A 56,873-nucleotide genomic window follows, 5' to 3' on the forward strand; every position below is an offset into this window, starting at 1 on the left:
TCTTGCGTTGGGCGGCTTCCTTGCTTTGCTGCTCCTGCTGCTGCTTGTCCTTCAGCCGGGCCGCCAGCACCTGCATGGCCTTGTCCTTGTTGCGGTGCTGCGAGCGGTCGTCCTGGCACTCGACCACCAGGCCGGTCGGCAAGTGGGTGATGCGCACCGCCGAATCGGTCTTGTTGACGTGCTGTCCGCCCGCTCCGCTGGCGCGGAAGGTATCGATGCGCAGTTCGGACGGGTTGATGACGATGTCGCTCTGCTCGTCCGCCTCGGGAAGCACCGCCACCGTGCACGCCGACGTATGGATGCGGCCTTGGGTTTCCGTCTCGGGCACGCGCTGCACCCGATGCGCCCCCGATTCGAACTTGAGCCGGCCGTAGACGGCGTCGCCGTCGATGCGGGCGATGACTTCTTTATAGCCGCCCACCTCGGACATGCTTTCAGACATGAGTTCCACCCGCCAGCCCCGGCTTTCGGCGTAGCGGGTGTACATGCGCAGCAGATCGCCGGCGAACAAGGCGCTTTCGTCGCCGCCCGTGCCCGCGCGAATCTCCAGGAACACATTGCGGCCATCATCGGGATCGCGCGGCAGCAGCAACACCTGCAGCTCGTCCTCCAGAGACTCGATGCGGTCCTTGCCGAGCTGGTACTCTTCTTCAGCCATGGCTTTCATTTCCGGATCGGCCATCATCTCCTGCGCCGCTTGCACGTCAGCCTCGGCGCGCACATATTCATTGAATGCCTGGACGACCGGATCCAGTTCGGCGCGCTCGCGCGACAGCTTGCGGAACTTGTCCATATTGCCCGCTATTTCGGGCTCGGCAAGCATGGCATCGATTTCGATCAGCCGGTGAGCAAGCTGCTCCAACCGGCTGCGCATGGAACTTTTCATAAGGGGAAAAGGAATGTTTTCAGAAGGAAAGAACGCGCAGACGGGGCCAGGGCGGCGCCGCTAACGACGGCGTTCGGCACGGGGCAGCAGGCGCGGCAGAAGACTTAGAAGCTGCTCGCGCTCGGCTTCTTCGCTGCGGTTGAGCGCCGCCAGCGGACCGTGCATGTATTTTTGAGTAAGGCTGTGGGCCAGCTGCTCGAGCACTACCTCGGGCGCTTCGCCCTTGGCGAGCAGGCGCCGCGCCTTGTCGAGCTCGGCCTGGCGGACCTGGTCGGCTGCCTGATGGATGTCGACGATGGCCGGCACGATCTGGCGGTTTTGCAGCCAGTGCATGAAATTCTGCACCCGCGTCTCGATGATGGCCTCGGCCTGCACCACCGCCGCCCGCCGGGCGTCGGTGCCGCTTTGCACCATGCGGCCCAGATCGTCGACCGAATACAGATACACGTCGGCCAGGCGGCCGACCTCGGTCTCGATGTCGCGCGGCACGGCCAGGTCGATCATGACCATGGGCTTGTGGCGCCGCGAGCGCGTAGCCCTTTCCACCATCCCCAGGCCGAGGATGGGCAGGGAGCTGGCCGTACAGGAAACGATGACGTCGAAATCGGCCAGCCGGTCGGGCAGGTCGGTGAGCTTCATGGCCTTGGCCGTGAAGCGCGAAGCCAGGATATCGGCCCGTTCGATCGTGCGGTTGGCCACCACCATATTGCGCGGCTTGAGCGCCGCAAAATGCGTGGCGCAAAGTTCGATCATCTCGCCCGCGCCCACGAACAGCACATTGGTTTGCGACATGTCGCCGAACACGCGCTCGGCCAGCCGCACCGCGGCAGCCGCCATCGACACTGAATTTGCGCCGATCGCCGTTTGCGAGCGAACCTCTTTGGCCACCGAGAATGTGCGCTGGAACAACTGATGCAGCAGCGTTCCCAAGGCGCCCGCCTCGTTCGCGGCGCGCACCGCTTCCTTCATCTGGCCCAGGATCTGCGGCTCGCCCAGCACCATGGAGTCGAGCCCGCTGGCCACGCGAAAAGCGTGGCGCACCGCCTCGTTGTGCTGATAGCGGTATAGATGGGGCTGCAGGCTGCCCGATTCGACACGATTGAAATCGGCCATCCAGGCCGGGATCTTGTCGGATACATGCGGCTCGGCCGCGCAGTAGATTTCGGTGCGGTTGCAAGTGGACAGAATGGCCGCCTCGCGCACCGATGAGCCGAACGCGGACTTCAAGCCCTCGAGCGCCGGCCGCAGGACGTCCAGCGGCATGGACACGCGCTCGCGCACCGACACCGGCGCGGAGACATGGTTCAAGCCGAAGGTAAGGACGTCTACGGACATAAAAGAGAGCGGATAAGGACGAAGGGCACATAGTTGGCCCAACTGACCACGATTATACCCCCAGGGCGTCCCCGGGAAAACCCTTGGTTACCTTCGCGCTTTCAAGCGCTCGTCCCGGGAATCGGCAAAATAGTAGCGACCTTGGGTCATGACGGCCAGCAAGGCATGGACGACCGCCGCGACGGCAAAGGCGATATAGCCCGACAGCCCGCGAAGTATCGAGTCTCCCGCAAACGACCAGGCCAACGACCCGATCATTGTCGCCGTTACCAGCGCGATGATGCCGACCGGGTTGTATTTGCGCAGCCGGGACGAACGGTACTCGATCGGCCCGTCCACGATCTTGAGCGCCTTGCGCACGATGAGCAGGTCTGAAACCAGGCAGCCGACCCACGCAAGCAGGAAGATCCCGTTCCACTCCAGAAAGAGAGTGAGGTTTCCAAGCACATCGAGCACCATCAAGACAACCACCGCAATGAGCACGGCAATGGTCCAGAAACGGCGGCCAAGCTTCGAGCCCCCGAACTGCCCCGAGGCGGAAGCAAAAGCTATCGAGCCCAAGTGGATATTGGTGAGGTTGATGCGTACCTGCGAAACCCAGGCCAGCGCCACACCCAGCGCCAAGCCGAGAAGGCTCACAAAATAGATGCCCGGATTGATCTCGCCCGTTGCACTGGCGAAATACATGCCCATCGGAATGGCCACAAAATACATCAGCGCGTACGGAAGCACGACAGTCACCCAGGAAGCCCGCCGGTACGACTCGTGCTTGATATAGCGGTTGTAATCGGCGCTTTCAAGCGGGTTCAGGCCCACGATGGACGACAAGGTTCCCATGATGGCGATCACTCCCACCCAGCCGCCGGTCGTCAGTTCGGGCGGCTTCAGCGCCGATGCGTCGGTGATATGTTCCGGCATATGCCCCCAGGCCAGCCAGATCGCCACGGCGATCAAGGGCAGATAGAGCAGCGTCGACCAGCTCAAGAGTTTCGAAATATTCGCTATGCCGCCCCATACCATCGGAATGAAGATGGCCGCCACGAAGACATACCAGATGATGTCGGGCAAGTCCCACACCAGCGCGATATTGGTGGCGAGGATCTGCGCCTCGGTCGCCGCCAGGATGACAAAGGTGACGCCATAGATGAGCGTGGTCAGCACGCTGCCTATGGAACCAAAGCCGCAGCCGCGCGTCATGAGTTCGGCCGTAAGGCCCTCGCGGGACGCGGCGAAGCAGGTGATCCAGCACAACGACGTCGTCAGCACGAACCCTATCGACACGCCTATCCAGGTGGCCGTCGCACCGTAATTCTGCAGGAACAGGCCGCCCAGGAAAAGAAAGAAGAAGGCCGTGACGATCCCGACCAGAACCGAGAGGATAGACCCCGTGCCGCGCTTTTCGGATTCGGGCACACGCGTCCGGGCATAATCGTCCAGCCTGTGCTGGGCATCGTGCTCGTGGCCCTCAAAGGAATTTGTTTCCGCACGATCCGTTACGAAATGACCGCTCATTCGCCCTCCTTTGCGGCATCGCCCAGTTCAATCATCGCGTCGGAAGAAGTCAGCACCCGCCCGAACGCCTCCGCCATCAGGTCCAGCTCCATGCTGCACCATTGCTCGGCCGTGGCGCCGGCGTGATCGTAGGAACTGACCCCATCGGCAATGACCGCAATATCGTAATGGCGGTGGTAGGCCGCCCGAACCGTGCTGTCGACACACCAGTTCAGCACCGTGCCCGTAAACATCAGTTGCGACACCTTCAGCGCATCGAGCACCTCGGCCAGACTCGACTCGGCAAAGCAGTCGTATCCGGGCTTGTCGATGACGTGCTCGCCCGGTGCGGGAGCCAATTCCGGCGTCACTTGCACCGCATGCGCATTACCTAGGAACTCGAAGTCGGGAGACTCGATGTCCATGCCGCGCTGTCTTGCAATGCGCCAATAGAAACGATGGGTTCCCTCTTCGCCGGAAATGCAGAAACGTGTGTACACGACGGGTATGCCATGGTCTCTGCAATATTGAATGAGTCTTTTGACAGTCGGAACCTGCCGGCGCGCCATCGGCACTTCCAGAACCGCCCCCTCTTCTATGAAGCCGTTCTGCATATCGATGACGAGCAGGGCGCTCTTTGAGGGGTCCAGGCGAAAAACCGGGTCCCAGTCCCAATATCGTTTGGTCATTGCTTCCTCCACGATCTCCATGCCTTGACAGGCAAAGCGGGAAATCGAATCCATTCAAGCCATAAAACAAAAACATCACGACGGCCGGCTTGCCGTCGTGATGCCAAAGAATAAATCAATGCGTACTGTGGGCGCTATGCGGCGCACTTGCCCGGCTGCTGCAGAGGAACATTGAAGACATCGTAGCCGTACACCCAGCTTGGGTCTTCATCGTGGCGCAGCCAGGTATTGTTGTGCGAAACCTTTTGCACGCGCGATGTGCGCTCGAAGCGGTTGAGCCGATAAAGCTCATACGCCTGTTGATAATCGGCCGCACCGACCTCGTCCAGGCAGCGCACCAGCATGGCCGCGTCTTCGATGGCCATGCCGGCCCCCTGCGCCATATGCGGACGCATGGGATGGCAGGCGTCGCCCAGCAGCACCACGCGGTCTTGATGCCATACGGCCTGCGGCTTGCGCTCGTACAAGGGCCACTTGGTGACTTCTTTGGTCTCGTCGACCAGCGCCTGGACAATGGGATGGTAGTCGTGGAAGGCCTCGCGCATTTCCGCCGGCGAACTCTTTACGTGCGAGGTACCGTGGTTCCATGCCGGCTCGGGCACGCCCGTTACGTAGTAGTACTCGGACCGGTCCGCCTTGGTGTTGTACACCATCATGTGACGATCGACGGATTCGTCGTGCGTGTCCTTGGACCACCATTTGACGCAATCCTCGAATTCGAGGTCGTATTTCTTCAGGTCTTCTCCGCGAATGAGGGCGCGATGCGCCACCCAGCCGCTGTACGTCGGCTCTTCAGGCCCAAGCAGCTTTTCGCGCAGTTTCGAATCGATGCCGTCGCCGCCAATGACGTGCGTGGCGCGGTCAGTGGTGCCGTCGGCGAAATGGAGAATGACCTCGTCGGGGGTTTGCTCGATGTCGACCAGCGTTTTGCCGAAATGCAAGGTGTCGGGGTCGAGGGTGTCGATGATGAGCTGATGCAAGTCGCCGCGGTGGATCGTGATGTAGCTGTTGCCGAAGCGTTCGACGGCCGATTTGCCCAGCGGAATGCGGGAAAGATATTCGCCGGTGACCGCGTCGCGGCTGAACCAGAAATCGGGGTGGCAGCCGATGGCATTGGCCTGCTCTTCGATGCCCATGACGGCCGCCACCTTCATCACGTTGGGGCCAAGCTGGATTCCGGCGCCCAGCCGGGAAAACGCCGGAGCCTGCTCGAAAACCTTTGTCGCATAGCCGGCCTTCTGCAGCAGGCGGGCAGCCGCCGCGCCGCCCAGCCCGGCGCCGATGACGGCGATGGTTGTAGGCTTGGTCATTAGTCGCTCCTATAAATAATGACTCGTTCGGTGGACGCCGGGCTGGCTCGCGGGGTTCGGCGGCACAACTGGCGTAAAATTAAAGTGTATACGTCATATTATAAACACAGATCCTTATGCCGCAAGGACTGTTTAACCACGGTAACAATTTAGACGACTGCCGCGAAAAGCCTGCTTGGAACTCTGACAAAAACATAGCCGAAAACTCTCCCGAATACTAGAAGGAAAGTTTTTATCTATTAAATTACAGTGGCTTATATACAGCACATAGAAAGCAGCAAGAGTCCTACCGAGCCCTCTCGACACGTAGCGCAAGGACTTAGACCTACCCAAAACCAGTCGGAGATTATTCGAACGAAGCCTTAAGAAGCTGCAATTTTATAGCGTGTACATTATTTAATGCCAGAAATACGAGGTCGCGTTACATATTCGGATGGAGACCGGCACGAGACATGCAGCCGCTCCAGCCCATATTTAGAAGGAGGCATACACGCAGGCGATTGAAACCACGACGCCAGTGCAGTGCCGAGCGGAGGCATCCCGCATCGAAAAGCAGGATCTATCCCACATTAAAAATGAGTGTTCAGCGCAGGCCAAAAAATTCGTGTATCATCTCGCTTTTACTGGCCTGGTAGCTCAGTTGGTAGAGCAGCGGATTGAAAATCCGCGTGTCGGTGGTTCGATTCCGCCCCAGGCCACCATCCCCTCTTCCCTCCCTGTCTCACCAAGTCCCATTTTCACTGCAAAAACAAGGGCTTGCGTCAGAAATCCATCCCAAGCTGTCTCATCGGATTCCACTGAATGCCGGGCTTTTTGTTCCCTGTTGCGTTCCCTTAACCTATTCCCAATTTCCACAGGGAACAAATCGGGAGCTCAGCGATGAAACTCACAGCCAAGACCATAGAGCTTGCTCAACCTGCAAACAAAGAGTATCTGCTGTCAGACGGTGAGAAGTTGTACCTTCGCGTTCATCCAAGCGGTGGAAAAAGTTGGCAATTTAACTATACAAGCATCGAAGGCAAGCGGGTCAAACTAACACTCGGAGCCTATCCAGAGATATCCCTTGCCAGCGCCCGCGAGCTCGCAGCAGAACAGCGGCGACACCTCGCAATGGGTAAAGATCCTCGCGTCCGAAAACTGGAAGAACAGCAGGAAGCCCGACGCCACGCACTGGCCACCTTCGAGAAGGTCGCACGAGAATGGCACGCTCATGCAAAGAAAGTTCATGAATGGAGCGAGGACTACAGCCAGAAAATCCTGCGGCAACTGGAGCTGCATGCTTTCCCGCGGCTCGGCCGCCACCCCATCGGCTCACTGAACCGGCTGGATGTCCTGCAATGCCTGGAGGCCGTTTCTCTTGCCGGCACCCGGGAAACCGCCATCCGGCTGCGGGAAAGCCTCCAACGCGTCTTTGCCCGAGCGGTCACTGTGGGGCTGCTGGAGCCCGGCGAAAACTATATGGCGAAAGGCGTGGCCGATTTCAAGCTGCGCAGCCCGATAGTGAAGCACTACGCTACCATCCTGGAGCCCACCAAGATTGGTCAACTGATGCGCGACATCCGAGGATACACAGGGCACTACATCGTCTGCTGCGCGTTGCGGATCATGCCCTATGTGTTTCAGCGCCCAGGACAGATACGCATGATGGAATGGGAGCAGCTCGATCTTGACGCCGGCATTTGGATTTGCCCGCCCCGCATGATGAAGATGCGGGAAGCCCACAAGAACAGTGGGCAAGCCGCGTCACACGTCGTTCCCCTGCCCGCGCAAGTCGTCGACATCCTTCGACAGCTCCACACAGTCACCGGGCCGACCGGTCCCGTGTTCAAAAGCGTATCACGTCGGCAAGGCAAAAACGGCTACTCACGCTACATCTCGAACAACACCATGAACAGCGCCTTGCGCGCCTTGGGCTATGACACTCAGACGGACATTACCGGCCACGGCTTCAGAGCAATGGCGCGAACGCTCATCCGGGAAAGGTTGGGATGGGATAGGGAAATGATTGAAAAGCATTTGGCCCACGTCTCGGACGAAGAACTGGGGGAAGCCTACGACAGAACCCGCTTCATCGAACAGCGTCATGAAATGGCGCAGGCATGGGCTGATTATCTAGATCAACTGGCAGAAAGAGAGACCTTCGTCGCGCAAAGTCGAGCACCTTCACTCTCCCACTCCACGCCAGGCGCCAAGAAGGGGCTTTCCGCATCATCGCACACGCTTCAGTAGCGCACTTTTCGTACTTTGGCTCCCTGGGAGCTGGTGATCGTCGCGCAGGACTCCATCAGTTTAAAACCTGTCGGGTTCTGCGCCCACTCCTCCAGATCAGTGCGGCGCCAGCCTTTTGCCGCTCCTCCTAGAGAAACAGGCGCGGGAAAGCTACCATCAGCGATGCGTCGATATAGAGTGGATCGGCTGAGCGCCGTCATCCTAAGTACATCTCGCATGCGATAGAACATGGGAATTGTGCTGTCGGTTTCACGGTTAGATTGCGCCGAAGGATGTCCAGTATGGAGCATTTGACTCTCCTAATGTGTCGTTCGGTGCCAGATTGCCCCAGGAAGGTCTGTGCGTACACTTGCTGCGGCGTACTCGGGCGCAGTAGGCGCGACCATACGTGCCTAAGCGGGTTTTGATGCGCGGTTACTACTCCCGCCACTTCTTCTAAATCCTCGATCCCCTGCCATGAATGCCTCCAGCATGTGCGGAATCAACGTCACGGCATCCACAGTCTCCCCGTAAGTCTGCGCATGCAACGCTGCATAGCGGTCAAGATCGGCTTTCAGGCTGGCCGGGCATGTAAAGGTCAGTTTGACGGTTGTGGTTGTAGGAAGCGGCCCAAGCCGCAGCTTTTTTACAGTGGTCATTGTGACGCTCCCTTGCTGAAAAACAATGGCTGGTACGGCCTGAGTACCAAATCCTTGTTAACAATGATCCGCACCGGCAAACCGAGGCGGCTGGTCAAGGTGGGCTGGATATTCATGTTGCGCCGGGTCATTTCCTGGCCGACTTGATTGATGCTGTCCTGGGCGCTGTCGCGCCCGGCGATGATGATGCGGTCGCCATCCTGCCGATTCTCCGGGGCGGCCAGCTCGGCGCCGACACCCAAGAGCGTCGTCAATACGGCGCCGCCGACGATGCGATCCCAATGCCAGTCCACGCCATCCTCCAGGCCCGCATAGCCCGCCGGGTCGCTGCCCACCAGATTGTCCAGCGTCAGTGAGGACGTATCCGGCAGGATAATGCGGTTCCACACCACCTGCACCCTGCTTTGCCCGTAGCTCACCTGGCTGTTGTAGCGGCCCAGGATGCGTGAGCCTTGCGGAATCAACAGGTGCCTGCCGGTCGCGGAGTCATATACAGGTTCGGTGACGGTGCCGATCACATCACCCGGCAAATCGGACTTGATGCCTGTCACCAAGGCGGCGGCGATGACCGTTCCGGCCATCACCTGATAAGGCGAAGCCGGCATTTGCAAATCCCCGGAATTACGAGTTTCTGTAGAACCGGATTGCAGGAAGGCTTCTTTCTGATCTTGCCGGTTCTGCACGGCAGTGGGGTCGGTGGATTGTGCCGCTGTCGAGGTCGGCCCGGCGGCCAGCGGGTCAAAGGCGGCCAAGGTGCTGTCCATTCCGGGCGCGCCAAGTCTCGCTTGCGCAGCCGTCGCTGTGGGTGGGCCGGACTGGCCCTGGCCGGTGCGGAAGAACACCGATGAGGCGGCGGCCGCGTCGGCCTCCTTGCGCAAGGCTTCGCGCTCGGCGGCTTCGGCGTCAATGCCAGGCGGCACGTAGGTGGCGACCGTCGGCTGCTGCGTGTTCACGATGGCCGGCCCCAGATCGCCCGGCAACGGCGGCCCGAGTTCGGGCACGTCGACCGGCACATCCGGGGCGGGTAGCATGGAATAGTCCGCAGGCAACGCATCGAGTCCTTCCGACTTCGATACCCGGTCTACGTTGTAAAGCTCGGTCTGTTCGCCCGCGCCGCGCCGCTGCGGTTGCAATGACCAGATCGTAGCACCCAGCACCGCGACGGCCAGGCCGCCGGTGAGCATGGCCAGCGAGCGCCGGTTCAGCCGCGTGACCGGGCGCGGCTGGGCACGCAGCGCGACGGTTTCGGGCGCGACCTTGGCCGCCTGTGGAGCAACGTCATCGGGCGTGTGTTCTTCGCTCATGCTCAGTTCCTCCGCGCCACGCCGTCGGTGCGCTCGATACGCACCATGTCGCCCTTATCGCCGCCCAGACGCAGTTCAGCCGCGCCGAACAGCCGATCCACGATGTAGTACGGCGAACGGAAGCGGTAGTTCACCAACTGGCCATCGCCTTGCGCGCCAATAACGAATAGCGGCGGCAATTCGCCTTGGGCGATCCCGGACGGGAACTGGATATAGACCTTCTCGCCATCATCGAAGGCGCGCAGCGGCTTCCAGGGCGGATTGCTGCCGCTGAGCGCGTACCGGAAGCGAAGATTCTCCAAGGCCAGCCCCGCATCCACGGGCGCGGCGGCTTGCGCTGCTTGGTTCTGGCGCTGCAAGGCCAACATGCGGTCTTTGGGGTACTCCCAGGACACCGACGCCATCCATGTCTTCTCAGTGGAAGTCAGCTCCAACAGGTAGGTACGGCGGTTGGTGGTGATTACCAAATTCGTCTTCAGCCCGGAACGAATCGGTTTGATAAGCACGTTGATGCGCAAATCCGCGCCGCTGCCGCTGGAGGTATCCCCCACAATCCAGCGCACCGTGTCGCCTGCGGCGACAGTAACCAGCTCCTCGCCGGGTTGCAGCGCGATCACCGTCACGCGCCCGACTCCCGTATAGACCTGATAGAGCGCCCCGTCGCTGTAGGGCCAGACCTGAATCGCGTTGACATAGCCCTCGCGGGTGGGCGCGATGCGGGCTTCGGCGTTGGCGCGGGATACCCGCACGGTTTCATCTGCGGGTTCCGGCGTTGGTTTGCCGCCTTCCGTGCCCGGCAAGGGTTTCAGTTGCGCGGGCAGCGCCAGCGGTTCCGGTACGGCAATCACTTCGACGGGGCTGGGCGGCTCGGGCAGCAGTTCAGCCTGTATCGGCTCATCCAGCGAAATCGCCGGTGGCGGTTTGCCCTGAGTAGCGCAACCCGCCAGGACGATCAGGGTCAAAGGCAAGATGTAAAAACGGATGGACGGTGTCATCGCTGGACTCCTTCGGACGAATCAAGTTCACGGCTCCACGACAGACCATTGACGTAAAGCCCCAGAGGGTTTTTGCGCAGACGCGTTTCGGTGCGTGGCGGCTGATGCACGATGGACACCACCGCCGTCCAGCGTTCCAGACCGGCAGAGGCGCCATTGACGTAGCGGCGTTCCGTCCAGCGCACGTTGAAGGACGTATCGCTCGCGCGCACGACACTGGTGATCTGCACCGTCACCGACTCTTTGCCGATGCGAGTGAAGGGATCGTTCACCCTGGCGTAGTCATTGAGCACGGCCGCACCCTTGTCCGTGGTGTAGTCGTAGGCATCCAGCCAGTTTTGGCGCACCACAATGGGGTCGATGGATAAGGCGCGCACCAGGCCAATGAAACGGGCGATGTGGTGGGCGATCTGCGCATCGTTGGGCCGGTATGGCGTGGCGGCTTCGCCCACCGCCCGTACCTGGCCGGCGTTATCCACCTCCACGACATAGGGCGTGACAATGGATTGCGCCGAGCGCCAAACCAGACCACCGGCCATGAGCAGCGCCAGCAGCAAGCAACCGAAGGCCATCAGCCGCCAGTTTCTGGCCTGTACGCGGGCCGAGCCGATACGATCGTCCCAGACCTGGGCGGCGGATTGGTAAGGGGTCGCCGGTTGCGGCGATTCGGCATAACGCACCAGCGGTCGTTTGAAACGCATGTGTGTATCTCCTTATGAATCTGCATCACGCAGGCTCGGGCCTTGGCCCGCGCCGCCACCGTCGCCCCCGCGCAGCGTGTGGGCGGCGGTCGTGGCGGCTTGCGTCAGTTGTTGTCGGCGATGCAGGCGCTTGGCCCAGGCGGGTTGGGCGCTCGGGCCAGCCGCTGCGGTTTCGGTGGAAGTGCCTGGCCCGGAGCCAGAGGCCGAACCAGAACCAGCGGGCGTGCCCTTTAATCCGCCGCTGGCCGCCGAACCGGCCTGGAAGGCGGAACGGGTACCACCCACGGTCGAGCCTACGGAACGCGCCGCACCCGCAGCCATGCGGGCGGCGCCCGGCATCATGCGTGCGCCGGCGGCTACCGCACCGCCAACACCCGTGGCGGCCGCGCCAAGGGCGACGGCGGCTCCTGCGGCCCCCACGGCGGCTCCAGCCATGGAGCCGGCGCCCAACTGCGGCCCGCCGGATACCAGCCCGGTGGCAATGCCTGGCCCGAAGATCCCCAGTGCGAGCAAGGACAACGAGGCCAGCATAATGACCAGCGCGTAATCGACAGACGGCTCATCGGGATGCACCTGGAACTCAGCAAACAAACCACTGCCAATCCCTACGATCACCGCTAGCACCAACACCTTAACGCCCGAGGACACGACATTTCCCAGCACCTTCTCAGCCAGAAAGGAGGTCTTATTCCACAGCGCAAACGGCACCAGTACGAATCCAGCCAGCGTTGTCAACTTGAACTCGATGAGCGTCACAAAAAGCTGGATGGCGAGCACGAAGAAGCTCAGCACCACCACCATCCAGGCGAGGAATAGCACGACGATGGGGTCGATGTTGGTGAACACTTCCGGAAAGCCCGCCATATCGCCGATCTGCTCCAGAATCGGCGCACCGGCATCAATTCCGGTTTTGGCGAGCCGTCCCGGCTGCAAGAAGTTGCCCATGGTGAGCGACGAACCGGAGGCGACCAGGCCCAGCCCCGCGAAGGATCGGAACAGGATGCTCGCCAGCGTATTGAAATTGCCAATGATGTAGGCAAACGCCCCGACGTAGAGCACCTTGCGAAGCAGCTTCGCGATCACATCGTCGCCCTGGCTGCTGGCGTGATTCATCGCCCAGAACAGACCAGCCAGCGTCATGTCGATGACGATGAGCGTGGCGGTGAGGAACGCCACCTCGCCTTGCAGCAGGCCAAAGCCTGAGTCGATGTACCGCGAGAAGGTATCCAGAAACCGGTCAATGACCGCCACGTCGTTCATGGTGTAGACGCTCCCGGTCAGTTGCCGTAGAAATCCACAACCTGCGGCGTGTATGGCGTGCCGGTGCCCTGGAAGCGCCGCCGCACTTCGCGGGCGCGCTCGGTGGCCGCCGCCTGCTGCGCAAGTTCCAGGGACGCGGCGCGATCCTGGGTAATCTGAAGCTGCTGCGCTTGGATGGCCTGCTTGGCCTGCAAGGCCAGCAACTGGTTGGTCGCCTGCGTGGCCTGTAACGCCCCTTGCGCCGACTGGCTCTGGTTCACCAGATCCGCCAGCGCGCTTTCATCAGCGTGGAGGTTCTGCGAGGCTTGGGCCTGTACGCGCATGGCGGTGTGCAGGCCATCGAGCGTGTTCTTCCAGCGCTCGCGGGCATCCTGGGCCATGTGGTCGCCGCTCACGGTGGCCGCGTACTGCTCGGGATAGAGGCGCGCGAACTCACGATTCAGATTTTCGACCTCATAGGCCAGCCCTTGCGCCTGGGCGATTTGCTGTTCGGTCGCCGCCAGGGTCGAACGCAGGCGGCTGACGATATCGAAGTCTAGGCTGGTCAGGTTACGTGCCTGGTTCATCAGCATCTGCGCTTCGTTCTGAAGCTGGTTGATCTGATTATTGATCTGTTGCAGCGTGCGAACGGCGGTCAGTGTGTTCTGCGTATAGTTGGAAGGATCGAAGACGGTACGCCAGCCCCAAGCGGGCGAGGCGGCCAGCAAGGACGCCGTGAACACGGCGGCGAGCGACAGGGAAGGTGAGTGGGTTCTCATGGCAGGGACTCCTGTGATGAAGAAGAAAGAGAGGATGGCAAACCGGGGAACTCGGGCAACAGGTCAGCCGCCCAATCCAGGCCGCGATGGCGCAGCCAAGCGCCTGCGAAGCCAGGCCCGCCGGCATACAGCAGAATGCGGTCGATGTCGCGCTGGTCTTGCGGGGTGGACGCCCCCGCAAAGGCAAGCGCCGCTGGCCCCAGGTCAAGATCGAACAGGCGGTTGCCCAAACGCGACTGGTAGTAGTAGTCGCGCTTCGGTTGAGCCGTGGCGACAATCTCGATCTGCCTGCTGTTCAGCCCGAAGCCCTCGTAGATCGTGCGGATCTGCGGCTCAGTCGCCTGCGGGTTGGGCAGGAAGATGCGGCTCGCACAGCTTTCGATAATGGCCGGTGCGATGCTCGAATCCTTGATGTCGGCCAGGCTTTGCGTGGCGAAGATCACCGACACGTTTTTCTTGCGCAGGGTCTTGAGCCACTGCCGGATGCGGGCGGCGAAGGATGGCTCATCGAGAAACAACCACGCCTCATCCAGAATCAAGAGGGTCGGCGCGCCATCGAAACGCTCATCGAAGCGGGCAAAGAGATAGCGCAACACCGCCTGCACGGCGGCGGGACTGTGCATCAGCTCTTCCATCTCAAAGCCTTGCACATCGGCCATGCCCAGCCGGTCATGATCGGCGTCCAGCAGCTTGCCGTGCGCCCCACCCAGCACATAGGGCGCCAACGCCTGGCGCAGCGCGTTCGATTGCAGCAGCACCGAAAAGCCAGTCAGCGTGCGCTGCTCCACCGGCGCACCGGCGAGGCTCCCCAACGCCGACCAGATGGCGGCCTTGTCATCGGGACTTACCGCCACGCCTTCATGCAGCAAGCGGCCTTCAATCCATTCGGCCGCCCCGGTGCGGTCGCCTTCGCGGTCAATGCGCGCCAGCGGCTGGAAAGCAATCTCGCCATCATTGCCCAAGTCGTAGTGTTCACCGCCCAGGCCAAGGATGGTGGCGCGCATTGAGCGCCCCATGTCAAAGGCAAAGATGCGCGAACCGGGATAACGGCGAAACTGCTGGGCCAGGACAGCGAGCAACACCGACTTGCCCATGCCGGTCGGCCCGGCGACGAGGGTATGGCCCACGTCGCCAACATGCGTGACCAGCCGGAACGGCGTCGCGCCCTCGGTGCGCGTGACGATCAATGGCGGGCCATCCAAGTGCTCGTTCCTTTCTGGACCGGCCCAGACCGCCGACACCGGCATCATGTGCGCCAGATTCAATGTAGATACAATGGGCTGCCGTACATTGGCGTAAGCATTGCCCGGTAGGGACGAGAGCCAGGCATCCACGGCGTTCAAGGTTTCGGGGATGGTCACAAAACTTCGGCCCTGAATCACGCGCTCGACCAAACGCAGCTTTTCATCTGCGATGGCGAGGTCAGCGTCCAGCACCGTCACGGTGGTCGTGACATAGCCAAAGGCCACTTGATCGCTGCCCAACTCCTGCAGGGCGGCATCCGCATCGGCGGCCTTGTTGCTGGCATCGGTATCGACCAGCGGCGACTCCTGCTGGAAAATCGTTTCCCGGAGCAACGCCACAACGTTCTTGCGCTTGGCGAACCACTGACGGCGCAGGCGGCGCAGCTCCTTTTCCGCCTCGGCTTTGTCCATGCACAGAAATCGCGTACTCCAGCGATAGGCAAAGCCAAGCCGGTTCAGGTCATCCAAAATGCCCGGCCAGGTCGAGGTCGGGAACCCCCGCACGGACACCACGCGCAAGTGGGTATCACCGAGAGTTGGCGCCAGCCCACCGACCAGTGCCGAATCAGTCAGCAGCGCATCCAAATGGAACGGCACCTCCGGCACGCCAATGCGGTAACGCCGTGTCGAGATGGTGGAATGCAGGTAGGTCAACGTCTGGCTGTTGTCCAGCCAAGCAATTTCCGGCATGACGCCTTCGAGCAGATTAAAGACCCGATCCGTCTCCGCCACGAAGGCGGCCAAGCGCTCGCGCCAGTCCACGCCTGCGGAGGGCCGGTTCTCATACAGCATCCCCGCCGCCCGGGCTCGGGATTCCTCGGGCGGCAAAAACACCAGGGTTAGGTGATAGGCACTCTCGAAGTGATTACCGGCTTCTTCAAAGGCGGCGCGGCGCTCCTGATCGACCAGCCAGGACAGACTTTCAGGAAAATCAGAATGGGGATAGTTCGCCGCCGGGCGACGTTCGGCTTCGATGAACAGCGCCCAGCCCGAGCCCAGGCGGCGTAGCGCATTGTTCAAGCGGGCGGACGTGGCAATCAGTTCGCCTTGGGTGGCACTGTCCAAGTCCGGCCCTCGAAAGCGCACCGTGCGCTGAAAACTGCCGTCCTTGTTCAGGACGACGCCGGGCGCAACCAATCCGGCCCAAGGCAGCCAGTCAGCCAACAGTGCGGGGCGCTGACGATACTCGGCAAGGTTCAGCATGGCGTCATCCCCTCACACGTCCAGCAGCGTCTTGTGCTTGATGTGGCGGGCGAAGACCTGCATGAACTGCGAGTCAACCCGTGCGCCCCACACCGCCAGAGAGTGACCGACAATCCACAGCACCACGCCCGGAATCCATAGTTGCAGGCCCAGCCCTACAGCGGCGGCGAGCGTGCCGTTGGCAATCGCCACGGTGCGCGGTGCGCCGCCCAGCAGAATCGGCTCGGTCAGCGACCGGTGCAGCGGAATTTCAAAGCCCGGGGCGAAGCTGGGCGCGCCTTCGGTGTTGGCACTCATACGACGGCCCCGCCCGAGAAGGAAAAGAATGACAGGAAGAACGAGGACGCGGCAAACGCAATCGACAGGCCAAAGACAATCTGAATCAGCTTGCGAAAGCCCCCACTGGTGTCGCCAAAGGCCAGCGCCAGCCCCGTGGCGATAATGATGATGACTGCGACGATGCGCGCCACCGGCCCCTGGATGGATTCGAGGATGGATTGCAGCGGCCCTTCCCAGGGCATGGAGGAACCGGCAGCCTGGGCCGCACCGGCTAGAAGCATCAACATCGCGGCCAGCAACAGCCCTTGCGCCTCAGGACGGACAAGCTGGCGCAAGCGGATGACGTTGAAAAGCGGAACCGCAGAAATACGGAAAGCAACAGGCGTCATGACAGTTCTCCAGACAGATCAGGGGATGGTGAAGAAGGCGACGATGGCTCGGGAAATGGCGACGGTTCAGGAAAAGGAACTTGGAGCGCATCGGCCAGTTGGTAGCCCGTGCCGTCAAAACCGACCACGCGAGCAATGCTCTCGATACGGCGTTTGCGGCCGCGTCCAACGATGTAGATCACGACATTGACCGCCTCGGCGATCAGGGCACGCGGCGGATTCACCGCCACTTCCAGAATCAGTTGTTCCAGACGCAACAACGCCCCCACGGCGGAACCGGCATGAATAGTGGCGATGCCGCCCGGGTGGCCTGTGCCCCAGACCTTGATGAGATCCAGCGCTTCGCCGCCGCGCACCTCGCCCACCACTACACGGTCGGGGCGCAAGCGCATCGTGGCACGCACCAGCTCCTGCATCGTCACGACACCCATACGGGTGCGCAGCGGCACGTGGTCGGTTGCGGTGCATTGCAATTCAACCGTGTCTTCGAGCACCAGCACGCGGTCGCCCGTGGCGGCGATTTCGGCCAGCAAGGCATTGGCAAGCGTGGTCTTGCCGGTGCTGGTGCCGCCAGCGATCAGGATGTTCTGCCGTGCACGTATGGCCCGCACCAGAAAACCGGCCTGGGCGGCGCTCATCATGCCGTCGCTGATGTAACGATCCAAGGGAATGACGCCCACGGCACGCTTGCGTAGCGCAAAGGCGGGGCCGGGGGCTGCGGGCGGCAAGATGCCCTCGAAGCGCTCGCCGGTTTCGGGCAATTCGGCGGTCAAGAGCGGCTGGCCGCGATGCACTTCTGCGCCGACGTGGGCGGCAACCAGACGGATGATGCGCTCCCCATCGGCTTCGGACAGTTCCAAGCCCAACGGCGCACGACCACTGGAGAGACGATCCACCCAGAGGCTGCGGTCGGGGTTGAGCATGATTTCCACCACGTCCGGGTCTTCCAGGGCGGCGGCGATCACCGGCCCCATGGCGGTGCGCAGCATCTGGATGCGGCGATCCAGCGCGACAGCATTGGAGGATTTGGGCAAGGCGCTCACGAGACACGCTCCCGTACCTCTAACGGCGGCGACGCATCATCTATACGCACTGGTTCGGGGTGCAGTTCTTCCACCACGTCGCGCACCAGGCTGCGGCCACGCAGCAGGTGGCGGCCAAGCTGTTCGACGAATTGCTCGAAGCGCGCCTTGCCCTGGGCGCGGGCCGCATCCTGATGGGCTTCGGGCACGGGTGTACTGACCGTCAGGTAGTAGCGCACAAACAGCGCCAGGGTTTCGATTTGGATATTCTGGTCGCGCTCCAGGCGCTCGAACTGGCGCGACAGGCGATCGAGCCGCTTGGCCATCGCCGCTTCGCGCTGGTCGCCCGCATCCGGCGAAAGCCAGGAAGCCAAGGCGGCGGCGACGATGGACGACTTGGACACGCCTTTCTTGGCGGCCAGTTCGTCCAGGCGCTTGGCGTGTTCGGGATGGATGAAGAGATTCAAGCGATATCGGCTCATAGCTGGATTCCGTCATCAGGGTCGAGGGCAGCCATGCGCGCCACGCGCTGCATGGCGGGGTCAAGCTGGCTGGGAAGCATGGGTGACAGGTCGTCGTCATCAAGCAGCGACAAGTCGCTGACCGGGTATTGGGGTTCGGGACTGTAGGCGGTGGCCTCTGATAGCTCTGGCTGTTGACGCGGGCCACCGTCGTCGGCTGTGCCGGCCATGTCGTCACTGTCTATCGACGCGGGAGCAGCGGGAACAGCCGGAATCACAAGACCGCTCCAATCATCAGGGCGAGCCGGCGGCGCATCCGCGTAGCGCTCGGCGGCCAGCGCAGGCGGCGGCAGTACGCGATAGGAGAAATTGGTATCCGCGTAATAGCGCAGCTTCTTGGCCTTGATGGGCGCGACACTGGAAACCATCACCACTGCTTCATCCGGCGGAAGCTGCATGACCTCGCCCGGTGTCAGCAGTGGCCGGGCTGTTTCCTGGCGCGACACCATCAGGTGTCCAAGCCAGGGGGCCAGTCGATGCCCGGCATAGTTGCGCTGGGCGCGAAGTTCCGTGGCCGTACCCAATGTCTCGGAAATCCGCTTGGCGGTGCGCTCATCGTTGGTGGCGAACGTCACGCGCACATGGCAGTTGTCCAGAATCGAATGGTTCTGGCCGTAGGCTTTGTCGATCTGGTTCAGCGACTGCGCAATCAGAAAGCTGCGAATGCCGTAGCCCGCCATAAAGGCCAGCGCCGTCTCAAAGAAATCCAGACGCCCCAGCGCGGGGAACTCATCGAGCATCAACAGCAGCTTGTGGCGACGGGCGATGCCATCCGACCCATCCAGCGATTCCGTCAGCCGCCGTCCAATTTGGTTGAGAATCAGGCGAATCAACGGCTTGGTACGGCTGATATCTGAGGGCGGCACGACCAGGTACAGCGATACCGGGTGTTCCGACGCAATCAGGTCAGCTATGCGCCAATCGCAGCGCGAGGTGACTTCGGCCACCGTAGGGTCGCGGTACAGCCCGAGGAACGACATGGCGGTGGACAAAACGCCCGAACGCTCGTTATCCGATTTATTCAGCACTTCTCTTGCGGCGGACGCCACCACCGGATGCGTCGCATCCCCCAGATGCGCAGTCGTCATCATGCGATGCAGCGTCAGCTCGAAGGGACACGCCGGATCGGACAGAAAGTTCGCCACACCGCGCAGCGTTTTGTCTTCGCCCGCATAGAGCACATGCAGGATGGCACCCACCAGCAGCGCGTGACTGGTTTTCTCCCAGTGGTTGCGGCGTTCCAGCGCGCCTTCCGGGTCAACCAGAATGTCGGCGATGTTCTGCACGTCTCGCACTTCATGCTCGCCCCTGCGCACTTCCAGCAACGGGTTGTAGCCGGCGGACTTCCCATCGGTGGGGTTGAACAGCAAGCAGTGAGAAAAGCGCGCACGCCAGCCAGCGGTGATCTGCCAGTTCTCGCCCTTGATGTCATGGATGACGGCAGACGCAGGCCAGGACAGCAAGGTCGGCACCACCAAGCCCACGCCCTTGCCCGAACGGGTGGGCGCGAAGGCCAGCACGTGTTCCGGCCCTTCATGGCGCAGGTATTGTTCGTCATGCAGCCCCAGGAAGAGGCCGGTAGGCTGATTCAGTCCGGCCTTACGGATGTCGGTGGCGTCTGCCCAGCGTGCTGAACCGTAGGTCGTCACCAGCCGCGCCTGACGCGAACGCCAGATCGACATACCGATGGCGACCACGACTGCAATAAGACCGCTGCCGCCAGCGATCATGCCGCCCGCGTTGAACACCTCGGGGGCATAGGCGTCGAAGAAGAACCACCACTCGAACAGTCGCCAGGGGTGATAGACCGGTGTGCCGTAGAAGTCGAACCAGGGCAAGCCCAGGCGTAGCTGATAACCCAGGGCGGCGGCTGTCCATTGTGTGGCGCTCCACACGCCAGCGATCACAATGCCGAATACGACGGCGATCTGCCCGAACAACACGTTCGTCCCTTGCATACCCCGGCCTCCGATTTCTCCTGACCTATATCCTGTTCAAAAGCGGCACAAACCTGTGCCTGCCTCATGAGAATCGGTGCTGGGGCAGTGCCGGTCAAAGACCGTTATCGGGACAATGCTGATGAAAAAAACATCAATTCATACCAGAGCGAACACGACAAAAACGCCGCAAGCGTGGGCGCGCTGCGGCGTGTCGGGAAAGAAAAACGGAATCTGTCGGGAAATGCCGACGATCAGAACTTCGGTGGCGTCTCGGAGGGGGTGTAAGGCACTGTGCCGTCGCCATAGAAGCGTTTGCGCGTAGTTTCGGCAACCCGGTCACAAAGGACATCACCCAGGCTGACGCGATCTGTCTTGCACTGCTGACGTAGCTCTTTCAACCGTTCAGGATTCGCCGCTAGCGACTCTACAGTCTCCGTAGTGACGGCGGTGGGCGGTGTTGGCCGATCACAAGCCGCCAGCAGCAGCATCGTCGGTAAAAACATAATAATCTTTATTTGTTTCAAGGCCTGACCACCCACGAAATGTATAAATTGAGATAAATACCGATTTCTATACGTCCGACTCGATAGACTCCAGCCGTTCAATAAACCGAGCCAGCATCAGCGACGGCTCGACATCCCGACGCAACAAGTAGGTGATTAACATGGGCGGACGCCCTGCAAGTTGCCGCGCCACAACTCCCGGTTCACGGGTGGATGCGATATGTGCTGCACCAGCAAGGCCCAATGCTAGACCCGCCGACACAAGCGCCATCATCACCTCGAACGAGGCCACACGCTGCGCGAGTAGCGGTTCCTTATCCTGCCTACGCAACACACGATCGACCTGGCGAGCATGGCCCTCGCATACAGCGGGGTCACCCAGTACGAGGGGATAGCGCAGCACTTCCTCTAGCGGAATTTTGCGGTACTCCAGCACAGGATGACGTGAAGGCACAGCCACCATCAACTGATCTTCCCAAACCGCTTCGACAATGATGCCGTCACCCACCGCATCAGCCATAGAAAAGCCTGCGTCATATAGGTCATCGTGCAGCCCTTTAATTTGCTGAGCCAGCGGCACCTCGAATAACCGAACCTCAACTTCAGGATCCTCTTCGCGACATCGTGCCAGCAGGGTCGGTAGGCGCGATGGAGTAATGCCGTCAGACAAGGCAATGCGCAACTGCCCCTGAAAGCCATTGGCAGCAGACTTAACGCTTTCCCGCCCTTGCTCCAAGGCGGCAAGTGCGCGCTGCACATGTTCCAAGAAAAGCCCACCGGCAAGGGTGATCCGGGTGCTACGCGTGGTTCGGACGAAAAGCTGCACGCCCAACTCTTCTTCCAGTTCTTTGATGGCGCGCGATAGCGGAGATTGCTCAATATGCAGCCGCTCTGCTGCTCGTGCGAAGTGAAGCTCTTCTGCAACTGCGATAAAACAACGAAGGTGTCGGAGCTCCATGAAGCCTCACTCTAGAACTTCTACGCCGATATGGCATCGAAAAAGGAACCATGCTCCTTCTCGGTGCATCAGGAGACGATTTTTATGTAAAGTGATAAGCATGTGAAGTGTCAACTGAACAGGGTCGGTCCCCGTCACCGAAAAATGCGCCTAAAATGGCTATAGTTGCCGCACTATAACGAGCTCACACTGAGAAATTATCAGAAGATGGACCGTTTATACGAGGATGACAAAAATGTAATCGACGCGTAACTGGATTGTCAGATTGAACCGGTTTGCATATGGCATGAAGCAGTGCTTGCCCCGTCATCGGGAGGTATGGAAAACCATGTTCCTATAGCTCCTTCCTTTTACAGAACGCCCTCGTCAATATGGTGAACAACGAATTGAATTCACAATATGGTCATGGGCGACCGGCTTTTTTCGCGTTGCCCTATCTCGGACTCAACGATACGATGGTCTTAGTCTTGGTAATCGGCAAAGCCATCACACGCCTGCACGTTGGAAATACTTTTGCGCGTTCGGGAAAAACTGGAGCGAGGTCGATTTCAGCATAAGCAGCCGACCTGCTAAACCCTAGCCACGAGTTGGTAGCACGACTCAAGCAGTTAAGGGCGGGCACCCAAAGGATGCCCAGGGCGATCTGCCGTAACGTGTCTCGTTCGGGGCCGATACCTAGAGGAAGTAGGCTCACCACGGTGACAAAGAAAAGCAAGCGGCGTTAGGGCATCAGCCTGGCGGCGCATGGCGGGTCTCACATCACGCCGTATCGCCCCACTAAGGTAAGCGTCTGCCGAACCTTGCAATTACCCACAAATATCAAGCAGTTGTGAAAGATTTTTGATAGTTTAAATTAACTTCGCTGTAACCTGTTGCCATGCGGACGATCTCGGAGGCTATTCGGATGGCGAAGATAACCAAGAGTGGAGCTCAGTGCGGATGCCTGGGCGGAGCAGGAATGCGCGACAGCCAAGTGCGAGTTTTGTGATGCGCGTTTAGCCCGACGTTTTCGCCAAGTTCTCAAACAGATCACGGCGGCTGGCGAGCCGAGCATTCCTTTTGCCTGCCAAGACGCAGCACAATCGAAGGCGGCCTATCGATTCTTTTCGAATCCGCGTGTTGATGAATGGGCGATTTTGTCCGGGCACATCCACTGCACGCGCGATCGTGTCCAGTCAATGCCAGGACCATTGCTCGTGCTGCACGATACGGCGGAAATTTCGTATGGCAGTAACGAGGGGGACATAGGACTGCTCGGTAGGGTTGGGCGTAAAACGATATGCGGCCTATTGATGCATTCGAGCCTGGCCGTCACCCCTGAGGGACTGCCTCTAGGGATGGCGGCCGTCAAATTCTGGGCACGCAATAAAATTCAAAGGAACTAATGCGCTCAAGCGCAAGATCAATCCGACCCGTGTACCGATTGAGCAGAAGGAAAGTATTCGCTGGTTGCAGAACGTGCAGCAATCAACAGCCTTGCTAGACTGTCCGGATCAATGCATTCATATCGGTGATCGTGAATGCGACATCTATGAATTGTTCTGCGCCGCTCAAGAATTGGGTACACACTTCCTCGTGCACACCTGCGCTGATCGGCTCTGTGGCGATGGCACTCACACGTGGCCGAGGAGATGCGCACCGTGCGCAGCAGAGGAATACACAAGATAGAGTTCAGAGATAAGGACGGTCGGGTGTGCCAGGCGCGGTTGGCATTGACGTTTCGGCGTTTGCGTCTTTTACCGTCGCGCGCCAAGCGTAGCCGATATCCTGAGTTGACGGTTACCATCATTCACGCACGAGAAAAGGACAAGCTCAAAGGGCGCGATCCCATCGATTGGAAGTTGGTGACTGATATGCCGGTGCGCACTCGAACCGAGGCCATTGAGAAGTTACGTTGGTATGCATTGCGTTGGAAAATTGAGATGTTCCACTACATTCTGAAATCAGGCTGCCGAATCGAACAGCCCAAGCTTCGCAAGGCGCAACGGCGCATTAATCTCATCGCCCTGTGTTGCATCGTAAGTTGGCGGACCTTCTGGCTCACTATGATTCATCGCTCGGCACCTCGAGCGCCACCAGAGGTGGCATTTACCGTAGACGAAAGACTCGTGCTGACCAAGCTATCCCAACAGTGGCGCAAGCCGTTATCGCAGCAGTCCCGTCTGGCAGAATATCTAATTTGCCTAGCCCGGCTTGGTGGCTATTTGGCGAGGGCGCATGATCCGCCTCCGGGCAACTTGGTTATCTGGAGAGGCATGCGTCGGCTTAGCGATCTGCTGCTAGGAGCACAGATCGCCAAGAATTGTGGGTAATTGCAAGGTTCGGCGGACGCTTACTTAAAGTCTGTCGAATTCTGCTCAACCATGTCAACGGTGCTGTGGATCGTTGGCGGCGATGACGTCGCCGTTAAGGCGTCCAGTGCGTAATTACCTTTCAGAACCGGGTCAATTGGTCTACTACTTTAATAGTTAACTGCTCTAAGCCTCGCGATCTCTCTCCTGAGGAAGCTTGATCTCGAAAACCATTTTCCCACCCTCATCTTTTGCAGAAATGGAGCCGCCATGTGCTTCAATAATCGATTTGACAATGGCTAGACCCAAACCGGCTCCGTCACCTTTACGTTGGCGTGAAGGATCGGCTCGGTAAAATCGGTCAAACAGCTTCGGAAGATGTTCGCGATCTATCATTGGCCCGTAGTTGTACACACGAATAGCCACCATGTCGTTGCTGTTCGCCGCTAGTGAAACTGTGACCGCGCGGCCCGCAGGGGAATAGCGGAGGGCATTAGATAAAAGGTTGCTCAGCGCGCGTCGTATCATCAATCTATCGCCCTGAATACGTAATGCTTGTCCTTCTCGTATCAATGAAACGGACCGTTCTTCAGCCCACGCTTCGAAGTAATCAAATAGAGCTTGCACTTCTGCAGCCAAATCCACGCTGACGAGCTCAGGTTTGAGCTGATTATTATCGGCCTGTGCCAAAAACAACATATCTGCGACCATTTTGGCCATACGCTCGTACTCTTCCAGATTCGAATATAAAATTTCTCGATACTGGTCGACATCACGCGATTGTGAGAGAGCAACTTCCGTCTGAGTCTTCAGATTCGTTATGGGCGTACGCATCTCATGAGCGATATCAGCCGAAAAATTCGACAGCCGCTGAAAACCTTCTTCAATGCGATCGAGCATCTCATTGAATGAGACGGCTAGCTCAGTCAACTCCACCGGAACCGTACCAGGATCAAGCCGAATAAAAAGCTGATCAGATTTGATTCGACGAATCTCCCGGCTGATGCGCCGTATCGGCGCATGCCCTTGATACACCGCAAGCCACGTCGCGAAAATGGCAATCAGACAGGCTGCGGTCGTAATAATTCTCAGGTAACTGCGAAAACTTTCAAGATAGTGCAAGTGAAAATTGATACCAGTGGCAACGGCTAAGGTTAAAGGCTCGGTGCCTTGAGGACCTTTGTTCATTAGCTGCACAACAGCACCTCTATAGGTTTCTCCCTTATCCCGCCAGATTTTCACCGAATCAATGTTAATCACGCCCGTAGAGGGTGCCAACCGTGCAAAACCATCCAGATCCGAATTAGGCGTAGCGTAAATCACATTTCCATGACTATCCGACACTCGAAACTGTGCATTACGATGACCTGAGATCGCAGCGGCCAGCCGCCGCGTCAAGGCATCGGGTTCTTGACTGGCTGGCGGCTCGGAAAGCGACTGCGTCAGCGATTGAACCACAGCATTAAGCTCATCGACATCCTGCTGAACGAAGTGACTATTAATAGATCGTTGGACCATCCATCCAAACGTAAGAAGCACCGCTGTGATGACCGCTCCAATGGATACGGTCAGGCGCAGGGCCAGGGACGCAGGGCGGCGTGCCACTCTTTTCAGCCCGCGCTGCTGACATCAAGCATATATCCCATACCGCGAACGGTATGAATTAGCTTGGGCTCAAAAGCATCATCAATTTTGGCACGCAGGCGCCGAATTGCCACGTCAATGACGTTAGTATCGCTGTCAAAATTCATATCCCACACCTGCGAGGCAATCAGAGAACGCGGTAACACTTCGCCTTGGCGACGCACCAAAAGCTCCAAAAGTGCGAACTCCTTGTTTGTCAGGTTAATGCGTACCTCTTGTCGCTTTGCTCGCCGACGCGGAATGTCCAGCACCAGGTCAGCCACCTGCAGTTGATCGTTAAAGACTGGCGTGGTTCCACGACGCAATAGCGTACGCACTCGTGCGAGTAGCTCCGAAAAAGCAAAAGGTTTAATCAAATAATCATCGGCGCCTAGTTCCAAGCCCTTAACCCGGTCCTCCACGCTATCGCGTGCCGTCAAAAACAATACGGGGGTAGCCGACTTCGCTTCGCGCAACGCTTGAACAATTCGCCAGCCGTCAACATCTGGCAGCATGACATCCAGGATGATCAAATCATAGTCCTCTGTCAGGGCGAGGTGATGCCCGTCCAAACCCGTACGGGCCAGATCGACTATAAAGCCGGACTCGACGAGCCCTTGGCGTATGTATTCGCCAGTTTTTATCTCATCTTCAACGACGAGCAATTTCATGTGATCACTCCTGCGATGCACTTCCGTTCTGTGTCTGACTTAAGGGATCACCCCCTGACCTAGAAGCGTCAGAAATCATGATACGACTGTACCCGCGCGAAGCTGACAACACGATGACGAATGAATTACAAAATTGTAATACACCAATATTTCGAACAAGTTCTCTTTAAATGCCCTTGTGGCCATTGGGCAGTATCGGACATTTCGTCTCCGCGACCAAGTTACCTGGTGAAGGGCAGTGAGCTTGCCCAAATGTTTTGTCAGATAGTCGCGAACATCTGCGAAGCGTGTGGCCAACAGTATGGCTAGCCTTAGCATGGACAATTAAGAGCATTGCGCCAAAGCGTGCCAAAAATTGGTACGCGGGCTCGACGGCTTAACAGTGTCCGGCCCTAGATTTTGAGCACCGGCGTATAACCTACTTCTCGAATGGCACGTTCGATGACCTCTGCATTAAGCTCTCCATCGACCCGAACCAAATGAGCAGGCAGATCAATGCTAACGCTGGCCGTCGGTGCCGTTTCTTTAACCACGCGCGTTATGGTCTCTACACAGTGACCGCACGTCATATCTTTCACTTCAAATTCAATCATTGTGCTGTCTCCTTAGGTAATGCAGCATAACCATACTAAACCTTGCCATTACGGCAATGTCAAGCTGGCCCAGCGTCGCATTTACCGGCTTCTTTTTCAATAAGATCACACACCTGCACCGTGCGATCGACTTCGCAGTTGCTTTTTTTCTCCGTTAAGTAACAGCAAACTGCTCGACTGTCGTGAAGCTTGGCACAGACATGACAAAGATGTAATGAGAGCGTAATCGGACTGACAGCCTGGCTTCGCTACAGTGTGTTTATCACCGCTCATTCGTCACTGCCGGGCGGATATGAACCAACCTGTCCAATTGAAGGAGCGATGATGAAATGTGACATGAAAACTATGTTAAAGGCGGCCCTTAGCCTAGGTGCTGTCATTGCAGTGGCGTACGCAACTTTGCCGTCCGCCCGAGAATGGATTACGGCCAGCGCCCCATTTTTATTCTTCCTGATTTGTCCTTTGATGATGGTATTCATGATGAAAGGCATGCAATCCTGCCACAAAGAGCGAAAGGTCGATAACAACCAAGCTGATAAAACTCCCGCCACACAATTGGTCGGACACTCGCCGCTCAAAGACTAGCCGGCTCGCAGCCGTCCTACCCTACCCATAGCGGACTCCTGATGGGGTAGCACTTAGATTTACGGATATCACGTGATGAGTTCTAAAACGATTTTTACCAGCCTGGCGGCAACAAGCGTTGGCACGCTATTGATGTTCGGCGGAATCGGCGTAGCAACCGCAAGTACCGATCCATCCGTAGCCGATGTACAAGCCATAATGACTTTGGCACAGGCTGCGCCGATTGAACTCACGCACGTGCACGGGCTTGCCTATAGCACAGACGGTAAACAGTTGCTGATCCCGAGCCATCATGGCATCGCGGCGTATTCGAACGGTCAATGGACAAAGATGGCCGGCCCCGAGCATGATTACATGGGATTCGCCACCACCCGCGGGGCGTTTTACAGCAGCGGGCATCCCGCAACAGGCTCGAAGCTAATTAATCCGTTCGGCCTCATCAAGAGTACGGATGCGGGAAAAACTTGGCGACAGTTGGGGCTGGAAGGAGAGTCCGATTTTCATACCTTGGCCACAAGCTATGAAACCGATGCGGTGTACGTCCTGAATTATGGGCCTAATACCCGGATGCCCCAAGCTGGGCTGTATATGACTCAAACAGACGGCCTGGCATGGGCGCGGGCAGCCGCTAACGGCCTAAGGGCCAAAATTAATAGCTTGGCGGTGCACCCGCGCGATGTCAACGTCGTTGCCGTGGGCGCTGCCGACGGGTTGTACTTGTCTCGTGACGCGGGCAACCATTTTGAGCCATTGGTCCAGAGCGCGCAGGTACTTGCGCAGTGGTTCGATCTGGATGGCGAGCACCTCTGGGTTAGCAGTTATGCAAATGTCCCCGTGCTAAGTCGCATGGACCTGAAGGACGGCGGAGTTATAGAAAAAATCGAGCTTCCCGCACTAGATGAAGACGCGGTGGCCTTTATTGCTCAAAACCCTACCCGCCACGAAGAACTTGCGATCGCGACCTTCAAGCGTAGCGTCTATATCAGTCAAGATCGTGGTGCGACCTGGCTACAGATTGCTAAAGGTGGCACGACGCTCGATAAGTAATCTCCTGACATCGTATCGTTTGGCATTCACATAGCGTAAAGCAATTTGAGTAGTTTCATGAGTAATAAACTGATAAAAATCATTGTGATCGCACTGGCGGCGATTGGACTCATAGCCGTTTTTGCTTTTGTCGGCATGGGAGCCATGATGTTTTGGATGATGGGCACTTAACGCGAGCGTTACACGCTTAAGTGCCTCCCTGCTGCCAGTATCGAAAATGCAACCACACAGCCCAACCTGAAGAATACCTATGCATTACAAAAATGTAATGCCGGCGTCATTGGGCCGACATGCACATTTCGTTAAAGTGCTAGTCATCAATTTAATTTGAGGCTTTGATCATCGAAGAATGATTGATGTCTGCCTCTTTCGACTTTGGGATACGCTCACGTGAAACACCTGCTACCGTCCTCGCTTGCACTACCTATTCTGCCCCGTCGCCGATTCGTTCAGGGCCTAGCGGCCGGCGGCGTATTGTTGGGCTTATCGCCCTTTGCCCGAGCTGCTGGGAGTCCGTCCGCCAAGACGAGCACCGGCTCAGCCGCTGTGCTGACGGGGACCGAGTTCAACCTGGAGATCGGTGAATCGCCCGTCAACTTCACCGGCAATCCACGCATGGCGACAACAGTCAATGGCTCGCTTCCTGCGCCTACCTTACGCTGGCGCGAAGGCGATACGATCACTATTCGCGTCAAGAACCGCCTCAAGGAAGCCACCTCCATTCATTGGCACGGTATCATCCTGCCCTTCCAAATGGATGGCGTGCCAGGTATCAGTTTTGCGGGCATCGCCCCAGGGGAAACGTTTACCTACCGATTTAAAGTCGAACAAAGCGGCACGTACTGGTATCACTCGCACTCAGGGATGCAGGAGGCGACCGGCGTTTATGGGGCGATCATTATCGACCCGGCACAAACCGACCCCATACGCGCGGATCGGGAGTATGTCGTTCAGTTATCCGACTGGACTGACGAGGATCCGATGCGGGTCCTGGCCAAGCTCAAGATGCAGGGCGACTACTACAACTATAACCAGCCCACGGCAGTCGATTTCTTCCGGGATGCTTCCAAAATAGGCCTGAAAGCGGCTATCGAGAAGCGCCAGATGTGGAACGAAATGCGCATGAGCCCGACCGATCTTGCGGACTTATCGGCCAACGTGTTGACTTACCTGATGAACGGCACAACGCCAGCGGGCAACTGGACTGGGCTATTTCAACCTGGAGAACGTGTGCGGCTGCGCTTTATCAACGGCGCAGCAAACACTTTCTACGATGTGCGCATACCAGGGCTGAAGTTAACAGTTGTTCAGGCGGACGGCGTCAATGTAGAACCGGTAACCGTTGATGAGTTCCGGTTCGGGCCAGGAGAAACCTACGACGTATTGGTGCAGCCGAAGGACGACGCTTACACCGTTTATGCGCAGGCCATGGACCGCACCGGATATGCCCGTGGCACGCTGGCTACGCGTGCTGGTCTCGAGGCGCCCGTGCCCGCGCTTGACCCTGTGGAATGGCTCACCATGGCGGACATGATGGGTGCCATGGGTGGCGGAATGTCGGGAATGAACCATGGCGCGCCTGGCCAATCGTCCATGGGCGGTATGGACCACGGCAATATGGCAGGGATGAACCATGGCAGCATGCAGGGAATGAATCACGCAGGCATGGCTGGCATGGATCATGGCGCAATGGCAGCGGCTGGCGCGAGCACCCAAGTGCGCCACGCCAAGACCGAGTATGGCCCAAGTATCGATATGCGGGTCGACATGCCGCGCACCAATCTGGACGATCCCGGCATTGGGCTGCGCAACAACGGCCGCCGAGTATTGACATTGTCGGACTTGCACACTGTGGGTGGCGCGATGGATCCGCGCGGTGCAGAGCGTGAAATCGAGCTTCATCTGACCGGGAACATGGAACGCTATGCCTGGTCGTTCGACGGCGTTGAATATGGAAAATCGACGCCTGTGCATTTTCGCTACGGCGAGCGGGTCAGGGTTATTTTGCACAACGACACCATGATGACGCACCCGATGCACTTGCACGGTATGTGGAGTGAACTGGAGGCGCCCGACGGTAGCTTCCAAGCTCGCCGCCACACGATTCCGGTGCAGCCGGCGCAACGCATCAGCTTTCTCGTGACCGCCGATGCACTGGGTCGCTGGGCCTGGCACTGCCATCTGATGCTGCATATGGATACGGGGATGTTTCGCGAAGTGGTGGTGGCATGAGCTCAATAAACGAGAAAAAGGGAATCTTGACCGTGAATACCCATATAAAAAAACGCATTCTTGGAGTCGCCATCGCAACGCTCGGCGCCACTCCGCTTTTTGCCTACGCCCAAGCGCATGACGCCCATAGTGGCCATACTGCCACGCCGGCCAGCTCGGCTCCTGCCGATGCAGCAAGCATGCCTGGCATGGATCACAGCAAAATGAATATGCCTGGCATGGACCATGGCACGATGAATATGAAATCAACCCCCGCAACTAAGCCAGCAGAGGCCATGCCGGGAATGAACCATGGCCAAGCCAACACAGCTCCGGCGGCCACTGCTCACGATATGGGAGCAATGAATACGAGCGGTGGCGAAATGGACCACGGCGATATGCAGATGCAAGGCGGATCGGCGCCACCCGATGCCCGCGATCCGGATGCTTACTCCGATGGCTACGTGCGTAACGCGGGCAAGTATGCGTTGCCTCCATCTGAGGCATTAGTCATGTCGGACATGCACAACTTCGGTTCGGTGCGATTCGACAGATTTGAGTATGTCAGGGCGCGAGGCGAGGAATGGGCGGCCTATGAAGGTGAGGCTTGGTACGGTAGCACCTATAACCGCGCCGTCATCAAAGCGGAAGGCGAAGTAGCGAGCGGCAAGTTGCAAGAATCCAAGACGCAGCTGCTGTGGCGGCATGCCATCTCGACGTTCTGGGACACGGAACTGGGCTTTCGCTTTGACTATGGGTCGGGCGCACCAAACCGGGAGTGGTTGGCCTTTGGCTTCAAAGGACTGGCTCCCTATTGGTTTGAAGTGGATGCGACGGCTTTCGTCGGCCCGAGCGGGCGAACCGCCCTTGGACTGAAAGCGGAGTATGACATCTTGCTCACTCAAAAGCTCTACCTGCAACCGAGCGTTGAAGTGAACTTCTACGGCAAAGATGACCAGCGTTGGGGTAGAGGTAGCGGCCTTTCCACAGGCACTGCCGGTCTGCGGCTTAAGTATGAAATCACACGGCAATTCGTGCCTTATGTCGGCGTTGAGTGGTCCAGCAAGTTTGGAAAGACAGCGGATTACGCTCGCGCAGCAGGTGACTCCAAGCAGGAAACACGTTTTGTAGCTGGTCTGGCCTTTCGTTTTTAATGTCGCTGTTATTTAAGGAAGTGCGATGCCGCGCCTCCGTCTCAATGTATACATTTTTGGAGTTCAATCTATGAAGAAGACTATATCTATTTTCGCTCTAAGCGTTCTACCGGCCTTCGCTTTGGCTGCAGGCACACATGCGGGCGGGCACGGCACCGCCTCACACGGCATGCATGGTCATGACATGTCTTCTATGTCGCACGCTTCTTCGCCGGTCGGTCAGCCTGGCGACCCTGCCAAAGTCACTCGCACGATCGAAGTGACGATGGACGACGCTATGCGTTTTACACCGAGCGACATCGAGGTCAAGGCCGGCGAGACGGTCCGATTCTTCATCAAGAACACCGGCAAGATTCCTCATGAAATGGTAATCGGCTCCGTTGCAGAGCTCAAAGAGCATGCCGCCATGATGCAAAAAATGCCGGGAATGAAACATGCCGAGCCCAATATGATCACGGTCAATCCTGGCCAAAAAGGTGGCCTCGTCTGGCAGTTTCCTCAGACCGGAACCGTTGACTTTGCCTGCCTTCTTCCTGGACACATGGAAGCGGGCATGATTGGTAAGGTAACAGTCGGATAAGGTGACGTAAAGGCGGTGCCTTATGGCCAGATTATTCATCCACTGCCTGATGGATTACTAGGCACAGTACCTATAATGCGTTCCCGCCAGAGCGGCAGCACTGCGTATGTAGTGCTGCCAATGCTTATTTCTCTCACACGAATCACAGTCGATCCAGCCACAAAAGGCGAACCACGCTCTAGCATTATCCAAATATTTTCTATATGACATGCATACGATATTAAAAAGCCTGCTTCTCGTCTTCGGTTATCTTCTAACGAATAGCGCCGTGGCATCGGAAGTCAGACTGACTTCTATTATCGAAAGCCCTGTTCACACACTCGGCAAACACTCTCACAAGGCGATCCCTCGACTCGAGAGCTTGCGTAAGATGTTTCTTGCCACGCCGCTGATCGAACGCGCGCGTGTCAACTCATCCTTTGGCTACCGGCTGCATCCCGTATCAGGCAAGTGGGCAGGCCATCAGGGTCTTGACTACCCCGCCCCAAAAGGCACTCCCATCCGCGCAACGGCTCAGGGAAAAATCTCTTTCATTGGTGTCCAAAATGGATATGGCAAAGTGATTTTCATAGAGCATGATAATGAGTATTCCACTGTCTATGCGCATCAAAGCCGCTTTAAGAAAGGCCTAAGAAAAGGTGTCAGCATAGAAAAGGGACAAATCATTGGCTATGTCGGTTCAACCGGAACATCCAGTGGCCCTCATTTGCATTATGAGCTGCGCGTCAACAATCAACCGGTAGACCCCATCCAGGAAAAACGGCAACTTGCCTCCTATGTCCAAAGATGAAGTTACCTTGTGCGGCCGGCGTAGCGATAGCCCGCAAATTACATTGATTGATCGTGCAACAAAGTGAGTGGGATAGTTCCAATGGCAATAACTGTGAAAAAAGCGGGCGTGATTACCGGAGTGCTTGGTTTACTGGCGCTCGGTGCCGGCTTGTTTATGTATGAACCCTTGATGAGCTCAAGATCGGCATTTATTGACCCTTCCGATCGAGAACTCGTCGCCAACGGCAAAGAAATCTACGCCAACAACTGCGCATCTTGCCATGGCGCAAAGTTGGAAGGCCAGCCTGACTGGCGTATCCGGCAAGCCAATGGTCGTTTGCCTGCGCCGCCGCATGATGAGACCGGGCACACCTGGCATCATCCCGATGCCGTTTTAATTGACATTACTAAAAATGGCCTGGTCCCTGGCGTGACAGCCCCACCCGAGTATGTGAGCGATATGCCCGCCTATGGCAAGTTGCTGACCGATCACGACATCCGGGCTGTGCTCGCTTATATCAAAAGCTCCTGGCCCAAACAGGCGTTAGCGGCTCAAAAAGAAATCACGCAACAACGGCCACAGTAACTCATTGGGCGCGCTAGCCGTTTATTTTGCTTTACGTAACCGCAAGGCGTTCGTCACCACCGAAGCTGAACTTAAGCTCATCGCCAGGGCGGCAAACATGGGTGAGAGCAATAACCCCGTCCATGGATACAGCACGCCCGCCGCCAGCGGCACGCCCAAAGCGTTATAAACAAAAGCAAACCCCAGGTTTTGCCTCATATTCGTGATGGTCGCGTCAGACAAATGGCGGGCAATCGAGATGCCTCGTAAATCGCCTTTCACCAGCGTGACCTGGGCGCTGTTCATAGCGACATCGGTGCCGGTACCCATGGCAATGCCCACATCGGCTTTAGCCAGCGCGGGCGCATCGTTAATGCCATCCCCCGCCATCGCCACGATATGCCCTTGACCCTGAAGCTTTGTAACCAGATCGAGCTTATCGGCCGGCTTTACTTCACCATGGAATTCGTCGATACCGAGGCGTTGCGCTACAGCCTTCGCTGTCGACACCCCATCTCCCGTGGCCATGATGACTCGGATTCCAGCGGCCTTCAGTTCACTCAAGGCTTCTTGCGTGCTGGCTTTGATAGGGTCGGACACGGCAAGTAGACCCAGCAAGTCGCCGTTCGCAGCTAGATACATGACGCTCGCTCCTTGCATACGCAGGCTATCCGCCTTCTCGCTTAGTATCGCCACGTCGACGCCTTCTTGCTGCATCAGCGCGGTATTACCGAGCGCCAGACGTTTGCTCTCAACGTTTCCGCGAACGCCAATCCCGGAGCCCGACTCAAATTCATCTACCGTGGCCAATGCCAATCCCTGCTCTCGTGCGGCACTAACGATAGCGTCGGCCAGCGGGTGCTCGCTGCCTTGATCCAGGCTAGCAGCCAGGCGCAGCACCTCGTCGGCGCTAACGCCCCCGACGGCAACCGCTTGCTCAAACGTGGGCCGCCCTTCGGTCAAGGTGCCAGTTTTATCGACGATCAAAGTATCCACCTTGCGAAAGTTCTCGATGGCGGCGGCATCGCGGAACAAGACGCCGTGCGTCGCACCACGACCCGTCGCCACCATGATGGACATGGGTGTCGCCAAGCCTAGCGCGCACGGGCAGGCAATGATCAGCACGGCTACCGCATTGATCAGACCATATACCCACGTTGGCTGTGGACCCCAGAATCCCCACACGAAAAACGTGATCACTGCTATAGCAACCACCGCCATGACAAAATAGCCAGCCACATGATCGGCCATGCGTTGCATGGGCGCTCGGGAGCGCTGCGCTTGCGCCACGAGCTGCACGATTTGAGACAACACCGTAGCCGCGCCCACTTTCTCGGCGCGTATCACCAGCGCGCCCGATGTATTCATCGTGGCGCCAATCACTTTATCGCCCACGCGTTTGCTGACGGGAAGCGGTTCGCCGGTCAGCATGGATTCGTCAATTGAACTCGCGCCCTCCTCTACCGCCCCGTCCACCGGCACTTTTTCACCTGGACGCACACGCAAGCGATCGCCTTCATGCACATGAGTCAAGGGCACATCTTCTTCAGTACCATCAGGCAAGATACGCCGGGCCGTCTTCGGGGCCAATCCCATTAGCGACTTGATGGCCGCCGAGGTCTGCGAGCGAGCTTTCAACTCAAGAATTTGCCCGAAAAGCGTCAAGGAAATGATGACGACTGCCGCTTCAAAATACACTGCGATACGTCCCATGGACAAGAAGGTATCGGGGAAAACTTCCGGCGTAACCGTCGCCACGACGCTATAGATAAAAGCCGCCGCCGTTCCCAGACCGATGAGCGTCCACATATTGGGGCTACGGTTAACCACCGACTGAACGCCGCGCACAAAGAACGGCCAGCCGGCCCACAGCACGACAGGCAAGGAAAGCACCAGCTCGATCCAACTTTGAGTGGTCATGCCAAACCAGCCAAACTGGTGGCCGAACATGGCCAGCGTGGTGACGATTAGAGTAAGCGGCAAGGTCCACCAAAACCGGCGACTGAAGTCCGCCAGTTCCGGATTATCGTCATCGAGTGTAGGCATAAGCGGTTCCAGCGCCATGCCGCACTTAGGACAGTTTCCAGGGTGATCTCGGCGAATCTCCGGATGCATCGGACAGGTATAGATCGTGCCCGGTGCGGCTGCCTGAGTTGATTGTTCGCTCGATTGGCTTTTAGAGAGATATTTGGCCGGGTCCGCGCTGAATTTGGCCTGACAACTAGTGCTGCAGAAATAAAACGGCTGACCGTCGTGCTCAAGATGGTGTGGCGATTGTTCGGTCACCGACATTCCGCACACGGGGTCTTTTAACGCCGGGGCTGAGGACCCAGGTAATTTAGCGTGGCTGTTGCCCGCTTGCGTTGCTCCGCCGTTTAAGTCACCTGATTGGCCGTGATGGGCGTGATCGTGGTCGTGTGATGTCATGACGTGGCCGATTTCCGATTTAGTATTGGGCTACGCTGACGGCTATCACCATCTTGAAACAGCGTAGAGCCAGAATTCGCGATCGATGGCAAGTAGATTAATCATGCCACACTTTACTGTTCGCGAAACTGACAGTTTGCTGTCAATAGCATTACATTTTTGTCATGCCGCGCGCGATCGCGTTGCCAGTTCTTTCGGGCGAGAACTCCACTTGAGCGAATAGGACCCAACAGTCCGATGACGCTGGCACAACGAATACGCCGTGATTCGGTTTATCCAAGCGATGTAACTGCACCGGGAAAATGGCTCAACGAGGCACAGGAATTGCTGATGGGCAAAAAGTCCGCGCAATCAGTGCGGGCTCAAACACGTTCGTCATTACTCCCAGAGTCCCATGATCGCTCAACCTATCGATTACTTTCTTATTGTCTGGTTTGCTCTAGCGGCTTTATCCACGGCCTACGTGGCGTGGGATCAGTTTCGCCATAATCCCGAGCCGGTGGTAATGAAGTGGGGTTTCGTATTGGTGACCCTCTATATGGGGCCGATCGGCTTGCTGCTATATGTGATGGCCGATAAAGAGCCCGGACCAGGCGAGCATGAACAATTCATCAAGCCGCTGTGGAAACAAGGCGCAGGTTCGACCATTCATTGCGTGGCGGGCGACGCCACTGGCATTATCCTGGCGGCGGTAATCACGGCAGCGCTGGGCTTGCCTATGTGGCTGGATCTCATCGTTGAGTATGTAGCGGGATTCGCGTTTGGTCTTTTCATCTTCCAGTCTCTTTTCATGAAGAACATGATGGGCGGCAGCTACTGGGACAATGTCAAAAAATCATTCATGCCCGAGTTTATCAGTATGAATGCCATGATGGCAGGCATGGCCCCCGTCATGACGCTCCTGATGATGGGGCGCGACATGAGGGCGATGGAGCCGACCGAACTGCTTTTCTGGGGAGTCATGTCAATGGGCGTGATTGCCGGTTTTGTCGTGACTTATCCGGTCAATGTCTGGATGGTTTCCAGGCAGATGAAACATGGCTTAATGACCAAACGCCAAAACAAAACCGCACAGACAAAGAAGCATGGCCACACTGGTGGCGGCCATGCTTCGGCAAAGTCGTCTCCAGGTGACCATCACGCCATGCAGCCTAACGTGACACGCCCGCAATTAGCAGCTGTCACGATGGCCACCGGCTTAATGCTATTGGCTGGCATGACGTTTCCGGCGCTGTTTGTGAACATGCGCCTGTCTGCCCGCGACGTAGGAGGAGCGATTATGCCGCCAGGCATGATCATGGGGTGGGACACGCCGGGTGCTGCCATGCGCGATATGGCAGCCATCGCACCGCGCTTGGTCGCGCATACCGCCGCGCAAGACGCCCAAGGCGATACAGCACTTGAACCTCGTATTGAAAACGGTGTCAAGGTTTTTGATCTGGAAGCGAGCGTTGTGCGTTGGAACATCCTGCCCGACGTACAGGTAGAAGGCTATGCGTTCAATCGCCAGATTCCGGGTCCACGGCTGCGCGTCACTGAAGGCGATAGGGTCCGTATCAATGTCAATAATAAACTACCGGAATCGACGACAGTACATTGGCATGGCTTGATCCTACCCAATGAAATGGATGGACCAGCCAACATTACCCAAAAGCCAATTGCTCCTGGCGGTAAATACGTTTATGAGTTCATGACCGAACAATCCGGTACTTATTTTTATCATACGCATGACCATGTCGATCGGCAGCAAGCCTTCGGGCTATATGGCGCACTCATTATCGACCCAAAGAACCGCGATGAAGAACCCCGGGCCGACCATGAGTATATATTGCAGTTACAGGAGTGGCTCGAGCGCGAAGGGTTGACCTACCCTGCCATGCTGATGGAAGGAGCCTTGCCCAATTACTTCACTATCAATGGCAAAGCATACCCGGCCACGGACACAGTGAAGATGAAAGTGGGCGAATCGATCAAATTGCGCTTCATCGGCAGTAATAACAATTTTGTACACCCTATGCATGTTCACGGTGGGCCTTTTACCGTGGTTGCCCGCGATGGAAATGTGTTGCCCACCGCGGCGCGCTTCGAAGCCGATACAGTCAACGTCGGCCCAGGGCAACGCTATGACGTCATATGGACCGCGCGCCGGCCAGGCAAGTGGATTGTGCATTGTCACATTCCGCACCATACGACCAACAACAATGTAGAACAAGATGGCGCCGGGGGCCTGACCATGATCCTGGACGTTCAGGCTTAGCTCTGTTCAAACCAACGTTGCTTGATTAGTAGCTGCGATTGAACGACCACCCATAGCGAAGGCCGTTGGCATTAAAGGAGGACATGACACTTGCTGGGCCGGTACCGTACCGCCAACTATTGGCTAACTTTCCTGGGAGCGATCATGTTCACTCAACCGAAAATAGCTCGCCGTGCGAGCATCCGCGCCGTACGTCACCTCTTGCCATCGCTGCTTGGAGCCAGTAGGTTGGCCATCTCATTGCCAGCGCCTGCCCAATCGACAGCAACTCAGTCGAATCAACCGTCAATGAAGTCGGAAACCGCCAAAAACGGCATCTCTATGGATATGCAGGGTTCCATGATGGAAATGCGCAAGAGCATGGATGCCATGAAGCCCTCGAGTGATATTGATTATGACTTTGCCGCCATGATGCGGGTCCACCATCAGGGCGCCGTAGATATGGCCGAGCTAGAGCTGAAAAAAGGTCAAGATCCTGAGATGAAACAAATGGCCAAAGAAATCATCGCAGACCAGAAAAAAGAAATCGCGAAGTTTGATGAATGGCTCGCTGCGCACCCAAAGCCATCGAAATAGCTCTCAGGTCTACGGTTCGAACTCAGATCTCATTATTGAGGTGAGGACGGCGCCTCAAGCTTGTCGGCATACTTGACCATGATGTCGCCCATGGCACGCATCATCTCGCCATGCATCTGCATCTTCACTTTGCTATTGGCTCCGCTAGCAGCGCCCATCATAGGACAGCTGCCCATCATCCTCATCATGTCACCGCCCATCATGCCGTGATCTTTCATCTTGCCTGGCTTCATATCGCCCATCTTGGGCGCGTCACCATTCTGCATCATGCCTGATTCAGCTTTCGTGCCTGCGGTAGTGCCATAACTGCTGGAAGTCGCTGCTACTCCCGCACCGCTTACGCCCAACAAGAGCGCCGTCATGGGTGCAATAAATAGTACTTTCATATTCATTTGTATCTCCTAAATCCAGAAAATTGACTTTTCACGAACCGGCTTGAACTTGTGGCGCAAGAGAGATGTAGATATAGAGGTGTAAATGTCTTCCAGCGTCAGAGCAGCAAGGCGTACCAATCGTGGCGTACCCGGCTATACCATTGCTTGTATGTAGATTTTAGTCCTTGGAAAACGGTTTACCGTTAAAGTCCACAGTAACCAGATTGCCGTCCAACTCGCCCATGCCTGGCGCATTCAACGGCATGCCAGGCGCCGACACGCCCTTCACTGATGAGTCAGCCAGCAATTTGTTGACAGCATTGGCCGGTACGTGTCCCTCGATGATTTGGCCAGTGGCTTCGACCACGCCCGTATGACACGACCCAAGCTTTGGTGGCACACCGAGTTCTTGCTTCACCGAAGCCATGTCGGCCGTTTTGATCGCCGTAACATCAAAGCCAGCATCCCGCATATGCTCGACCCACCCAGTGCAGCAACCGCAATTGGGATCCTGATATACGGTAATGGCCGTGCCGGCAGCCTGTGCAAAGGATGACGCGACGGCCAAGGCAGCCGCTGCGAGCCATAATTTCATGAAACCTGCTCCAGTGAAAATGTAAATCTTGAATGACTCATAGTATAGATAAAGACCACGCTCGGGCAGCTTAGTTCTGTCGTTGCAATGTGACGTCCTTCTGTGCCTCCAGGACCTTGGGCGGCCAGTTGCTCTTGATGTAAGCCAGTACCGCAATGATCTCTTGATCGCTGAGGATCTCCCGACGCGGGCATGTCGCTCACATAGCCTGGCGGCACCGTCTTCCCAGGAACCAGGCCGTTTTTCACCATATTGACCAACATCGCATCAGGATGGTGCCAGGTATGGCCGGTTTTGTCGTGCGGCGGTGCGGGCAGCCTGCCATTGGGCATGCGGTCACGCCAGTTCGGCTGCCCTTGCAGCGACTCACCAGGGCAAGCTGCGCAATTGTTCGCATAGATCGCCCTGCCCTGCATCACAAGAGCCTGATCCGCAGGGTCGATGAATGCCGAGCCGGATCCCCGTATGACGCTGTAAAGGGTGGCGCGGCGCCGACGACGACAGCGTCGACTACCCCAAAGTCCAATTTCTTCCGTGCCATTTTAATGCGCTAGATCAGCTAACTTTTACCTTGCCGACCATCCCGGCCTCCATGTGGCCCGGAATGAGGCAAGCGAAATCGACGGTGCCAGCCTGGTCGAACTGCCACACCAAGCCACCGATCTTACCCGGACCCAATGTGATCATATTCGGTTCCGCATGCTGCATCCCCGGCATTTTTTGCATTTCGGCCGCATGGGCCTTCAGATCGGCGAGGGATCCGATCACCATTTCATGGGGGATTTTGCCCGTGTTCTTGATAAAGAAACGAATGGTCTCGCCAGCGCTGACCTGGATGTCACCCGGTGTAAACCGCATGGTGTCGTCCATCGTCAACTCAATCGTGCGGGTAACTTTGGCCGGATCGCCAGGCTTGCCAGCCGGCGACGGTGCATTCGACATGGTGGACATATCGTGCCCAGGCATGCCATGCGCCGGTGCGCCATGCCCCCCGCCATGGCTGCCCGCAGCCAATGCGAGGGCCGGAAGGACACTTAAAGCCAAAATAGAAAGGGTCTTTTTCATCATGGGTATACTCCTAGAGTTTGTTTAAGTAGGCAGCCATTTCAAACCGCCCCAAGAAAAGGCAATATCGAAACCGAAAACCCAAACCATCCAAGAAACGGGCTTCCTGCTTCATCGCCCGAGTTAGTCACTTTAATGGCAACAGCATTGAGCAATCAATTGCACTTTAACGAAGTACAACTGCCGATCTACTGACGTGCAAATTACAATTTTGTAATATAGGCACGGCCGTTCTAACCGAGGGCTTATTTGAGTTACTACGAGCACCTCCATGGCGTCTGCCATCTCTGCCACAGGCAACTGTTCCATAACATATTTGTGCCATGCGCACGGTTTAGGCCGTCGGAGCTCAGTCAGGGCGTACAATCCATGTGCTTTTCTTGGGCGAAACTTTGCCTCGTAGGTACACTTCCTGCGTGGACGAGACGAAAGAACCAATCGAGAACTCCTGAACAGCCTTCTGACGCGCGCGCTGACCCATGGAAACTAGTTCTGCAGGGCTTTCCAACACCTTCGTAAGAACGGAAGCTATCGCCTGCGGATCTCGGATTGGCACAATCCAGCCATCATGTCCATTTTTGACGTTCTCTGGTAAGCCGCCCGCATCACTTACGATTACAGGTATACCCATAGCCATCATTTCTCGGCATGCAAACGAAATAGTCTCTATCTCAGATGACACAACAAACCCGACGTCCAACGCTGCCAAGCATGAACGGACATCATCCAAGAGCCCTGTGAAAACCACACTATTGCGCAGGTTTAGTGCCTCGACTCTGGCGCGCTGAGCATCTGATGGAAGGACGCCGGCAATCAAGATGACGATTTGGCTTCGTAGCACAGCAGGAAGAAGAGAGACCGCTTCGACCATATCCAGCCAGTTCTTGTACGCCGCGGTCCCCGCATTGCTACCCACAACTAACCGCCCTGCCAAGTGAGGCGGAATCCAGCAGCTTTTCGCAGCTAATCGCTCCTCTGGCGCGGGGGGAACAAACCTGTCCAGTTCAACACCATTACGGATTACGTGCAGACGGCACCCTCTGAAGTACGAATGGACCAACTTATTTCGCGTGTGATCGCAGACGCAAATGACATGATCTGTTGCCAGCTTTGCACGAGCTAGTGCTCCGACGCTTCGAGATAGGCGGTCACTATGTTGGGTATACACGAGCACTGGGCGCCAAGCGCCAGAACCCATCAATGCGAACATACAGGCACGATGGTCTGTCGCGCCGTTAACATGAATAATGTCAAATTGCTCACGCCGCAAGAATGCTCTAAGGCGCCGAAGGCTCAGCAGCGTTCTGAGCAACCCTCCTTTAAATTCGTGCGGCATAGTTCGAACGCCTGCCAGAGCCGCAGCTGATTCGAAAAGACGGCTCCCACTGGGTGCTGCAATGACGATCTCGTGCTCACTGCTGAGTTTGCGCGCAAGCGAAAGAATGTAAGTAGTGTGTCCTCCGCCGTCTCCTCGATGAAAGTTGGTATAGAGAATCTTCATAATGACAGCGGTGTGGTGAAACGAGATATCTTTTTCATATTCGAAATGGTCGCTATCGTTTAGAAATGGGACAGCACATAACGAGATATCTGCTAGAGCTTGAAATGCTTCTGACCCGGGCTTTGGAGTATCCGCCTAGCCGTCCTTTGCAGCCAACTGACTACTTCGACGCCTTCGCGCATTCACGTAGAACTGCAGACTCGTTGTTTATCAACGCCAGAAGACAACCTAAGCCTTGACCGAGCTACCGGTACTTAAGCGAAGCGGCAATCCAGCGTGCTGAGGAGATCAAAGCTTGTTTTCTTAGCGAAGCCACGGCTATAAAGATGGCGGGTTCTTCGCCTACAAGACGTGAATGGTAAGCGTACGGACGTGACAAACGTCGAACTCTAGGATTACATTTTTGCAATGCACATTAGAAGCGCGTCCACCCAGATAGGCAGCTTTGAAGACTGCAAACTTCCGATAGCGCAATAGCTTCCGCTCGCATGAACATGGACCAATTCATAGCATTTGGCCACACAGCATCGTCTGATTGACCGAATGACACTCAAGACTGCTCACGAGTGGAAGGACTGCGCCAAAGCACAGGGCCACAACGACACTTAAACGAACAGAGCCGCAAGGCGAATAAAGACCATTGCCATGGTGACTTTCTGGTGTCAGGCCCCGACGAAGCAGCGCCTCAGTTCCGTATGCCTTCTTCGTAGGTTCAACGATGCGCTAACCCCTCCGCTCGTTGAACGGCATAGCGGAACAATCAATATGATCAAGCAGGACGAAAAGAAGCACCGCGAGCCCATTTCAATGAATTATGTAGACGCGGATTCCAGCTTTATTTTTGCCGCCTGAATCTACGCTTGAAGTTGCTATCAACCGTCAACTCAGCTCTGAACGGCGACGTAATCGAGATGATCACGGCCACTGAATTTCAGCGAATTCTGTTCCCTGCCAACTTTAATTACCGGAAGATGATTACGAGATTACATCTCCGTCAGGAAGCTCGAAATTCACTGCGCGTTAACGAAACACTGCTGTAATGCCGGCGACTTCCATTCGGAAGTTTGATCAGTTGACCCACAAAAGGTCTTGCAACTGATCAAGGCTAATTTCTGGAGTTTTCATGAAAAAGAGTTTGCTGGTAGCCGCCTTGTTATCCGGTTTTTCAGGTGCGGCGCAAGCCAATACATCCGTAACGCTATATGGTCTTTTGGATGGTGGTGTGGGCTATACAAAATTCAAAAGCGACACAGCCAGCGCATCCAAAACGGGTGGTTGGGATGGCGCTCAGTCGAGCAATCGCTGGGGCTTGCGGGGCAGCGAAGATCTGGGTGATGGCCTGAAGGCCATCTTCACGCTGGAAAACGGTTACAGCCTGATGAACGGTACCCAAGCCCAAGGCGGTCGTCTGTATGGCCGAGAAGCGGTGCTTGGTCTGAAATCCGATGCTTGGGGCACGATCACGCTGGGCCGCCAGGGCAACATCGCCTACCGCTGGCTGGCTGGTGTCGCCACGCCCTTCGGCAACAATTTCAATCAAGCTCGTACCGCCGGCACGTTCAGCGTGGCTGAGGTACGTTACGATAACCAGATTCAGTACCTGACTCCCAGCATTTCTGGCTTCCAGGCTGGTATCGGGTATTCGTTCAATGCGGATGGTGAGCAAGAGTTCAAGCAGAGGGACCAGAACGAGTCGAACGTCCGCGCCGTGACTGCGGGTCTGCGCTATTTGAATGGTCCCGTGGCTGCGGTTCTGACCTATGACCAGATGAAGGACGCCAAGACCGTCACCGGCATCAAGGCCAAATCCTGGAACCTTGCAGGCAGTTATGACTTCGAGGTGGCCGAGGTGCATCTGGGCTTCGGCATCACTGATGACGGCTGGTTCGGCACGCCCTCTCAATTGCGCAATTCGGAACTCGATTTCGGCAGTATCCGCGCTTACAACGATGGCTTCCGTGCTTACTCTTACGGCGTAGGCCTAAGCGCCCCTGTCGGCGCGCGCGGTAAGCTGCTCGCCGGTTGGGGTATGGTCGACCCGCGCAACAACGGTGCGGCCTACGCCGGCCGCGACCTCAAAGCGCAGCACATTTTTGGCCTGGCCTACACCTACAAACTCTCCGCGCGTACCAATCTTTATGCGCAAGGCGCCTATGGAAAAAATGTCGCCTTCGTTTCGGGTAACAAGACTCAGTCGATTGGCGTCGGCCTGCGTCACAGCTTCTAAGTTAGCATGATGTCCATCAGGGTGCAGATTCCCATGCACGCTGATGGGCGATGGTGTTTGACTCGATAGCAGCGGTGTGTGGTTTGTCTTTTCGAAACGGCGGCATGGCAGGGAAGAAGCCAGGCATGACCGAAGCGATAGTTCGGGTCGAGCGCACAGTTTGGTAGGCTCCGAGCCGCTTTCCTAGTGGCGCTCATATCGGCTGTTCTGACGCTGTTCATCGGTGAGGTGAATCGCCCCGAGCGTAGTGGGAGACTCCGCTAAGGCGAAACTTGCTGCAGCAGCCGTTCGCAAAGGATCAACGCGCCCGAAGAATCGAGCATGATCGACTGTGTACACCTATTGAAATCGCTTAGACAAAGATCATTACGGTTTGAGTTGGGTAACAAAAAAGTAATGCGCGTATTCGGAAATTTACTAGGCTGATTTTCTACAATTCATTCAAGCGGCTTAACTTTCATCACGCGCCATTGCGCAGCCGCATGCGTTCGTAAATTTTAGGAGTAAACATATGACCAACTTGAAAAAGAACCTTTTCGCAGCAGTGCTGCTGGCGACATCGACGATGGCAGTCAGCGCACAGCCGCATACGTCCGCTGTCAGTGCAAGCGCGGCGGCGTCCTCAAGCATAGATAAGACGCGCGCGGAAGTGCGTGCAGATCTAGCATTGTGGAAGAAAGCGGGGCTCGATCAATTCCGGGTAGACTACGAGCCCTCCATTACCTTTAGCCGCGAATACAGATCTGCCTACGCTGAGTATGTTCGTATGCGTAATGGCCCAGAATATAACGCAGAGGTACAACGGCAATCGAAACGGTAATTCGATTTGACGAGGCTCTTCTCCATGAAGGAGTAGCAATAGTCACCGCGCATAGCTACACTTGTGCGCGGTATTCTTATCTAACACCTAGGCGGTCATTCCCATGTATGGCGCGGTTAATATCCGAACACGAATGCCAAAACTAATGTAGTGGTCGAGCCACTGTAAACCCCATAGTAACCAATCGATCGACCGTCCTACAAAACGTTTTTCCGCCATGCATTCGAGCTATCGCGGCAACGATTGCTAGCCCCAGCCCAAGATGACCTCGATCGCTAGACGCCTGCTCTGCTGGTAACCTGACGAACCTCCCAAAACACCTAACCAGGTGCTCTTGTGCGACAGGCGAGCCAAGATTACAAACTGCGATCCGCACCTCTTCGTCTGCTGTTTCCGCCACGATCAGCACATCGGTGAACGCGTCGGCATGCCGGATCGCGTTTGATAGCAAATTCGACACGGCGCGTTGAAAAAGCGTACGGCTTATCATTGCTGAGGCGTCGCCCACTAGCAGTAACTTCACATCAGCTTCCTCGGCCTGAGCCTCGTGATAATCCATAACCTCCTGGATGGCAATGGCAATACTGTTGGTCTGTTCTGTCTTAATCCGCGCGCCGCCATCGGCCCGTGCGAGGAGCAATATGTCGCTGATGACTCTTTCCATTCTGTGTAGATCTTCCAGATTAGAAGCGAGCATTTCGTTAAGCGAATGCTCATAGCGTTTCGTACTTAATGCCAACTCGGTTTCACCAATCAGCGTTGCTAACGGCGTCCTTAACTCATGGGCTAGATTGGCATTAAATTCCTCCATCTGAGCATAGGCACCTTCGATACGTTCAAGCAACGCGTTGAACTGGGCGATCAGCGGTAGAATTTCTGCCAGAGGGGTCTTCGTCTCCAGTCGCTCGCCCAACCGTTCTGGAGACAGCTTTGCGACCTGGCGACTCAATGCATCGATCGGAGTCAGCGCCCTGCGAACCAACCACGCGGCACCTAACGAAGCGAGTACTGCGCCTAAAATTGCGCCAATAAACAGAGCCAGTGCCAAGCTTTTGAGAAAACGGACGTCAGAAGTGATGTCCATGGTCAGTTGCGCTTGGATCGGTCCAGTCGATAGTCCATACTCAGGTAGCTTAAACGTAAGCTGCCGAAACATGCTTGCTTTGGCGTTTAATGGTCTTTTGCCAAACGTCTGGGTCACACTGCTACTTTGCAGAACCAGCGAGAGCTCTGGATGGCCATGGAAGAAATCCAAGAGCTGATGTTGCAACGATTCGAAGCTATCTTTAGATACATTTTCCGTAGTTAAATGCAGAATCGCCCTCTGCTTTTCCGCCAAAAGCTCGGTCTGACGGGTCGCGAAATTCGAACTAATAACAAGATAGACAGCTGTACAGATCAGTCCTACGCTTACCAAGGTCTGTATCGCGAGCCAGCGCGAAAGTCGGCCTCGAATTGAGTTTGAGCAACTCAACATTCGGCATCCCGAGCCTCAATTACATAGCCCATGCCGCGCACGGTGTGTATGAGTTTGTTCTCGAACGGGCCATCCACCTTTGCGCGTAATCGCCGCACGGCCGCTTCAACTACGTTAGTATTATTGTTGAAATTAATATCCCATACCTGTTCCGCTAAAGTCTGCCGAGACAAGACTTGGCCACGCTTTCGCATGAACAACTGGAGCAAAGCGAACTCCTTCACAGTCAAGTTGATCGGCTGCTCGTTCCGATAGACGCGTCGGCGCAGAAGATCCAACTCTAGATCAGCTACGCGAACGATATTCGTGTGGGAGTCAGTCAAGTTTGCAGGATCGTTCCTACGAACCAACGCGAAGATCCGAGCCATGAGCTCGGTCAGCGAGAAGGGCTTGGGAAGGTAATCGTCAGCGCCATCCTCCAGCCCTCTTACCCGGTCTTCAACCCGGTCTCTTGCGCTAAGCATGAGCACTGGCACACGACCCTGCTTGCGCAGCTCGCGTAATAGTTGAAATCCATCCATACCCGGCAACATTACATCCAGAAGGATAAGATCGTATGGGGTTTCCCGTGCGAAATATAGACCTTCCCTGCCATCGCCAGCCACATCAACCACATAGCCATGTTCCGTCAATGCTCGACGTAAGTAGTCCGCAAGCTTTCTTTCATCTTCGACCACAAGAACTTTCATTGCGGGTGTGATTCCTCCATGGGATAAGGGCTGAGCGCACAGTGGCGCGTGAGGCAACACCGCATCTGCTGTCGTAACTAGCAGCTCGTTCCTAACGCACGGTATTCTCGCAACTGTATACGTTACGTTATTCAGCCTGTCATTAGACGAACACAATCATTACAAATTCGTAATCTCGGCCGCATATGTAGCTTGGCGTGTGAACTGCCACTAACAATGGGATGGTCGCTACCATCACATTTTTGACATATTTAGGCCTCGTCGCAATGCGTCACCGTTCAAGTGGTCTATATGAGACTATTTTATGCATGTGAGCGCTCGGAACTGGCAGTCATTTGGTCCACTACTCTTCCTCGCTTCAGCACCTCATGCACCAAATACACGGGACGTTGCTTAGTTTCGTAATAGGTCTTGCCGATGTACTCGCCAAGCAGCCCAATTGACAGCAATTGGGCACCACCAAGAAATGTAATCATGGCAATGAGGGAAGGGTAACCTTGCACTGGGTCGCCGAAGACAAGCGTCTTGGCAACAATCCACAGGGCGAAAATAATGCCAAGAAATGCCGTCAGCAGGCCTCCAGCGACGACAAGGCGCAGCGGAGCGGTGGAGAAAGAAGTAATGCCCTGAAAGGCGAGGTTAAACAGGCTGGCGTAGTTCCATTTGGTAGTGCCCGCCACACGCGGCATCCGATCATACTCAATGACTGTCGTGGGCAAGCCTATCCAGGCAAACAAGCCTTTCATGTAGCGATTCCGCTCGTTCAACTGTTGCAGGGCATAGATAGCCTTGCGGCTTAACAAGCGAAAATCACCGGTATCGGGTGGGATCTCCACGTCGCTGACAGCATTGAGCACTCGGTAGAAGTGATGTGCGCTGCGGCGCTTGAACCAGGTTTCGCCTGCTCTTGAGCTGCGGCGCATGCAAACGACGTCCGCACCCTCGTTCCAGGCTTGCATCATTTGGGGGATTAACTCTGGAGGATCCTGCAAATCGGCATCCATGATGACGACCGCAGCGCCGACGGCATGCGCTAGACCTGCTGTCAGAGCCGCTTCCTTTCCAAAGTTTCTGCTTAGGAATACAGCCGTGACAGCCGAATCATCTTTGGCCAGCCGCCTCATCATAGCGGGCGTACCGTCGCGACTACCATCATCCACTAATACCAGCTCATAAGCAACCTGCAGTTCGGCAAGCACTGCGGTCAGCCGCTCGTACATAACCGTGATGACCTCCTGCTCGTTGTACAACGGAATCACCACCGACAACTCCGTCATGTCAGCCTTATCTAACCCGGAGTTCATTATCTCGACCAACGCGCTCATGGAATACAATCCTTATGTAACAAATGACATTTCATTACCGCAATTGCGGCGTTGGTATAGGGAGCGAATCAACTGATCATTGGTGGCTGGGCAGAATGGCGTCGCCGCGTGAGCGCACCAGGAACAGCTAACGTAGCTGAATGCTTCGCTCAAGAGAATCCTGCATGAATCGTTATTGAACGCTACGGCTGCCGAATCGTCTGAAACAACAGGATGCTATTTCTCAACTTTAATTAAATACAGCTGTCATATCCGTGACGCCTGGATTACTTTTTTGTAATCTGCCTGGAAGGCCAGCTTGTGAGCCCATTGGAAAATACCTTTGATTCGCGGATTCGCCGACTGATCTCTTGCGAGCACCCACGTCGGCTCCTATGCCATCAAGTGTTAAAATTCAGGCTCTTCTTTGGGGAGTAGCCTACTTTCGACTTCGCGCGAAAGGATTGCGTCAACATTCTTGGCTCCAACGCCATGGCGCAGCCGGCCGAAAGGCATGGCGAGACCATAGACTTTTCCAGTACGCTGTCGAGCCGTATCGGAAAGTCCATGTGTCGCTCGGCTGGAACCACTCCCACATGAATTTTGTTTCTACGATGATCCTGGCGTTGGCCATGTCTACCGACGCGTTTGCGGCCGCCGTGGGCAAAGGTACTGCCCTTCGCAATCCTCGCCTATCAGAAGCGCTAAGAACCGGAATTATTTTTGGTGTAATCGAGGCCATCACGCCGTTAGTTGGATGGGCTCTAGGTTCCATCGCAGCCGAGTTCGTTGCAGACTGGGATCACTGGATCGCTTTCACCCTCCTATCGATTTTGGGCGTGTTGATGATTCGCACCCGCCTTCGGGCTAAAGAAGCCGAATCCACTCCTGCGATCCGTCACTCGTTTTGGTTACTTGCCGCCACGGGGTTCGCCACCAGCATTGATGCGATGGCCGTGGGCGTCAGCCTAGCCTTTATCGATAACAATATCCTGATAGCCGCTGCGGCCATTGGCTTGGCGTCGTTCGTAATGGTGACGCTCGGTGTCATGGTCGGCCGGTTGATCGGCAATGTGGCCGGCAAGTGGGCGGAGATTCTTGGCGGGTTGGCATTAATGGGCGTTGGTACGGTCATTCTGTATGAACACCTCACCATGTAAGAAGCAAATGAACTTGGGCGACGCTAAAGAGGGATACCCCAGCAGATTGCAGCGATCCGCGGCACGATACATGGCCTAATGATTAAGGTGCTGGAAGGCCAAATTCGGGAGCACATCGCTGCGGCGGGTTTGTCAGCGGCAGAACGCGAACAGGGGGCCAACCAGCTGGCTAAGGTGCTGTGATCCTACCTAAAGTAAAGCTCCAGGGTGACTTAACTGAGCGTCTGGCCCTCGACCTCACTGACCCGGCATGACCGAGTCTAAAGAGCGCAAGAACTTCTGGGGCGCCTGAAACCCGATAACCTGAAAGTCGATCTCCGCCCCTTGTCTGTCGAAAAAGATAATGCCTGGCGGGCCAAAGAGCCCAAAACGTTTAAGCAGTGCTTGATCCTCGGCATCGTTCGCGGTCACATCGGCTTTAAGCAACACGACGTCTTTCAGGCGCTTTCTCACCTGGGCATCGGTAAACGTGAAGCGCTCCATCTCCTTGCACGAGATGCACCAGTCTGCCCAGAAATCGAGCATGACATAGCGGCCTTCAGCCCCCTGCAATTGCGACTCAAGGTCGGCAAGGCTCGTGACTTTCTTGAACTGCAACTCGGTCGAGCCGATATCCTGCATGGCTGCAGCACCTGGACCGCTTAAACTGCTTAGGGGCTGCAGCACATCGCGGCCTCCTGACAGCACGCCGATAAGCAGCGCCAAACCTGAAATGAGCGCAATAACCCCTACCCCTTTGCCCAAACGTACAAAGCCAGCCGAACCGTCTGGTAGCGGGTCCAATGCCTTCAAGTACATCGCAGAAATAATGAGCAAAGCGGCCCATAAGCTCATGTGGACGACAGAAGGTATCACCGGGGAAATCAGGTAGATGGCCACCGCCAGCATCGTGACACCAAAAAAGTGCTGCACTGATTTCATCCACGAGCCGGCCTTAGGCAGAAGCGCACCCGCTGTGGTGCCAAAGATCAGAAGCGGAACACCCATCCCTATGGCCAGCGAGAAAAGCGCCAAGCCACCCAGCACGACATCTCCTGTCTGCCCGATGTAAAGCAGTGCCCCGGCTAGGGGTGCCGCAACGCACGGCCCGACAATGACGGCGGATAGCACACCCATAACGGATACGCTCAAGACCTTGCCGCCGGCAGACCGGTTTGCGGCGCCCGCTAGGCGACTTTGGATGGAAGCGGGTATCTGAAGCTGATAAAAGCCGAACATGGACAGCGCAAGCAACACGAAGATGAGGGCAAAACTGCCCAACACCCACGGGTTTTGCAGGTATGCCGAGAGCATTGTGCCTGCCAACCCCGCGGCCACACCGGCGAGCGCGTATGTGATGGCCATGGCCATCACATAAACAAAAGAAAGGCCAAAGGCATGGCGGCGGCTTAACGAGCGCCCCTGCCCAATAATCATTCCCGACAGGATCGGAATCATGGGTAGCATGCAGGGTGTAAACGCCAGCACCAACCCAAAACCAAAGAAGGCGGCTATGAGCGCCCACGCATTGTCCTGGGCGAACAGATCTCGTACAAGGCTTGTTTCCGAGACTTGGCCCTTGGCAGTGCTTCGCAGGATACCGCTACTCGCTTGAGCTTGCGCGACGTTAGCACCCGCTGAGGCGGCGCTGGTCTGGGCTGACTCGACAAAAACTACGGACAGCGTTGTATTTACTGGTGGATAGCAGACTCCGGTCGGATCGTTACAACCCTGATAGGAGGCTTGCAGAATCAGCGGATCGGAAATGGATCCAGACAGCCGATTTAACGTAATTGGGATCTGGACAGATCCGTAATACACCTCGACATGCCCAAAAGTGGGGTCATCCTTAAGCTTACCTTGGGGTAGCGCGACGTTCTTGATCGCTGCGCTGGATGACGCCTGAAGAGCGAACGCAATCCTATCCCGATAAAGATAATAGCCGTCTGCTGCAGTGAGCGTAGCGACCAGCGTATCGGCGTCGCGTGCCCTCACCGAGACTTTGAACGCTTCGTCTGGTGGCAACAGCTCTTGGTCAGAGTTCTCGCCACCAAACCAACTTCGCATGGGGCCTAGAATCCCACTGTCCGAGGAAGCAGAAACCGACTCTGTAATACCGGTGGACTCGGCTGGCATTTCAGAAAATTGTGCGGAGCTAACGCCAGGTAACCACGCCAGTGCCAACACCAGCATGGCTATCAGAAAACGCATAGAGTTCACTTCAATTACTCATCATTCAGAACATTATGATGCCCATGAAAACGAAGGCGAAAATAGCGACCAACCCAATTACAGCTAGCGCCAGGAGAACGATTCGTGTGAGTCTGGTTCCCATGGCCTGCTCCAGTATCAAGGTGCTTTCTTGTGCTCTAGTGCACGTGGGTAGTCCCCAACATTAGCGACTTCCGGCATTGGCGCTTGGGCGGGTTCACTCGTCTTTGATTCGTTATCGCTGTGGCCCGACTGCATGCCTTTCATCATGAAAAACATCATCAACGGACAGATCAAGAAGAATAAGAACGGGCTTGCCGCAGTAATCCACTCACGAGCATCCGGCAACGCTGCATAGGCGACAGCAATTAACACGGCTAGCCCAAGACCGGCCTTGAGCATCGTCTTCATATCACATTTCATTGTTGGCTCCTTATACTTGCGTGGCGGATGAGTTATGCAGAAATCCAGCGACGAGCCTACTGTAATACTTCGCTGCTGTCAGGCAGATTGCGCGGACATTACATCTTCGTCATCTTTGAAAAGGAGCTCGAGGGAGGAAAAAATTTGTTGCTATATGTACAAAGCGGTCGCCCCGTTTCAGCAGCACTAGTGAACAAAAGACAAAGCGTTCCATATATACAGTGGGCGAAAAATCTGCCGGTTGACATTGTCTCTGTGGGAACGTCTACTCTGCTGATAAACGTGATGAGGGCCAAGTTAAGCGGACAGCGCTACAGCGTTTGAGCGCCGTCCGGCCATTCTGGCCAGACTAGGCGCTGATCAAAAAGCACATCGTGCATCGGGCGTACTGTACGCCCAGTAGTTCATCTATGCCATCCGCCTACACGCTTCGGCACATTTGCGGCAAGCCTCGGCGCAGCGCTGGCAGTGATCCATTTGGTGCTTGGCGCACTCATCCGCGCAAGCTTGGCAAACATCGGCGCACAGGCGACAAAGGGCTTGGGCAAACTCACTGTCCCTGGCCATATAACTGGCCGCTAGGCGGCAAATTTGCGCGCAGTCCATGTCTAGCTTTATGCAGCGTGCCATCGCTTTGACGTCTTGTTCCCCCAGGCATGAAACAGCGCAGTGGTCGCATTCGGTAGCGCAAGCATAACAAGCGTCGATGCATGATTGAAACTTTTCATGAGGCATATTAATCTCCAAAGAATTTAAGCTGTGATTAGGAAGCGGCTTCGCTACGCGATGCCACTTGCCTTATCCAGCAAGTTGAATGCCTTGAGCGCCGTACTTTGTTCTAAAATCTCGTTATCTTCACGCGATCTGTGCTCTACATGCGCCTCGTATTACAATTTTTTAATGCTTGCGTTATGTTGGCGTCAGCGCCATAACACTGCAGTTCAATAAGATAATCAATACTCTCTTGTTGGAGCACGTGGAAGCATTGCGCGCGCCGAATTATCGTCACGCCTTTCTTGAGCACGATTATGTGCACACACTGCTGATGAGAAATATGGAATGAGTGCTGTTGTCCTAAAGTCCACGCTAACCTGCCCCCGATGTGGGAATGTCAAAACGGAAACCATGCCGACCGATGCCTGCCTATGGTTCTACGAGTGCAAGCAATGCCGGGCTATTCTGAAACCACAACCCGGCGACTGCTGTGTTTATTGTTCATACGGGTCCGAGCCATGCCCACCAGTTCAAGAAAACGGCAAACAGCACGGCTGTTGTGGCTGACCGGATATCAAGAAGCAAAACACGGAAGACCACGCAACTACCCAATCGCCCCAAGCGCCGGAAACGTCCTCAGTAACCAAATAGCAAAACGCACCAACTGTCCACTTGCCACCGCAATGCCCATCAGTACCAGAATCGCACCGGTGATTATCTGAAGATAACGACCCGTTCGGCGCAATGAACCTATTCGACGCATAAACGGCGTCATGAAGTACGCGGAAAGCAGGAACGGCACACCTAAACCCAGTGCGTAAATACCCAAAAGCAATACTCCCTGCCCAAGGCTCTCAGACGTGGCCCCGAGTATCAAAATACCGCCAAGTACGGGGCCAATACACGGCGTCCAACCGAAACCGAACGCCATGCCAAGCACGGTCGCCGACCAAGGCTTACCGCTACCGCTACGCGGCTCGAAGCGGTAGTAACGCTGCATCCATAGCGGGGCACGTATGACGCCCATAATCATCAGGCCGGCGATGACAATAACGCCTCCCGCGGCAATATTCAGTTCATAGCGATACGATAGAAACAAACGCCCAATTGCGGTGATGCTGGCCCCTAAAATCAGAAACACCATGGAGAAGCCAGCAACGAAACACGCACTAAGGCCCAATGCTCGCCAGCGAGCCACACGTGCTTCAGTATGAGAGGTACTGGACTGAACCGAATCGCCCGCAATATAGGAGAGGTAACCTGGCACGAGCGGTAAAACACAGGGCGATAGGAAGGAAGCAATACCGGCGAAAAACGCCGTTAATAGCCCAATGACAGTTAATTCAAGCATCGCATCATCCCCAGTTGGTAGTCTGCTCTATTCTTATCTCGCATCACTTTGAGTCCCGAATAGAGGCGTGCAGCAGTGCGCCATCAATTAATGCTTCAACTTGCGGGCCATCCCAGGCAGCGGGCCCCATCGCCCTGCCGATTTCGCGCCCTTCTCGATCAATCAATAGCGTTGTTGGCACGCCCGGCGCACGCAGCGTGTCTGAAACCCTTGTCGTCGGGTCAACGTAATGCTTTAACGTTCGAATACCAAAATCCTGATAGAACGGTTTGATCAAATCAGGATCCCGATCAATCGACAGGGCAACGACTTCAAAGTCTGGGTCACCAAGCTTGGCATTTAGCCGGTCCAGGGACGGCATCTCCTCCCGACACGGAGGACACCAGGTCGCCCATAGATTCAGCAATATGACACGCCCATGAAAATCGGCCAAAGTTACCGTCTTACCCGTCCCATCCTGGAAGGAGATCAAAGGCAGTTCGCGTGGCGTATGCCAGCGCATGAAGCGCTGCCCTCCTATGTCCACCGAAACATTAAGCACACCACTAAGGAAGCTTTTCGAGGCATTATTACGTTGGTAAAAAAACAAAGCTGTCGCGATGGCGATCACGCAAATTAACGCCATCGCCGCCCATGCAATTATCTTAAAAGAGTTCTTCATTGTTAATGTTCAGCATCCATCAGTTCTTGGCGGTCGCCGTTTCGGCTTGTTCTCGGCGAGCCCGCTCTATGGTGTCTGCGACGGCCTGCGCGGCGTCCGAATCAGCTGGAAGCAGTCCGAGTAACTGTTGCCAGTAATCGATAGCTGCCGGATAATCTTGGCGCTCACGTGCTGCGGCGCCCGCCAAAGTCAGAGCGAATGGCTCGTTAGGATTAAGTGCTAATGCGCGCTCCAGTAGTTGGGTGGGTTCCCCTATAAATCCGGTTCCACTGCTTCTGGCCAGAGTTTCGGCATACTCAGACAACGCCAAAGGATCGGTCTGTATGACGGCAGTCGCTTTGCCAAAGGCCGCCGCCGCGTCGGCATACCGCTCAAAATAGCGATAAGAGCGCGCCAGCATGAGCCAGCCAGAGGGATCATCGGGATTGCGCGCCAGCCTCGCCGCGAGCGAGTCCACCATGGCCTGCACATCGGCTTGTGTCATGGCGGGCGCACTTTGCACTGGCGGTGGGGTAATCGCTGCGGGGTTTCCTATCGACAGATACGCAAGCGTTGCAGCCACTGGCAGGACGGTGGCCAGCACTATCGCGGCTTGCTTGCTGCTCTGGCGTCGTAGCCCCGTACTCTGAACGGGTGTTGCCTCATCCAGCACACGCCGTTGCAGCTCTTGTTGGGCCGCAGCGTGATCATGCAAAGACAATATACCGTTAGCGCGATCCTGCTCCAGCTCAGCCAATTGGTCGCGCAGCACGGTCGCATTGACGGTGTGATGCTCCATACTGTTATTGAGCTTGGGTCGGCGCCACAGAGCAAGCACGAGCCACAAGGTGACACCAGAAGCAAGTAATGCAGCAATTACGATAAAAATTAAATTCATGGTTCTGTTCCGTTGTCCGTGGTTCGCGCTAGCAGCGCCTGCGCTCTCTTGCGCTCATCGTCGCTTAACAACGCGTCAGCCACACTGCTTTTGCGGCGGCGCAATGTTGTCGCCAGAACAAGAAGCCCAAAGGCGAGCAGCAGCATGGGGCCAAACCATAGCAATAGCGTGGTGGCTTTTAATGGCGTGCGATAGAGTACGAAATCACCATAACGATCAACCATATAGGCTCTAATCTCGGCATCGCTTTTGCCCGCTTGAATCTGTTCGCGTATCTGCTGACGCAAATCCACGGCCAGGTCGGCGCGCGAGGCCGCGATTGATTCGTTCTGGCACACCAGGCAGCGCAGCTCGCCAGCAATACCCAACATGCGCTTTTCCGCCGCGCCGTTATCCGCCCACGATGGCAAGGCGATGACCGCGCACAATAATGTCAGCC

58 protein-coding genes, 1 tRNA gene and 1 riboswitch (2 of these 60 cut by a window edge) are annotated in these 56,873 nt (G+C 56.5%); of the genes, 19 read left to right on the forward strand and 40 right to left on the reverse strand.

The window, feature by feature from the left end:
• From prfA to CSC67_RS13255, 5 genes are all read right to left on the reverse strand, one after another.
• On the reverse strand, positions 1-886 hold the 5' portion of the coding sequence (gene prfA / locus CSC67_RS13235) for a peptide chain release factor 1 (protein ID WP_118994986.1). The gene continues 194 nt to the left of window position 1, outside the view; only the first 886 of its 1,080 coding nucleotides appear in the window; its start codon is at positions 884-886; its stop codon lies beyond the left edge, outside the window.
• A gap of 60 nt (positions 887-946) precedes the next feature.
• Entirely contained in the window at positions 947-2,221 is a 1,275-nt protein-coding gene (gene hemA / locus CSC67_RS13240) for a glutamyl-tRNA reductase (protein ID WP_118994987.1), read from the reverse strand.
• Between the two features lie 87 nt (positions 2,222-2,308).
• A complete protein-coding gene (locus CSC67_RS13245) occupies positions 2,309-3,733 on the reverse strand; it encodes a purine-cytosine permease family protein (RefSeq protein WP_118994988.1) in 1,425 nt (474 codons plus the stop codon).
• Positions 3,730-4,455, reverse strand: a complete 726-nt coding sequence (locus CSC67_RS13250; protein ID WP_118994989.1) for a cysteine hydrolase family protein — start codon at positions 4,453-4,455, stop codon at positions 3,730-3,732. The genes CSC67_RS13245 and CSC67_RS13250 overlap by 4 nt, the downstream gene beginning before the upstream one ends.
• A gap of 80 nt (positions 4,456-4,535) precedes the next feature.
• Positions 4,536-5,711, reverse strand: a complete 1,176-nt coding sequence (locus CSC67_RS13255; protein WP_118994990.1) for an FAD-dependent monooxygenase — start codon at positions 5,709-5,711, stop codon at positions 4,536-4,538.
• 625 nt (positions 5,712-6,336) lie between these two features.
• Between CSC67_RS13255 and CSC67_RS13260 the strand changes: the two genes are divergently transcribed.
• A tRNA-Phe gene (locus CSC67_RS13260) sits at positions 6,337-6,412 on the forward strand.
• Between the two features lie 178 nt (positions 6,413-6,590).
• Positions 6,591-7,940: a tyrosine-type recombinase/integrase gene (locus CSC67_RS13265; protein ID WP_118994991.1), complete on the forward strand. Its 1,350-nt coding sequence runs from the start codon at positions 6,591-6,593 to the stop codon at positions 7,938-7,940.
• Here the strand turns inward: CSC67_RS13265 and CSC67_RS13270 are convergent.
• The 13 genes from CSC67_RS13270 to CSC67_RS13330 form a co-directional block, all read right to left on the reverse strand.
• Complete coding sequence (locus CSC67_RS13270) at positions 7,934-8,230, reverse strand: helix-turn-helix transcriptional regulator (RefSeq protein ID WP_118994992.1); 297 nt, start codon at positions 8,228-8,230, stop codon at positions 7,934-7,936. The genes CSC67_RS13265 and CSC67_RS13270 overlap by 7 nt on opposite strands.
• Before the next feature lie 102 nt (positions 8,231-8,332).
• Positions 8,333-8,578 carry a DUF2274 domain-containing protein gene (locus CSC67_RS13275; RefSeq protein WP_118994993.1) on the reverse strand — a complete coding sequence of 82 codons (246 nt, stop codon included), beginning with the start codon at positions 8,576-8,578 and terminating at the stop codon, positions 8,333-8,335.
• Positions 8,575-9,882 carry a TraB/TrbI/VirB10 family type IV secretion system protein gene (locus tag CSC67_RS13280; RefSeq protein WP_118994994.1) on the reverse strand — a complete coding sequence of 436 codons (1,308 nt, stop codon included), beginning with the start codon at positions 9,880-9,882 and terminating at the stop codon, positions 8,575-8,577. The genes CSC67_RS13275 and CSC67_RS13280 overlap by 4 nt, the downstream gene beginning before the upstream one ends.
• Positions 9,883-9,884: 2 nt before the next feature.
• On the reverse strand, positions 9,885-10,877 hold the full coding sequence (gene trbG / locus CSC67_RS13285; protein WP_118994995.1) for a P-type conjugative transfer protein TrbG: 993 nt from the start codon (positions 10,875-10,877) through the stop codon (positions 9,885-9,887).
• Entirely contained in the window at positions 10,874-11,578 is a 705-nt protein-coding gene (gene trbF / locus CSC67_RS13290; protein ID WP_118994996.1) for a conjugal transfer protein TrbF, read from the reverse strand. Before trbF ends, trbG begins: the two co-directional genes overlap by 4 nt.
• A gap of 12 nt (positions 11,579-11,590) precedes the next feature.
• Positions 11,591-12,838 (reverse strand): P-type conjugative transfer protein TrbL, encoded by a 1,248-nt coding sequence (gene trbL, locus CSC67_RS13295; RefSeq protein WP_118994997.1) that lies wholly within the window; start codon positions 12,836-12,838, stop codon positions 11,591-11,593.
• A 17-nt stretch (positions 12,839-12,855) separates the two neighbouring features.
• Positions 12,856-13,596, reverse strand: a complete 741-nt coding sequence (trbJ, locus tag CSC67_RS13300; RefSeq protein WP_118994998.1) for a P-type conjugative transfer protein TrbJ — start codon at positions 13,594-13,596, stop codon at positions 12,856-12,858.
• Entirely contained in the window at positions 13,593-16,043 is a 2,451-nt protein-coding gene (gene trbE / locus CSC67_RS13305) for a conjugal transfer protein TrbE (protein ID WP_118994999.1), read from the reverse strand. The genes trbJ and trbE overlap by 4 nt, the downstream gene beginning before the upstream one ends.
• Before the next feature lie 12 nt (positions 16,044-16,055).
• Positions 16,056-16,340: a VirB3 family type IV secretion system protein gene (locus CSC67_RS13310; protein WP_118995000.1), complete on the reverse strand. Its 285-nt coding sequence runs from the start codon at positions 16,338-16,340 to the stop codon at positions 16,056-16,058.
• Positions 16,337-16,711 carry a TrbC/VirB2 family type IV secretion system protein gene (locus CSC67_RS13315; protein WP_118995001.1) on the reverse strand — a complete coding sequence of 125 codons (375 nt, stop codon included), beginning with the start codon at positions 16,709-16,711 and terminating at the stop codon, positions 16,337-16,339. The genes CSC67_RS13310 and CSC67_RS13315 overlap by 4 nt, the downstream gene beginning before the upstream one ends.
• Complete coding sequence (gene trbB / locus CSC67_RS13320; RefSeq protein ID WP_118995002.1) at positions 16,708-17,754, reverse strand: P-type conjugative transfer ATPase TrbB; 1,047 nt, start codon at positions 17,752-17,754, stop codon at positions 16,708-16,710. Before trbB ends, CSC67_RS13315 begins: the two co-directional genes overlap by 4 nt.
• On the reverse strand, positions 17,751-18,215 hold the full coding sequence (locus CSC67_RS13325) for a ribbon-helix-helix protein, CopG family (RefSeq protein WP_118995003.1): 465 nt from the start codon (positions 18,213-18,215) through the stop codon (positions 17,751-17,753). Before CSC67_RS13325 ends, trbB begins: the two co-directional genes overlap by 4 nt.
• On the reverse strand, positions 18,212-20,212 hold the full coding sequence (locus CSC67_RS13330; protein WP_118995004.1) for a conjugal transfer protein TraG: 2,001 nt from the start codon (positions 20,210-20,212) through the stop codon (positions 18,212-18,214). Before CSC67_RS13330 ends, CSC67_RS13325 begins: the two co-directional genes overlap by 4 nt.
• A gap of 66 nt (positions 20,213-20,278) precedes the next feature.
• Here CSC67_RS13330 and CSC67_RS21375 point away from each other — a divergent pair, with 66 nt between their 5' ends.
• Complete coding sequence (locus CSC67_RS21375) at positions 20,279-20,479, forward strand: hypothetical protein (protein ID WP_167752879.1); 201 nt, start codon at positions 20,279-20,281, stop codon at positions 20,477-20,479.
• Here the strand turns inward: CSC67_RS21375 and CSC67_RS21560 are convergent.
• From CSC67_RS21560 to CSC67_RS13345, 3 genes are all read right to left on the reverse strand, one after another.
• Entirely contained in the window at positions 20,446-20,682 is a 237-nt protein-coding gene (locus CSC67_RS21560) for an EexN family lipoprotein (RefSeq protein ID WP_245220237.1), read from the reverse strand. The two genes, CSC67_RS21375 and CSC67_RS21560, sit on opposite strands and share 34 nt — an antisense overlap.
• 82 nt (positions 20,683-20,764) lie before the next feature.
• Positions 20,765-21,655, reverse strand: a complete 891-nt coding sequence (locus tag CSC67_RS13340) for a LysR family transcriptional regulator (protein WP_118995005.1) — start codon at positions 21,653-21,655, stop codon at positions 20,765-20,767.
• 433 nt (positions 21,656-22,088) lie between these two features.
• Entirely contained in the window at positions 22,089-22,370 is a 282-nt protein-coding gene (locus CSC67_RS13345; protein WP_425337652.1) for a heme exporter protein CcmB, read from the reverse strand.
• A 208-nt stretch (positions 22,371-22,578) separates the two neighbouring features.
• Here CSC67_RS13345 and CSC67_RS21450 point away from each other — a divergent pair, with 208 nt between their 5' ends.
• Both CSC67_RS21450 and CSC67_RS21455 read left to right on the forward strand, forming a co-directional pair.
• Positions 22,579-23,040: an IS4/Tn5 family transposase DNA-binding protein gene (locus CSC67_RS21450; protein WP_209304326.1), complete on the forward strand. Its 462-nt coding sequence runs from the start codon at positions 22,579-22,581 to the stop codon at positions 23,038-23,040.
• A gap of 246 nt (positions 23,041-23,286) precedes the next feature.
• On the forward strand, positions 23,287-23,967 hold the full coding sequence (locus CSC67_RS21455) for an IS4 family transposase (protein ID WP_280813483.1): 681 nt from the start codon (positions 23,287-23,289) through the stop codon (positions 23,965-23,967).
• Positions 23,968-24,132: 165 nt separating this feature from the next.
• Here CSC67_RS21455 and CSC67_RS13355 read toward each other — a convergent pair whose 3' ends face one another.
• The 3 genes from CSC67_RS13355 to CSC67_RS13365 all read right to left on the reverse strand — a co-directional run bounded on the left by CSC67_RS13355 (position 24,133) and on the right by CSC67_RS13365 (position 26,833).
• A complete protein-coding gene (locus CSC67_RS13355) occupies positions 24,133-25,551 on the reverse strand; it encodes a Cu(+)/Ag(+) sensor histidine kinase (protein ID WP_118995006.1) in 1,419 nt (472 codons plus the stop codon).
• Positions 25,552-25,556: 5 nt separating this feature from the next.
• The gene (locus tag CSC67_RS13360; RefSeq protein WP_118995007.1) at positions 25,557-26,240 is read right to left on the reverse strand and encodes a heavy metal response regulator transcription factor; all 684 of its coding nucleotides are present in this window, start codon (positions 26,238-26,240) and stop codon (positions 25,557-25,559) included.
• A 392-nt stretch (positions 26,241-26,632) separates the two neighbouring features.
• The gene (locus CSC67_RS13365; protein WP_118995008.1) at positions 26,633-26,833 is read right to left on the reverse strand and encodes a heavy-metal-associated domain-containing protein; all 201 of its coding nucleotides are present in this window, start codon (positions 26,831-26,833) and stop codon (positions 26,633-26,635) included.
• Between the two features lie 336 nt (positions 26,834-27,169).
• Here CSC67_RS13365 and CSC67_RS13370 point away from each other — a divergent pair, with 336 nt between their 5' ends.
• The 7 genes from CSC67_RS13370 to CSC67_RS13400 all read left to right on the forward strand — a co-directional run bounded on the left by CSC67_RS13370 (position 27,170) and on the right by CSC67_RS13400 (position 33,767).
• Positions 27,170-27,418 carry a DUF2933 domain-containing protein gene (locus tag CSC67_RS13370; protein WP_209304328.1) on the forward strand — a complete coding sequence of 83 codons (249 nt, stop codon included), beginning with the start codon at positions 27,170-27,172 and terminating at the stop codon, positions 27,416-27,418.
• 75 nt (positions 27,419-27,493) lie between these two features.
• On the forward strand, positions 27,494-28,465 hold the full coding sequence (locus tag CSC67_RS13375; protein WP_118995009.1) for a F510_1955 family glycosylhydrolase: 972 nt from the start codon (positions 27,494-27,496) through the stop codon (positions 28,463-28,465).
• A 390-nt stretch (positions 28,466-28,855) separates the two neighbouring features.
• Complete coding sequence (locus CSC67_RS13380) at positions 28,856-30,697, forward strand: copper resistance system multicopper oxidase (protein ID WP_118995069.1); 1,842 nt, start codon at positions 28,856-28,858, stop codon at positions 30,695-30,697.
• Positions 30,694-31,830: a copper resistance protein B gene (locus CSC67_RS13385; RefSeq protein WP_167752890.1), complete on the forward strand. Its 1,137-nt coding sequence runs from the start codon at positions 30,694-30,696 to the stop codon at positions 31,828-31,830. Before CSC67_RS13380 ends, CSC67_RS13385 begins: the two co-directional genes overlap by 4 nt.
• 70 nt (positions 31,831-31,900) lie before the next feature.
• Positions 31,901-32,410: a cupredoxin domain-containing protein gene (locus CSC67_RS13390; RefSeq protein WP_118995071.1), complete on the forward strand. Its 510-nt coding sequence runs from the start codon at positions 31,901-31,903 to the stop codon at positions 32,408-32,410.
• A gap of 208 nt (positions 32,411-32,618) precedes the next feature.
• On the forward strand, positions 32,619-33,200 hold the full coding sequence (locus CSC67_RS13395) for a M23 family metallopeptidase (RefSeq protein ID WP_118995010.1): 582 nt from the start codon (positions 32,619-32,621) through the stop codon (positions 33,198-33,200).
• Positions 33,201-33,281: 81 nt separating this feature from the next.
• Complete coding sequence (locus CSC67_RS13400; RefSeq protein ID WP_118995011.1) at positions 33,282-33,767, forward strand: c-type cytochrome; 486 nt, start codon at positions 33,282-33,284, stop codon at positions 33,765-33,767.
• A 21-nt stretch (positions 33,768-33,788) separates the two neighbouring features.
• Here the strand turns inward: CSC67_RS13400 and CSC67_RS13405 are convergent, their stop codons facing one another.
• Complete coding sequence (locus tag CSC67_RS13405; RefSeq protein ID WP_118995012.1) at positions 33,789-36,173, reverse strand: heavy metal translocating P-type ATPase; 2,385 nt, start codon at positions 36,171-36,173, stop codon at positions 33,789-33,791.
• A 394-nt stretch (positions 36,174-36,567) separates the two neighbouring features.
• Here CSC67_RS13405 and CSC67_RS13410 point away from each other — a divergent pair, with 394 nt between their 5' ends.
• Both CSC67_RS13410 and CSC67_RS13415 read left to right on the forward strand, forming a co-directional pair.
• Positions 36,568-38,430 carry a DUF4396 domain-containing protein gene (locus CSC67_RS13410; protein ID WP_118995013.1) on the forward strand — a complete coding sequence of 621 codons (1,863 nt, stop codon included), beginning with the start codon at positions 36,568-36,570 and terminating at the stop codon, positions 38,428-38,430.
• Positions 38,431-38,574: 144 nt separating this feature from the next.
• The gene (locus tag CSC67_RS13415) at positions 38,575-39,006 is read left to right on the forward strand and encodes a DUF305 domain-containing protein (protein WP_245220231.1); all 432 of its coding nucleotides are present in this window, start codon (positions 38,575-38,577) and stop codon (positions 39,004-39,006) included.
• Positions 39,007-39,038: 32 nt separating this feature from the next.
• Here the strand turns inward: CSC67_RS13415 and CSC67_RS13420 are convergent, their stop codons facing one another.
• The 5 genes from CSC67_RS13420 to CSC67_RS21665 all read right to left on the reverse strand — a co-directional run bounded on the left by CSC67_RS13420 (position 39,039) and on the right by CSC67_RS21665 (position 42,541).
• Complete coding sequence (locus CSC67_RS13420; RefSeq protein ID WP_118995015.1) at positions 39,039-39,398, reverse strand: hypothetical protein; 360 nt, start codon at positions 39,396-39,398, stop codon at positions 39,039-39,041.
• A gap of 160 nt (positions 39,399-39,558) precedes the next feature.
• Positions 39,559-39,975, reverse strand: coding sequence for a DUF411 domain-containing protein (locus CSC67_RS13425; protein ID WP_118995016.1), 417 nt, complete (start codon positions 39,973-39,975; stop codon positions 39,559-39,561).
• Positions 39,972-40,391: a c-type cytochrome gene (locus CSC67_RS21805; protein ID WP_483414395.1), complete on the reverse strand. Its 420-nt coding sequence runs from the start codon at positions 40,389-40,391 to the stop codon at positions 39,972-39,974. The genes CSC67_RS13425 and CSC67_RS21805 overlap by 4 nt, the downstream gene beginning before the upstream one ends.
• A 139-nt stretch (positions 40,392-40,530) precedes the next feature.
• Positions 40,531-41,040, reverse strand: a complete 510-nt coding sequence (locus tag CSC67_RS13435; protein ID WP_118995072.1) for a cupredoxin domain-containing protein — start codon at positions 41,038-41,040, stop codon at positions 40,531-40,533.
• Positions 41,041-41,389: 349 nt separating this feature from the next.
• Complete coding sequence (locus CSC67_RS21665) at positions 41,390-42,541, reverse strand: glycosyltransferase family 4 protein (RefSeq protein ID WP_118995017.1); 1,152 nt, start codon at positions 42,539-42,541, stop codon at positions 41,390-41,392.
• Positions 42,542-43,664: 1,123 nt separating this feature from the next.
• Between CSC67_RS21665 and CSC67_RS13445 the strand changes: the two genes are divergently transcribed.
• Entirely contained in the window at positions 43,665-44,768 is a 1,104-nt protein-coding gene (locus CSC67_RS13445) for a porin (RefSeq protein WP_118995018.1), read from the forward strand.
• 511 nt (positions 44,769-45,279) lie between these two features.
• A complete protein-coding gene (locus CSC67_RS13450) occupies positions 45,280-45,588 on the forward strand; it encodes a DUF4148 domain-containing protein (protein WP_118995019.1) in 309 nt (102 codons plus the stop codon).
• A gap of 142 nt (positions 45,589-45,730) precedes the next feature.
• Here the strand turns inward: CSC67_RS13450 and CSC67_RS13455 are convergent, their stop codons facing one another.
• The 3 genes from CSC67_RS13455 to CSC67_RS13465 form a co-directional block, all read right to left on the reverse strand.
• Entirely contained in the window at positions 45,731-47,005 is a 1,275-nt protein-coding gene (locus CSC67_RS13455; protein ID WP_167752891.1) for a histidine kinase dimerization/phospho-acceptor domain-containing protein, read from the reverse strand.
• A gap of 53 nt (positions 47,006-47,058) precedes the next feature.
• Complete coding sequence (locus tag CSC67_RS13460) at positions 47,059-47,754, reverse strand: heavy metal response regulator transcription factor (RefSeq protein ID WP_118995021.1); 696 nt, start codon at positions 47,752-47,754, stop codon at positions 47,059-47,061.
• Positions 47,755-48,056: 302 nt separating this feature from the next.
• Complete coding sequence (locus tag CSC67_RS13465) at positions 48,057-49,079, reverse strand: glycosyltransferase family 2 protein (RefSeq protein WP_118995022.1); 1,023 nt, start codon at positions 49,077-49,079, stop codon at positions 48,057-48,059.
• A 395-nt stretch (positions 49,080-49,474) separates the two neighbouring features.
• Positions 49,475-49,603: riboswitch (yybP-ykoY riboswitch) on the forward strand.
• A 51-nt stretch (positions 49,604-49,654) separates the two neighbouring features.
• On the opposite strand from CSC67_RS13465, the gene mntP reads away from it, so the two are divergent.
• Together mntP and CSC67_RS21770 are read left to right on the forward strand one after the other, a co-directional pair.
• Positions 49,655-50,218 (forward strand): manganese efflux pump MntP, encoded by a 564-nt coding sequence (mntP, locus tag CSC67_RS13470; RefSeq protein ID WP_118995023.1) that lies wholly within the window; start codon positions 49,655-49,657, stop codon positions 50,216-50,218.
• A gap of 45 nt (positions 50,219-50,263) precedes the next feature.
• Entirely contained in the window at positions 50,264-50,401 is a 138-nt protein-coding gene (locus CSC67_RS21770; RefSeq protein ID WP_425337655.1) for a metal-sensitive transcriptional regulator, read from the forward strand.
• A 54-nt stretch (positions 50,402-50,455) separates the two neighbouring features.
• On the opposite strand, the gene dsbD is transcribed toward CSC67_RS21770, so the two are convergent.
• The 3 genes from dsbD to CSC67_RS13490 all read right to left on the reverse strand — a co-directional run bounded on the left by dsbD (position 50,456) and on the right by CSC67_RS13490 (position 53,566).
• Positions 50,456-52,408, reverse strand: a complete 1,953-nt coding sequence (dsbD, locus tag CSC67_RS13480; protein WP_118995025.1) for a protein-disulfide reductase DsbD — start codon at positions 52,406-52,408, stop codon at positions 50,456-50,458.
• A gap of 138 nt (positions 52,409-52,546) precedes the next feature.
• A complete protein-coding gene (locus CSC67_RS13485) occupies positions 52,547-52,819 on the reverse strand; it encodes a DUF2933 domain-containing protein (RefSeq protein ID WP_209304329.1) in 273 nt (90 codons plus the stop codon).
• A 420-nt stretch (positions 52,820-53,239) separates the two neighbouring features.
• Positions 53,240-53,566: a four-helix bundle copper-binding protein gene (locus CSC67_RS13490; RefSeq protein WP_118995026.1), complete on the reverse strand. Its 327-nt coding sequence runs from the start codon at positions 53,564-53,566 to the stop codon at positions 53,240-53,242.
• Between the two features lie 324 nt (positions 53,567-53,890).
• Here CSC67_RS13490 and CSC67_RS21575 point away from each other — a divergent pair, with 324 nt between their 5' ends.
• Positions 53,891-54,112: a GDCCVxC domain-containing (seleno)protein gene (locus CSC67_RS21575; RefSeq protein ID WP_118995027.1), complete on the forward strand. Its 222-nt coding sequence runs from the start codon at positions 53,891-53,893 to the stop codon at positions 54,110-54,112.
• 37 nt (positions 54,113-54,149) lie between these two features.
• Here CSC67_RS21575 and CSC67_RS13500 read toward each other — a convergent pair whose 3' ends face one another.
• The 4 genes in view from CSC67_RS13500 to CSC67_RS13515 are tightly spaced (at most 43 nt apart) and all read right to left on the reverse strand, a layout consistent with a single transcriptional unit that may run on beyond the window.
• Positions 54,150-54,896 carry a cytochrome c biogenesis CcdA family protein gene (locus CSC67_RS13500; RefSeq protein ID WP_118995028.1) on the reverse strand — a complete coding sequence of 249 codons (747 nt, stop codon included), beginning with the start codon at positions 54,894-54,896 and terminating at the stop codon, positions 54,150-54,152.
• 43 nt (positions 54,897-54,939) lie between these two features.
• Entirely contained in the window at positions 54,940-55,557 is a 618-nt protein-coding gene (locus CSC67_RS13505; protein WP_245220232.1) for a TlpA family protein disulfide reductase, read from the reverse strand.
• A 19-nt stretch (positions 55,558-55,576) separates the two neighbouring features.
• Positions 55,577-56,434 (reverse strand): c-type cytochrome biogenesis protein CcmI, encoded by an 858-nt coding sequence (gene ccmI, locus CSC67_RS13510; protein ID WP_118995029.1) that lies wholly within the window; start codon positions 56,432-56,434, stop codon positions 55,577-55,579.
• Positions 56,431-56,873: the 3' portion of a cytochrome c-type biogenesis protein gene (locus CSC67_RS13515; protein WP_118995030.1), read on the reverse strand. 13 nt of this gene lie beyond the right edge of the window; only the last 443 of its 456 coding nucleotides appear in the window; its start codon lies off the right edge, out of view; it ends in the stop codon at positions 56,431-56,433. The genes ccmI and CSC67_RS13515 overlap by 4 nt, the downstream gene beginning before the upstream one ends.

It is taken from the genome of Pusillimonas caeni, from assembly GCF_003545815.1.
GTDB lineage: Bacteria > Pseudomonadota > Gammaproteobacteria > Burkholderiales > Burkholderiaceae_B > Pusillimonas > Pusillimonas caeni.

Coding starts and splice junctions, on each gene's coding strand:
- CSC67_RS13340 (WP_118995005.1), bottom strand. CDS start 21,655: ATGGAGCTCCGACACCTTCGTTGTTTTATCGCAGTTGCAGAAGAGCTT.
- CSC67_RS13330 (WP_118995004.1), bottom strand. CDS start 20,212: ATGCAAGGGACGAACGTGTTGTTCGGGCAGATCGCCGTCGTATTCGGC.
- CSC67_RS13385 (WP_167752890.1), top strand. CDS start 30,694: ATGAGCTCAATAAACGAGAAAAAGGGAATCTTGACCGTGAATACCCAT.
- CSC67_RS13370 (WP_209304328.1), top strand. CDS start 27,170: ATGAAAACTATGTTAAAGGCGGCCCTTAGCCTAGGTGCTGTCATTGCA.
- CSC67_RS13255 (WP_118994990.1), bottom strand. CDS start 5,711: ATGACCAAGCCTACAACCATCGCCGTCATCGGCGCCGGGCTGGGCGGC.
- CSC67_RS13435 (WP_118995072.1), bottom strand. CDS start 41,040: ATGAAAAAGACCCTTTCTATTTTGGCTTTAAGTGTCCTTCCGGCCCTC.
- trbJ (WP_118994998.1), bottom strand. CDS start 13,596: ATGAGAACCCACTCACCTTCCCTGTCGCTCGCCGCCGTGTTCACGGCG.
- trbG (WP_118994995.1), bottom strand. CDS start 10,877: ATGACACCGTCCATCCGTTTTTACATCTTGCCTTTGACCCTGATCGTC.
- CSC67_RS13245 (WP_118994988.1), bottom strand. CDS start 3,733: ATGAGCGGTCATTTCGTAACGGATCGTGCGGAAACAAATTCCTTTGAG.
- CSC67_RS21575 (WP_118995027.1), top strand. CDS start 53,891: ATGAGTGCTGTTGTCCTAAAGTCCACGCTAACCTGCCCCCGATGTGGG.
- CSC67_RS13415 (WP_245220231.1), top strand. CDS start 38,575: ATGTTCACTCAACCGAAAATAGCTCGCCGTGCGAGCATCCGCGCCGTA.
- CSC67_RS13505 (WP_245220232.1), bottom strand. CDS start 55,557: ATGAAGAACTCTTTTAAGATAATTGCATGGGCGGCGATGGCGTTAATT.
- hemA (WP_118994987.1), bottom strand. CDS start 2,221: ATGTCCGTAGACGTCCTTACCTTCGGCTTGAACCATGTCTCCGCGCCG.
- trbL (WP_118994997.1), bottom strand. CDS start 12,838: ATGAACGACGTGGCGGTCATTGACCGGTTTCTGGATACCTTCTCGCGG.
- CSC67_RS13490 (WP_118995026.1), bottom strand. CDS start 53,566: ATGCCTCATGAAAAGTTTCAATCATGCATCGACGCTTGTTATGCTTGC.
- CSC67_RS13310 (WP_118995000.1), bottom strand. CDS start 16,340: ATGAGTGCCAACACCGAAGGCGCGCCCAGCTTCGCCCCGGGCTTTGAA.
- CSC67_RS13420 (WP_118995015.1), bottom strand. CDS start 39,398: ATGAATATGAAAGTACTATTTATTGCACCCATGACGGCGCTCTTGTTG.
- CSC67_RS13485 (WP_209304329.1), bottom strand. CDS start 52,819: ATGAAGACGATGCTCAAGGCCGGTCTTGGGCTAGCCGTGTTAATTGCT.
- CSC67_RS13400 (WP_118995011.1), top strand. CDS start 33,282: ATGGCAATAACTGTGAAAAAAGCGGGCGTGATTACCGGAGTGCTTGGT.
- CSC67_RS13410 (WP_118995013.1), top strand. CDS start 36,568: ATGATCGCTCAACCTATCGATTACTTTCTTATTGTCTGGTTTGCTCTA.
- CSC67_RS13275 (WP_118994993.1), bottom strand. CDS start 8,578: ATGACCACTGTAAAAAAGCTGCGGCTTGGGCCGCTTCCTACAACCACA.
- trbE (WP_118994999.1), bottom strand. CDS start 16,043: ATGCTGAACCTTGCCGAGTATCGTCAGCGCCCCGCACTGTTGGCTGAC.
- CSC67_RS13365 (WP_118995008.1), bottom strand. CDS start 26,833: ATGATTGAATTTGAAGTGAAAGATATGACGTGCGGTCACTGTGTAGAG.
- mntP (WP_118995023.1), top strand. CDS start 49,655: ATGAATTTTGTTTCTACGATGATCCTGGCGTTGGCCATGTCTACCGAC.
- ccmI (WP_118995029.1), bottom strand. CDS start 56,434: ATGAATTTAATTTTTATCGTAATTGCTGCATTACTTGCTTCTGGTGTC.
- CSC67_RS13325 (WP_118995003.1), bottom strand. CDS start 18,215: ATGAGCCGATATCGCTTGAATCTCTTCATCCATCCCGAACACGCCAAG.
- CSC67_RS21665 (WP_118995017.1), bottom strand. CDS start 42,541: ATGAAGATTCTCTATACCAACTTTCATCGAGGAGACGGCGGAGGACAC.
- CSC67_RS21805 (WP_483414395.1), bottom strand. CDS start 40,391: ATGCAGGGCAGGGCGATCTATGCGAACAATTGCGCAGCTTGCCCTGGT.
- CSC67_RS21560 (WP_245220237.1), bottom strand. CDS start 20,682: ATGCTGCTGCTGGCGGCTTGTGATCGGCCAACACCGCCCACCGCCGTC.
- trbF (WP_118994996.1), bottom strand. CDS start 11,578: ATGCGTTTCAAACGACCGCTGGTGCGTTATGCCGAATCGCCGCAACCG.
- CSC67_RS13390 (WP_118995071.1), top strand. CDS start 31,901: ATGAAGAAGACTATATCTATTTTCGCTCTAAGCGTTCTACCGGCCTTC.
- CSC67_RS13270 (WP_118994992.1), bottom strand. CDS start 8,230: ATGCTCCATACTGGACATCCTTCGGCGCAATCTAACCGTGAAACCGAC.
- CSC67_RS13425 (WP_118995016.1), bottom strand. CDS start 39,975: ATGAAATTATGGCTCGCAGCGGCTGCCTTGGCCGTCGCGTCATCCTTT.
- CSC67_RS13500 (WP_118995028.1), bottom strand. CDS start 54,896: ATGCTTGAATTAACTGTCATTGGGCTATTAACGGCGTTTTTCGCCGGT.
- CSC67_RS13450 (WP_118995019.1), top strand. CDS start 45,280: ATGACCAACTTGAAAAAGAACCTTTTCGCAGCAGTGCTGCTGGCGACA.
- CSC67_RS21455 (WP_280813483.1), top strand. CDS start 23,287: ATGCGCACCGTGCGCAGCAGAGGAATACACAAGATAGAGTTCAGAGAT.
- CSC67_RS13250 (WP_118994989.1), bottom strand. CDS start 4,455: ATGGATTCGATTTCCCGCTTTGCCTGTCAAGGCATGGAGATCGTGGAG.
- CSC67_RS13360 (WP_118995007.1), bottom strand. CDS start 26,240: ATGAAATTGCTCGTCGTTGAAGATGAGATAAAAACTGGCGAATACATA.
- CSC67_RS13280 (WP_118994994.1), bottom strand. CDS start 9,882: ATGAGCGAAGAACACACGCCCGATGACGTTGCTCCACAGGCGGCCAAG.
- CSC67_RS13315 (WP_118995001.1), bottom strand. CDS start 16,711: ATGACGCCTGTTGCTTTCCGTATTTCTGCGGTTCCGCTTTTCAACGTC.
- CSC67_RS13460 (WP_118995021.1), bottom strand. CDS start 47,754: ATGAAAGTTCTTGTGGTCGAAGATGAAAGAAAGCTTGCGGACTACTTA.
- CSC67_RS13445 (WP_118995018.1), top strand. CDS start 43,665: ATGAAAAAGAGTTTGCTGGTAGCCGCCTTGTTATCCGGTTTTTCAGGT.
- CSC67_RS13405 (WP_118995012.1), bottom strand. CDS start 36,173: ATGACATCACACGACCACGATCACGCCCATCACGGCCAATCAGGTGAC.
- CSC67_RS13375 (WP_118995009.1), top strand. CDS start 27,494: ATGAGTTCTAAAACGATTTTTACCAGCCTGGCGGCAACAAGCGTTGGC.
- CSC67_RS21375 (WP_167752879.1), top strand. CDS start 20,279: ATGAGAATCGGTGCTGGGGCAGTGCCGGTCAAAGACCGTTATCGGGAC.
- CSC67_RS13465 (WP_118995022.1), bottom strand. CDS start 49,079: ATGAGCGCGTTGGTCGAGATAATGAACTCCGGGTTAGATAAGGCTGAC.
- CSC67_RS13265 (WP_118994991.1), top strand. CDS start 6,591: ATGAAACTCACAGCCAAGACCATAGAGCTTGCTCAACCTGCAAACAAA.
- dsbD (WP_118995025.1), bottom strand. CDS start 52,408: ATGCGTTTTCTGATAGCCATGCTGGTGTTGGCACTGGCGTGGTTACCT.
- CSC67_RS13395 (WP_118995010.1), top strand. CDS start 32,619: ATGCATACGATATTAAAAAGCCTGCTTCTCGTCTTCGGTTATCTTCTA.